Origin of the sequence: Candidatus Accumulibacter cognatus (assembly GCF_000584975.1) — a bacterium.
In the GTDB taxonomy this organism is placed as follows: domain Bacteria; phylum Pseudomonadota; class Gammaproteobacteria; order Burkholderiales; family Rhodocyclaceae; genus Accumulibacter; species Accumulibacter cognatus.
On sequence record NZ_JDST02000040.1, the window covers coordinates 1 to 57,671 of the forward strand.

Here is a 57,671-nt window from a genome sequence, read left to right on the forward strand (position 1 = left end):
AGTCCGACAGGCTGCTAGTCAAGACATGCATTCAGCATGCTTCGCCCCAGGCTGGCGCCGGCGTCCGGTCGCGCCGATTGTGGCGCAGAAGTAAAAAGATCACAGCCTCTGACCACATCCTGACTCTCCTGTACCCGCCCACGGGCAGATCTAGATACTCGACTTCTCGAGAAAAACTCATGCAGAATCCGTCACTTCGATCCTTTATGATGAATAATTGGGGTATCATTCGTCGTAGTTTGAGCGAGCGGACTTGCCCCCTTCTCTCCCTCGCCGAAACAACTGTTCTGGGCAGAGAAGCGGCTTGGCGAGCTGCTCGAACAGGTCAAAACCAGTTCCCTGGCGCTATGCCAAGATCGAGAAGTTGCCCCTCGGGCTGGCCTCTTTGCAGCGTATAAAATGCGGCGTTAAGAGCAAGTCCATGGCCGCTGCCGAGCGGAACCTCTTCGACAAAACCCGGGCCACCGGCCTTGCTGCCTGCAAAGCCCGCCTGAACGAACCGCGCCAGGCAGCCGCAATGGGGCCGCATCAACCACCCACCGAGAAGCTGAAACGCGAAAGCGGCGGCCGTCTGCCCTTTCCTGAGCAGTTGCCCCGTGTTGAGCACTTACACAAGCCATCAACCTGCCCCTTTGGGCAATGTGGTCAGGCGCTGGAGCAGATCGGCGAGGATGTGACCGAAAAACTCATCGTCCCTGCCGAGTTCTTCGTCGGGCGCCGCATCTACCCCCAGTACGCCTGCCTGCCCAGCGAAACCCTCCTCCCTGCTCCGGCCATCGCTTCGGTTGTCCGCGGCGGTCTTGCGGCATCGGCCTGGTTGGCCTGGTGGACCCGGGGGATGGTCAGCAAGTACGTCGATCATCAGCAGATAAGGGTTAACCATTATTATCATAATGACATTTTCATAAGCGATTGCCCTGCGTTTCAGAGGGAATCGGCTGCCAGCGGTGGACTTCTGCTCATTGACCGTTTGCTGGGCACGCGCTACAGTCGCCAAGGAAGGGTTCTCCGTACTTACCGGATTCCCGGCGCTATGCCAAAGAGGAAATAACATTGATGTCGAACCGTCAACGCCTATCGGTGGCGATGCTGACTGGCATGCTCGCCTTGCTCAGCCTGTCAAACGCGCATTCGCAAACATACACGAGTGACGGTGCAGTGCGTCCCGATCCTGCACTATCGCCCGGGGAAACCCATCCTGAACCGGCGCTCGCCCCCAGCGCGGTGCCTCCCGAGCGTGCGCTCTCTCCACAAGAGACCCACCCCGATCCGGTACTCTCGCCGGATGCAGTACCACGTGAGCAGGCGCTTTCGCCAGAGGAAACAAACCAGCCGCCGATACTCTCGCCGGATGCCGTTCGCCCAGACTCCGCTTTGCCGCCGGACTGATACCGAATACCTCGATTGATGTTAATGATTGGAAACACCGGAATGACTCAGACCTCTTCGTCAACGCCCAGCGGAACCGTGTACATCATCGGCAGCGGGCCCGGCAATCTCGACCTGTTGACACTGCGTGCTGCGCGGCTGATCGGCGAAGCGGACGCCATTGTCTACGACCATCTGATTGCCGATGGCGTCCTTGAACTGGCGCGACCTGACGCAGAAATGATCTATGCCGGCAAGGAACGTTCACGGCACAGCGTACCGCAGCATGAACTCAACCAGTTGCTGGTGCGCCTGGCACGCGCGGGCAAGCAGGTCGTCCGCCTCAAAGGGGGAGATCCCTTTATTTTCGGGCGTGGCGGCGAGGAAATCGAAACGCTGGTCGACTCGGGAATCGCCTTCGAGGTGGTGCCGGGAGTGACTGCGGCCGCTGGCTGCGCCGCTTACGCTGGCATCCCGTTGACACATCGAGATCATGCACAGGCGGTAGCCTTCGCAACCGGCCATCTCAAGGACGGCACCATCAATCTCGATTGGCCATTGCTGGCACGTCCACGGCTGACGGTTGTCTTCTACATGGGCATTGGCGGCCTCGCCGAAATCTGCCAGCAGATGATCGCCCACGGATTGCCCGAGGACCACCCTGCTGCGGTCGTCCAGAACGGTACGACGCGCCGGCAACGCGTGCTGACTGCCGATCTGGCGACTTTGCCGGCGAAGGTCGCGGCCACCGGCATCACCTCTCCGGCGCTGATCATCGTTGGAACAGTGGTGCGTCTACAGCAGAAACTAGACTGGTTCAAGCCGGCACCATGAATCGATGATGGATCGATGGACAGAGCCTGATCGGACGCTCAGGGAGTCAAATGATGAGCGCAGGACTTGACCAGAGGCCACTGTCTGCGACTGATCGGAAGCCGTTCAGGAATGTCGCGCAGCATTGCCTGCCACTGCGTCTCGGCATCGTCGGAGCTGCTCTTTTCGAAACCGATAATCGTTTCCCTAGCTACCAGAACACTGCGATGCAAGCGAATGAACTGCTCGCCAAACTCCTGCTCGAGATGGGTCAGTGACTCGTCGAGCAGGTATTCCCGATCACGGGTGCGCGCCGTGACGTATTTCAGATCAGCTTTAAGGTAAATGACCTCCGCTACTGGAATCAGCAACAGACGACCACGTTCGTGACAAGAGAGGTGGCTGCGGGCCGTTTGCTGCAGAGATGCAAGCGGTACCGGCATACGCATAGGATGTGGTCGAACCTTCTGCAACGCGGTAAGCAAACGTTTCGCCCGTACTGGTTTCAACAGATAGTCCACGACGTTGAGTTCGAAGGCTTGCACCGCGTACGCTTCAAAGGCCGTCACAAAGATCACCGCCGGTGGCCGTGCAAGTTCCGACAGACGACAGGCGAGCGCAATGCCGTCCATCCTGGGCATCTGAATGTCAATCAGGGCAACGTCAACCCTTCGGCTGGCGATCGCCGCCAGGGCACGGAAGCCATTTTCTGCTTCGGCAACGAGTTCGTTGGGCAGCTCCGGCGCAAGATCAGCCAGCAGATCTCGCAAGCGCGTACGCGCGGGCGCTTCATCATCGACAATCATCACGGCAAGCGGGCTGGGACAAACTACGGGAATCATGGCGAGAGCCCCCGACAAGGGAGAACGATGTGCACCCGATATTCGCGCTGACCGCCAGCAAGGAGTACCTCACCGGTCTCGATGCGAGCCTCCAGATCGTAATACAGTGCCAGCCGCTCGCGAATATTATCAAGCGCCATGTGGTTGCCGTGTTGATGCTCGGTGTCGACATCACAGGGATTGACGAGATCGATGTGCAATTCATCGCCACGTCGCAGTACTCGAATACCGATCGTGCCGCCCTCTCCGGAAGGTTCGATTCCATGATAAACGGCATTCTCCAGCAATGGTTGCACCATCAGTGGCGGCACCTTGAGATCAACCACCAGATCAGTCACTTCCCATGCGACGTTCAAACGATCCCCAAGACGCAGCTTTTCAAGGTCAAGATACTGCCGACACAAGGCCATCTCGTCGGCCAATGGGATCAGTTCCCGATGGTCTCGCATGAGCGCCCGAAAGAGTTCAGCCAACTCTTCAAGAGCCGTCTCGGCACGCCTCGGATCAAGACGAATCAACGAGATGATGGCATTTAGACTGTTGAACAGGAAATGTGGTCGGATGCGCGCGGTCAGCGATTGCAGGCGCGCTTCGACGAGCGCTGGCGACAAGGCGCTGGCGCGCAAGGCCAAGTAGGAGAGCATCAACGCCGCCGCTGCGCTACCGAGCAGACCGGCTTTCAGCAGGTGCGCCCAACTCCCTTCGTCGAAGGTCAGAAAACGCCAGAGATCGGTTAGAAGGATCGCGGAAGCGGCGGACTGAATCACCACCAGCGCCCGCCCGATCCAAATGGAAAAACGCCGCAGCAGGTTCCCGAACAGCGCCAGAAGGGTCAGGTTGATGAGCAGCAAGGGTTGCACCCAAATCGCCATGTCACAGTAACGTTGGACGCTGTCGCTGATCCCGTCGCTCTGTACCAGGGCTGCGAGCACTGCCAGCAAGTTTACCCCTAGCAGGATACGCAGCATGACTCCGGCATTACGAAAGTCCGGCAACAGCTGACCATCCAGGTTTTGCTTTATACTTGCCATTAATCGAAGTGGTGCCTGTACAAGGTTCTACGAGTGATTTTAGCCTAGTAACCTGTACCTTATGAGCCAATCAGATTCTTCACTCTATACATGGGCCGGCCGCTTCTCCGAGCCGATGTCCGACCTTGTCAAGCGTTACACGGCATCGGTCGATTTCGACCAGCGGATGTGGCGTCAAGACATCCGTGCCTCTCTGGCACACGCCACGATGCTGGCCCGACAGAACATCATCAGTACTGATGACCTGGCCGACATTGAGCGCGGTATGGCGCAGGTAGTGCACGAAATCGAGTCTGGCAGTTTCGTTTGGTCACTCGACCTTGAAGACCTACACCTGAACATCGAGAAACGCCTGACTACGCTCGTCGGCGATGCTGGCAAGCGTCTGCATACCGGCCGCTCACGCAATGATCAGGTTGCCACCGACATTCGTCTCTATCTTCGTGATGCAATCGATGACATCGCCAGCCTGCTTGGCGAGTTCCAGAGCAGGCTGCTTGATCTTGCTGAAAAGGAAGCGGCCACGGCACTGCCTGGCTTCACCCACCTCCAGGTCGCGCAGCCGATTACCTTCGGCCATCATCTGCTAGCCTATTTCGAAATGGTGCGACGCGACGCCGAACGCCTGGCCGACTGTCGCCGACGAACCAACCGTTTGCCACTCGGTGCGGCTGCCCTGGCTGGCACCTCTTATCCAATTGACCGACAGTTCGTAGCCGATTTGTTGGGTTTCGACGGTGTTTGCGAAAACTCGCTCGATGCCGTTGCCGACCGCGACTTCGCGATCGAATTCTGTGCCGCCGGCGCATTACTGATGATGCACCTCTCACGCCTGTCCGAAGAACTGGTCCTGTGGATGAATCCTCGTTTCGGCTTCATCAAGCTCGCCGATCGATTCTGCACCGGCAGCTCGATCATGCCCCAAAAGCGGAATCCCGACGTACCCGAGTTGGCGCGCGGCAAGACCGGCCGCATCTACGGTCACCTGATGGCCTTGCTGACGCTGATGAAGGGCCAGCCTCTGGCCTACAACAAGGACAACCAGGAAGACAAGGAACCGCTGTTCGACACCGTTGACACGCTCACCGACACCTTGCGCATCTTTATCGAGATGATTCCCAGTATCACCGCCCACCCTGAGAACATGCGTGATGCCTTGCGCCAGGGATTTGCCACGGCCACCGACCTGGCTGACTATCTGACCCGCAGGGGCCTGCCCTTCCGCGATGCCCACGCAGCAGTCGGCCTGGCCGTGCGTCGCGCAGAGGAACTTGGCATCGACCTGGCGCAACTTTCGCTCGAAGAGCTGCAGCGCGTATCTCCGCTGATTGGTGACGATGTTTCTACGGTACTGACTATCGAGGGATCGCTGGCGGCACGCCGCCATGTGGGCGGCACTGCCCCGGAACAGGTTCTGGCGGCGATCGCGCGCGCGCGTTGCGGCTAACGTGACTTTTCCACCCCCCGATCATCCAAGTCATGACCGTTTCCCTGCCTTGCAGGGCGCATTCCGGCTTGCTCGCCGGAATCGTTCGAGGGGCGCAGAGCAGGCTCTGCGAACTCCCCCTCTCCCCCACCGATCCCTCCCCAACGAGCCGGGAGGGGAGTTTCGTGAGTCGCTGACGCGACTTCCACATTAAGCCCACCGACGAGGCTGACATGGAGAAGATCGGCAAATACGAACTTGTCCGGGAAATCGGACGGGGTGCGACTTCTACCGTCTACCTCGGGAACGACCCTTTCAGCAAACGCGAGGTCGCGGTCAAGATCGCATTTCCGGACATTCTGAGAGACCCAAAACGGGGCAGGCTATACACGCACATCTTTCTCAATGAGGCGGCGCTGGTCGGCAAACTGTCACACCCACACATCGTCCAGACTTACGACGCGGTGGTCGACGACCATCTCTGCTACATCGTCATGGAATATGTGGCAGGCAGCACGCTGGAGGCGGCTTGTACAGCCAACCGACTGCTGTCGTACGCTCGAGTCGTCGAGATCATTTTCAAATGCACGCGAGCGCTCGATTTCGCGTTCCGGGCCGGTATCATTCATCGTGACATCAAGCCTGCCAATATTCTCGTCTCGGGCTTCGACCCGGACGTAGGCGAGATCAAGATCTCGGATTTTGGCGCTGCGATCATCGGCTCACCCGACCGCACCCTGATTCTCGGCATGGGGTCACCCGCCTACATGTCGCCGCAACAGGTGAAAGATCATACCCTCGATCACCAAGCCGACATCTACTCTCTAGGTGTTGTCATGTATCAGTTGCTGACCGGGCAACTACCTTTTCAGGCTCGCAACAGTTACGACCTGATCTACCAAATCATCAACTCGGAGCCACGCCGACCTTCAGCGCTACGCGCGGACATTCCTGCCTCGCTCGACGCCATCGTTGCGCGTGCGATGAGCAAGAAACTCGAGAACCGTTACCCCAGTTGGGCAGAGTTTGCACACGATCTGGCGCAGGCTTGCCGCGGCCGGAGGTTGAACATCCCAGCCGAGCAGATGGTCGATGTCGAAAAGTTCGACACCCTGCGTTCGTTCGCCTTCTTCGCGGATTTCTCTGATGTCGAACTCTGGGAAATCGTGCGTTTTTCTGAATGGAATCGCGTTTCACCCGGCGAGGTGATCATTCAGGACGGCAAGGCCGGCGACTGTTTCTATTTCCTCGCCGAAGGTGAACTGAAGGTCCTCAAGAACGGCATGATCCTTGATCTGCTGACCACAGGAGAGTGCTTTGGTGAGATGGCGGTGATCGGCAAAGCGAACTCGGTGCGCGGCGCGGATATCATTGCCCTGACCGATAGCAAGCTGGTGAGGATTACCGAAAGCGCTTTACAGGATTCTTCCGCTGCCTGTCGAATGCATTTCTACCAGTCTTTCCTTGCTGTACTCAGCGAGCGCCTGACGTCGGCGAACGTTCGTCTGGTGTCCTTCTGAAAGGGTACCCATCCCATGCCCACACTGCGGCACCCACCAGCGAATGGCTAGTGACCGCAAAACGGGGCCACACCGTTGGCTCCCATGAGTGCCTGCCTTTGATAACTCGTGCGAACGATGCCGGTGGTGGCATCGAACAGCACGTCGAAGCGTGCGAGCTGATTCCAGGCATCGCAATACTGCCACTCCCAGACCAGTTCGTCGCGTTCCTTGAAATAGGCGGTCCACTGTGGAGCAGGTGGACCGATCAGGCGTAGCACCGATTCCTGGTCGCTTTTTCCAGGCTCGATACGAGCAAAATGCTCCATGTCGAGCACCGCTTCAATCTGCTGCAGCCGCCCATCCGGAGCAATGAAGACCATGAACGTCTGGGTTCCTGCTGGCCCGCGCGGATAGGCCAGTTGCTCGCTGCCGTTAGCATTCTTCCAGCGGAGTGCCGGCGTTCCCATTGTCGCCACTACTTCCGGCAAGGTCGTCACACCGGGCTGCAAACCCCAGCCACTGTAACCAGCACAAGCCGAGAGCAGGGATACGCCGACCGGGGCCAAGAGGTATTGCCACCTCGACCATACAGTACTCATCTCTTGCCTAGACCATCAGTCATTGCCGCTGTGATTATCGTGCAGGTATTGTCGTGCGGTAAGCACTTGCCCTGCAAGCCGTCTCAAAATATATATTAGAACTCTCTAACTTTCATGACTCGCCACGCCACCCGCCGCCGCGCAATTGGCATCAGTACCACCCGGATCAGACCGGGTCGATGAGACCTTCGAACAGTTTCTGCAATTCACCCTCTTCATACATCTCGCGCATGATGTCGCAGCCACCGATAAACTCGCCGTGCACGTAAAGCTGCGGGATCGTGGGCCAGTTAGCATATTCCTTGATACCGTTGCGAATCTCAGCATTTTCCAGCACATTCACGCTGAGAAAGCCGGAAACTCCACAGGCCTTCAGAATTTGTACGGTAACCGCAGAAAAACCACACTGTGGAAATTGTGGAGTCCCCTTCATATAGAGGACCACTGGGTTATTGGTGACCTGCTCTTTGATCAGTTGCTGCACATCCATCACAACACCTCGCCATTTCTATAGTTGATAAAAATCATCGAATTAGTGTACCGATTGGCCACCCCCTCGTCAATACAGACAACCACCGCTGACTCTTTCGACCTTCGACAGATCCGGCCAGGAAGCCACCTTGGAAAAACCTGCACTCCACAACAAATCGCGCACTCTAGCTGCCTGATTGTAACCGTGTTCGATCAATAGCCAGCCATCCGGCAGCAGATGTCCGGCTGCACCGACGACGATTGCACGAACACAGGCCAGACCGTCGCCACCACTGATCCCATCGCTGAGTGCCATCAGCGGCTCAAAGGGAAGACCGTTCTGCTGAAGATGCGGATCCGCATACTCAACATAAGGTGGGTTGGCAACGATCAAGTCGAAACGTGCTCCGCCGAGTGGTGCGTACCAGTCGCCCGCAAGGAAATTGACCTCGACTGCATGCCGCGCGGCATTGATGCGGGCCACCTCAAGCGCCGCAGGAGACAAGTCTACCGCACTGACGATGGCCGCCGAGCGCAGGTATTTGAGGGTCACCGCCAAGACCCCGCAACCCGTACCGAGGTCTACGATCCGAGGCGCCTTTAATGGCTGCAGTCGTTCGATCGCCAGTTCGACCAGCAGTTCCGTTTCTGGGCGCGGAATCAGAACCGCTGGGGTGACAAGAAACTCAAGCGCATAAAATGCTGCCGAATTCACCAGATACGCCAATGGTTCCCCGTCAGAACGACGCTTGACGAGTACCCAGAGTCGCGCCAACTGATCAGTCGACAACGCTCGCTCCGGGCGGACCAGCAGATCGACATGTGTACAGCCGGCGACGTGCTGGACGAGCAAACGCGCATCCAGACGATCAATACTCAGGCTGGCTACGCGCCAAGCCTCGCCGATGCACATCACCAGCGGCTGCAACATTCAGCGCAGACCCATTGACGCAGGCCATTGCACAAAGCGCGGCATCAGAGTCAGAGCGATCGCTTCACGCGCTCTCGGCGAGCATCGCCAACTGATCAGCCTGATACTCGGCAGTCAGCGCAGCAATCAGGTCATCGAGATCACCGTCCATGACGGCCTCGAGCTTGTATAACGTCAGGTTGATGCGGTGGTCGGTCACTCGCCCCTGCGGGAAATTATAGGTTCGAATTCGCTCCGAGCGATCACCACTGCCAATCAGATTCCTGCGTGCCGACGCGATGTTCGCATGTTGCTCGCGCTCCTGCATGTCCCTGATACGCGCAACCAGTACTGACAAGGCCTGTGCCTTGTTCTTGTGCTGCGAGCGATCATCCTGACATTCCACGACAATGCCCGTCGGCAGATGAGTGATGCGTACGGCCGAATCGGTCTTGTTAATGTGCTGCCCACCAGCCCCCGAAGCTCGATAGGTGTCAATGCGAATCTCGGTCGGGTTGATCTGCACCTCCTCTAGCGCGTCGGCCTCGGGCATCACCGCCACAGTACAGGCGGACGTGTGGATACGGCCTTGCGTCTCGGTATCCGGAACACGCTGCACACGATGAGCACCTGACTCGAACTTGAGTCTGGAGTAAACACCCTGGCCGATGATACGCGCAATGACTTCCCTGTACCCACCGAGGTCCGAAATGCTTGCGGAAATGACCTCCACTTGCCAACCCCGGCGCTCGGCGTAACGCGTGTACATTCGGAACAGATTGCCTGCAAACAATGCCGACTCGTCACCGCCTGTGCCGGCGCGAATTTCGAGAAAGACATTGCGATCATCCTTGGCGTCCTTTGGCAGCAACAGTTTTTGCAGTTCTGCCTCGATCTCCGGTAGGCGCTCCCTGGCCCCTGCCACTTCGGCTTCAGCCAATTCCCGCATCTCTGGATCAGCCAGCATATCCAGCCCCGCACACAGATCGGACCGGAGCTGTCGCCAAGCCTGGTAAAGGGAAACCACCGGACCGAGTTCGGCATGCTCGCGCGATAGCTTCCGGTACTCGTCCATGTCACGTGTCGCCTCGCCGCTGGCCAGCATGCGATCGAGCTCGTAGAGACGACCGGTCAGATGCTCAAGTTTGTCGCGAATACTCTGGTTCATAGAAAATCGGTTCAGGCAGCGGTTCAGGCAGCGGTTCAGGCAAAAAGGCCGTGAAGAAAATCTTCTGGGAGTTGGTACGCCAGTAAAAGATCCATTCTCATTTGCCGAGATGGGAGTCCACATGCAAGTGAAAAAGCTGGGCTGCCAGAAGCGGCAAGTCGTCCCGGTCTCCAGCGGCATGGCTCAGCGCCTGCGTTGGTGCGTGCAGGAACTTGTTGGTCAGGCGGAGAGAAAATTGCTCTAGCACACGCGCCGGGTCGTCTCCTTTGGCCAACAACTTGAGTGCATGCTCCATTTCGTGCCGACGCGATCGTTCAGTCGCGTCGCGCAGCGCGCGAATGACCGGCACTGTACCACGCGTTGCCAACCAGCGTAGGAATCCATCGACACGCTCGGCAATGATTGCCTCTGCGTCAACGACTGCTGCCTGACGCGACTCGAGTCCCGACGCGACCAACTGAGCGAGATCATCAACCGTATACAGGAAAACATCGTCCATTTCGCCCACCTCGATCTCGATATCGCGCGGGACTGCGAGATCGACCATGAACATCGGGCGGTGACGACGCATCTTGATGGCACGCTCGACCATGCCCAGACCAATGATTGGCAGCGGACTAGCTGTACAGGAAATGATGATATCGAACTGCGACAATCTCTCGCCAAGCTCTTCGAGCCTGATCGCCGTTCCGCCAAAACGGTCAGCAAGCGATTGGCCGCGCTCCACCGTTCGGTTTGCAATGAGCACCTGTTTCGGCCGTTGTACCGCGAAATGTCTGGCGCACAGCTCGATCATCTCGCCGGCGCCAATCAACAGGAGCTTCTGATCGGAGATCCGCTCGAAGATGCGCTCGGCTAGGCGCACTGCGGCGGCAGCCATGGAAACGACGTTGACACCAATCGCCGTGGTCGAGCGCACCTCCTTTGCGACAGCAAACGAATGCTGGAAAAGTTTATGCAAGGTTGTGCCAAGGGTGCCAGCTTCCTCGGCCACACGTACAGCCTCCTTCATCTGGCCGAGAATCTGTGGTTCACCCAGAACCATCGAATCGAGTCCACTAGCCACCCTGAAGGCATGGCGAACAGCATCACGTTCGGGATAGGTGTAGAGGTATGGCTCGATTTCGTGGCGGGCTAGGCGATGATAGTCCGCCAGCCACTGGCTTGCTGCCTCTGGTACATCGGTGGCGAAGTAAACCTCGGTACGGTTACAGGTCGAAAGAATCGCTGCCTCCTGAACCGAATTTCCGCGTGTCAGGTCGGTCAACGCCTGGTGCACCCTTTCCGCGTGAAAGGCCACCTGCTCACGGACCGACAGAGGAGCTGTGTGGTGGTTGATACCAAGCGTAAACAGCGGCATTCTTGGCGGATGGTAGGCAGGAAAAGGCAGGATTGGCAAGGATTATATCATTGACAGTACATGCCCCCGCGCGCGCCATACGCATTCAGATCACATCCTGCGCCGGCTTGCCGATGAAATACCCTTGTGCGTAGTCCACACCAAAACTGCGCAACATGTTCAACGCGCGTTCGTCTTCAACGAACTCGGCGACAGTCTTCTTGCCAAATCCTCGTGCCACCTCGGTCAGTGCCCGGACAAAGACCTGATCGTCTGGACTGTCGACCAGCGTGCGCACAAACGATCCGTCGATCTTCACGTAATCAACAGGTAATTGCTTGATATAATTGAATGATGAAAATCCTACACCAAAATCGTCGAGCGAAAACGAACAACCCAGTTCACGCACAGCCTGCATGAACGCGCGGGCAGCTGAAAAATCCGACACGGCAGCCGTTTCGGTGATTTCAAAGACGACATGACTGGACAGCATTGGGTTGCGGGCAAGCTCTTCGCGAATGAAGGACAACATTCTGGCATCGTTAATGCTGACGCCTGACAGGTTGATCGAGAACTTATAGTCTCTCCCGACGGCAAACAAGGACAACATTTTGCCAAATACCTGATCAATCACGTGACGATCGATCTCGCGTATCAAGCCACTGTTTTCGGCGACCTCCATGAACGCTCCAGGCGGAATCAGCGACCCGTCGGAATCCCGCATGCGCACCAGCGCCTCGTAATGACTGACCTGCCGCGCACGGATATCTTGAATCGGCTGGTAATGGACGACAAATCCCCCATCCACCAGGGAACGGTTGATCATCTCCTTCCAATGCAAGCGCTCCTGTATCTTCTCCTGTTCACCCTCACCCTCGGAATAGAGGTGCCAACCTCCCCCGCCTTTGGCCTTGGCCTGATACATGGCGATGTCGGCATTGGCCAGAAGCTCCTTGACATCCATTTTCGCCTCGGAAAAGACCACAATCCCTATACTGGCGGAAATCCGATGGTTTGCTCCTAGTTCCGGGAATTTGATTTCGGCAAGGCGCTTGTTGATCTTCTCGGCCACCTGAATGGCTCCGTCCTGGTCGCATTCATGCAACAGGAGACCCAGTTCGTCGCCGCCCAGTCTCCCCAGCAGATCGCTGGCGCGTGCCACGTTGCTGACTTGGTCGGCGACGATACGCAACAGGGCGTCTCCTGCCTGATGGCCACTGACGTCGTTAACGTATCTGAACTCGTCGAGGTCGAGATACAGCAATGCCCCATCGTGCCCTGAACGACGCGCGCTGATCAGCGTTTGATCGAGCTCGTTCTGAAAATGCTGTCGATTGATCAGACCGGTCAGCGGGTCGTGTTCAGCCAGATAGTTGACGTGCGACTCGGCGCGTTTGCGTTCGGTATGGTCTACCCCAACCGAGAGAATCATCATCGCGTCACCAGAATGGCCAGACAGGCGAGAATGGCTCCAAGTGATTTCATAGGTTTGACCGCTCGTGCCCAGCAGAATCGACTCTGTCTGCACGTGCCGACGAATTCCTGCGGCGATGTCGCGCAAGGCCTGCTGAACAGGTGATGCCGGTGATGATCCGGCCGGACCGAGTAACTCGAAGAAACGCTTGCCAGGTAGCATTTCCTCATCGCAACCGAACAACAAACGCCCGTATCGATTCAGTGTGCGGATTCGACCGTCTGCGGACTGCGTCAGAATGATGACTTGTGCGGTGTCGAGAAGGCTCTTGCTAAAATCGCGTTCGACCGATATCCGCTGCAACATTCTCTGGGTCGCTGCAGAATGCGCTGCCACTTCGGCCTCCAAGGTCTCCAGTCGATACGACAGGGAGATTGCCGCTTCAGCCAGGTTGTCGATTTCGTCATCGAGCAAACGCCGAGCACGTGGCGCAATGCGCGCGCGTGCCTCGTTAAAGGCCCGGCGACCGAGCAGGGGTATTGCCAGCACGGCCTTGGTCATGCGCTGCAGTGGTGCGTGTACCAGCAGCGACAGCAATAGCAGCGACAGCAACGAAACCAGCAACTCGCCCTGTAAGCGGCTCAAGACCGATTGGCGAATGTCGGCCAGGGCTTCGGTCAGATCATCTATGACCACCATCATCGCCGGGAATGGCCCTCCCCTTGGAGCATCCAATGCCAGAAATAACAATTCGAACTGCTTGCCGTTGTAAGTCAGCGAGAGATGGGCATGGCCACTGGGGTGAAGAATCGGGGGAATCGACGTCAATTGATGAAGCAAGGCCCGATCTTTTCCCTTGCTGCTCAACTCGATCACCCGCAAGCCCACCTGTGGCAGGAAGGTCTCGTCCACGGCACCTCCCGCCACAGGCGGCGTCGGGATCAGGATGCCTAGATCAGCGCCACCAGACACACTTGGAAATGAGTTGATCACCTCGGCTGGTGAGCTGCCAAGGACCACCACCCCAGCAACCCGACCAGACGACAGAATCGGTGCTGCCGCAAACTCTGTACATACCTGCCGGCAGCGCGTCCAGTGCATGGCTCGCTCACTCTCAATGACGGCACGCACCTCTGCATCATGATCCGGATCAGCCAGAACATCGCTGGGCCAACTGGCCAGCGGCGGACCGGTCTTCGCATACACCTGCAAGGAGTCGATACCCAGGCCGAGTTGCAGGGCTGCCCAGTGGCTATCGAAGTGATTTCGCAGCAACTCATGTCCGTGCGGCGTCTGGAACAGGCTCACTCCGACAGAATCAAGCGCAGCCAGAACACCCGCGAGACCCTGCAGGCGTTGCCCGAAGTCATCGCGCAAGGTAAAGGCCTGCAGAACGAGGCGCTTGCGAGCCTCCGCACGCTGCAATTCGAAACGCGTCGTCAAGTCGTGAAAATGGAGCCAGGACAGCGCCCCATTGACCGACAGCATCACCACACCCAGGGTCAGCAGGATCTTCCACCTGAGGCTGAGGAATCTGTAACCGCTGCGCGCTTGCGACGCGGAATGACGATCCAGCATCACCGGTGACTAAAAGCGGAAGGAGGCTTGCAGCATGAAGTTGTCCCAGTAGCGACGCAAAGCCTGCGTGTCCGGATTGTCCTGTACCGCCAGGAAACCCGTACCGTCAACTCGGTGCACTTCAGCGCGCAACATGAACTGTGGGGTGACGTCAAAACGAAGCCCTGCCGTCCAGTCCTTGGCAAAGCGTGTAAAACCCGGTATCCCGGTGGCTGCGGCAAATCTCTTGCCATCACGATCATGGTTGTCGGCGTAATAGGCGTCGTAACGCAGCAAAGCCTCCCACCGGGGGGCCAGGCGGTAGCTCCCCTGCAGATAATAGCTTCGACCATCGGCAGTGCCATTGTAGAAAAAGCGGCCAAAGTCCGAGACAGAAGTTCGTCGGAAAGCGTATTCGCTGGTCAGGCTCCAGTTCTCGGCGTTGAACTGTGCGGACAGAATCAGTGGCGTCAGCTTGAATCGCCCGGCCTGCAGGCGGTCGCCAAAGCCCGGTTTGTAGCGCAGGTCGAGGCGAGTAGCGGTCAAGCCCAGACGATACATCCCGCCAGATCCCTCGTAGAAGACCTGCAAATCCGGCGCCAGACTGGAATCCAGATTGCCGGGTCGATGCAAGCCGACCAGAGCCACCTTGGCAGCATCCGTATCGGTCTGGGGCTGACCGTAAGCAAAACTGGCGAACATGCTCCCGGCATCACCATAGCGCTCTGCGTAGATCTCTGCTCCGTCGGCCGACACCGTCAGATTGCGTGTCCTCTCGAAATAGATCGATTGGGGCAGAATGATGCTGGGGCGGGTGAACGGCACATCGCGGGTCTTGTTGTACAAACCGTAGGCAGTTTTGATCCGTCCCAGACGAATCCCCGCGCGTCCCTCTTCTCTCGATAGTGGCGTCCAGTCGATCAAGCCGTAGTCGACCCGCACTCTACCATCATCGGTGCCACCAGCCCGATGTGAGAGCAGCTCGGCTGCCAGCTGCACATCGGAAGTCAGGCGCCACGATGCATTCATACCCACTTCCGTGAAATTCCTGTCCACCCGGTCGTCGCTGTACCCAAAGAAATTATTATCCGTGGTGTTCACCAGTGTCAGGGAGGCAAAGCCGTGCAACCGGAAGTCCCCGCCCATCAGGTCCAGGGAACGCACAGGCGCAGCCCACAGCAAGCACAAGCCAATCAGCGCCATACAAGGCGCGGCCCTAGCGAACCTTGAGTACACGCACATTCGGATTAACCTCGCTCGCCTTGACGTAACCAATCGCACCCGGAGTGGATGCCACTCTGGAGAGCATTTCCTGCGTTGAAGCGACCTGTTCGGGGTATCGTCCCTGCCCGGAAAACACCTGCCGGTCCCAGGCCATTCGCAATTGCTGAGGAAAAACCTGCAGCACGGTCTTGCTGAAGGTGGCATGCTCGGGGGCGTCATCCCTGAGAACGAATACCTTGACCAGGGTATCGGTTGGCCAATTCTGCAAGCGCATGCCAAAGATGGCGCGCAGGGAAGCTCTCGGAATGGTCTCTTCGCTGGTCGCCGGATTGGCAATCGCGACCATCGCCGGCTCAGCTGTCTGGGCATGCGCCACGGCAGCAAGCAGCGCGTTTGCCAGCAGACAGAACAATAGCAATCGCCGCAGCAAAGCCACGAATTTAATGGGAAGAATTTTCTGCATCACGGCACATGCTACCAGACAAAGCTTCCGACGACCCAGCCAGCGTTGGTCAACGGGGCCTTTGCTCCTGCGCACAGCCGGCAAACCACCATGGTCAATTCAACTAGATTCCAGAACCACCCTCTTCCATAGTCTTTCCTGGCGCGGCAAAAACCCTGAGCTGACGAGGCTTAAACCATACCAGCTGTCCTTCGGCAAGCGCCAATATCGTAGCCCGCTCGCGAGTTAACTCAACCTCAATCAATTCCGAAGCATGCGCCAGCTCGACACGTACCCATGGCCCGATGGCATGCACTTCCTGTACCATCGCCTCTAGGCTACCGGTCACCGGGTGGTGTTCGATCTCGATATCATGCGGTCGGACAAACGCCGTGACACCACTTTCCGGCCCACCTTCAAGACGCTCCGCAGCGACCTCCGCCCAGGCACCATGGACACGACTATGAAAGACGTTGACATTGCCAAGGAACTGATAGACGAAAGGTGTTGCCGGATTTGAATACACATCGTCGGGAGAGCCGATCTGCTCGATCCTCCCCTGGTTCATTACTACCACGCGATCAGCAACCTCCAGCGCTTCTTCCTGATCGTGTGTCACGAAGACGCTGGAAATCTGCATTTCATCGTGCAAGCGCCGCAGCCAACGCCGCAGTTCCTTGCGCACCTGGGTATCCAACGCACCGAAGGGTTCATCAAGTAGCAGCACCCTCGGTTCAACGGCGAGCGCACGTGCTAGGGCTATACGCTGACGCTGACCTCCTGAAAGTTGCGAGGGATAGCGATCGGCCAACCAGTCGAGCTGCACGAGCTTGAGTAATGCCGTAACCCGGCTACGGATCTCGGCCTCTGCCGGACGCACTTTTCTCGTTTTGACGCGCAGACCGAAAGCGACGTTTTCGAACACCGACATGTGCCGGAACAAGGCGTAGTGCTGGAACACAAAGCCGACCTTGCGATCGCGTGCATGCACATGTGCCACTTCCTCGCCCGCGAACAGCACCTGCCCAACGTCGGCGCTTTCCATGCCGGCAATGATGCGCAGTAGTGTGGTCTTACCGCAACCTGATGGACCGAGCAAGGCAACCAGTTCGCCCGTCGGAATGTGCAGGTTGATGCCTTCCAGTGCCACAAAGTTACCGAAGCGTTTGCCAATCCCACGTATTTCGATGCTCATCAGAACAGTTCAGAAAAGGTTCTTGCAGGGATCCGCGTGCAAGCGACACGGAAAAGTCGGGAGCAAGTTGCGAGCACTCCTGTCTCAGGTCTCTTCTGTCGGCAAGTCCGCCAACAGCATACTGTTTTCGCGGCGCATTCGCCATTCGACGACGGTCTTGGCAAGTAATGTCACCAGCGCAAGCAAAGCCAGCACCGATGCTGACGCGAAAGCGCCCACCGCGTTGTATTCGTTGTACAGAATTTCCACATGTAATGGCAGGGTATTGGTCTCGCCGCGAATATGCCCGGAAACCACCGATACCGCACCGAACTCACCCATCGCCCGAGCGTTGGCAAGGATCACGCCGTAAAGCAGACCCCACTTGATATTTGGCAGTGTTACGCGGCGGAACATCTGCCAGGCACTGGCACCGAGCGAGAGGGCAGCCTCTTCTTCTTCCGTCCCTTGCGATTGCATCAGCGGAATCAACTCGCGAGCGATGAACGGCGAGGTAATGAACAGGGTGACAACGATGATCCCTGGCAGCGCAAACACCACCTTGATGTCATGTGCCGCCAGCCATGGCCCGAAAAGCCCCTGGGCACCGAAGATCAGCAGAAAGACCAGACCCACGACCACCGGCGATACGGCAAACGGCAGATCGATCAAGGTAATCAGCAAGCTCTTGCCCCTGAAATCGAACTTGGCGATCGCCCATGCTGCTGCGACACCAAAAACGACGTTGAACGGTAGTACGAAGAACGCGACAAGAAGTGTCAAGCCAATCGCAGAACGGGTTTCAAGATCGTTCAAGGCGCCGGCGTATGCTGTCCAACCTGCGGCAAAAGCCTCTACAAAAACTGCCAGCAAAGGCAAGACAAGAAAGAAGAAGAGGAATCCGAGCCCGACAACCAGCAGCAGAGCACGCAACCAGCGCGGTTCGGCGTTTACCCGCCGCAAGCGCCCGTTCACTGGTGCGCTCCCATGCTTGGCGAACATCCACTGTGCCGATTCATCGCCCACCACTGCAAGGCGTTTACGGTGAGCAGCAGCACAAAGGAAATGATCAGCATGACCATCGCCAAGACGGTCGCGCCAACGACATCATACTGTTCGAGTTTGGAGATGATCAGCAAGGGCGTGATTTCCGAGATCAGGGGCATGTTGCCAGCAATGAAAATGACCGATCCGTATTCTCCGACAGAACGTGAAAAGGCCAGTGTGAAACCAGTGAGTAGCGCGGGGAAGATCGCCGGAAAGAGGACACGGATGAAGGTCTGCCAGCGCGAAGCACCCAGTGATGCGGCAGCCTCCTCGACCTCCGACTCGATATCCTCGATCACCGGTTGTAGCGTGCGAACGACAAAAGGCAGACCGATAAAAGTCAGGGCAACGACGATGCCAAACGGCGTGAACGCCACCTTGACGCCTAGCGGCTCAAGGTATCGGCCAATCCAGCCATTGTCCGCATAAAGGGTGGCCAGGGTAATTCCGGCCACCGCCGTCGGCAATGCAAAGGGCAGATCGACCAAGGCATCAATGGCACGCTTGCCTGGGAACGAGTAGCGCACGAGAATCCAGGCGACGATCAGACCAAAGAAGGCATTGATCGTCGCGGCCAGCAAAGATGCACCGAAGGTCACGCGATACGAAGCCAGTGCTCGTTCGCCCGTGGCGATCACCCAGAGATCGGCCGGGCCCAGCTGACTGGCCCGGAACGCCAGGCCGGAAAGCGGCAGCAGGACCAGCAACGACAGGTAAGCCAGGGTACAAGCCAGCGACAGGCCGAAACCGGGCAGGATCTGTCGGCGGGTAGCCGGTCTCAAACAGGACGATGACCAGGCAGCCACGGCAAGGCACCTACTTCTGCTGATAGATCTGGTCGAAGGTCCCGCCATCCCGGAAGTGCGTCGGATAGGCCCTGGCCCAGCCGCCAAAAACCTCGTCGACGCTGAAAGTCTTGATCGGGGGAAACTGCGCAGCGTACTTTTTCAGGATCTCCTGGTTTCGCGGCCGCAAATAGTTCTGAGCGGCGTTTTCCTGGCCCACCGGCGACCACAGGAAATCGAGATAAGCCTGCGCCGCCTTGCGCGTACCTTTCTTGTCGACCACCTTGTCGATGATGGCAACAGGAAATTCGGTGAGGATCGACAACGAAGGGTACACCACTTCGAACTCGCCTTTACCGAACTCACGGGCAATCAGTTCGGCCTCACTCTCGAAGGAAATCAGCACATCACCGATCTTCCGCTGCATGAAAGTGGTGGTCGCATCGCGACCACCGGCGGCGAACAAGGGGACGTTCTTCAGCAGCCGGGCAACGAAATCCTGCGCTGCTCGGTCGTTGGCACCGGCCTGACTGAGTGCGTAGCCCCACGCGGCAAGATAGGTGTAACGGCCATTGCCGGTGTTCTTGGGATGCGGCAGGATCACCTGGACTCCCGGTTTGACGAGATCGTTCCAGTCCTTCAAGCCTTTCGGGTTACCCTTGCGAACGATGAACACCATCGTCGACGTGTAGGGCGACGCGTTGTTTGGAAATTTCTTCGCGTAATCCTTGGCCACCAGCCCCTTCTCGGCAAGAAAGTCGACATCGGACGCCTGATTCATGGTCACCACATCGGCTTCCAGACCGTCGGCGACGGCCCGCACCTGCTTGCTCGATCCCGCGTGTGACTGTTTCAACTCGATCGACTCACCGGAAAGCGTTTTCCAGTGTTTCTGGAACATCGGGTTGTAGTCCTTGTAAAAATCCCGGGCAACGTCGTACGAGACGTTAAGCAGGCTGCTGCCTTCTGCAAAAGCCCAGGTGACAGAAAAAGTTAACGTCAGGGCCAGGAACAACCGGCGAATCACTCGTAACATATCCGACTCCAGAAAAGTATTGCCACTATAGCCAAGGGTTTTAGAACCACAAAGCCTCAATGCTTATTTATTTATACCTACAAGAGCTATGACGCCTGGAAACCGGTAAAAAAAAGCCACGGCGTACCGTGGCTTGTCATTTGGAAAACCTGATCAAACGCGTGTCGGCAGCTTACCCGTTACTGATGCACTTTCCATCCAGCGCTTGATGCGATTGGCGTCGCCAATGCGGGTCTGCTTGCCGGCTGAGTCAAGCAGCACGATCACAACTGGCTTGTCCGCAACACGCGCCTGCATGACCAGACACTTGCCGGCTTCCTGAATGTAACCAGTTTTCGACAACCCGATCTCCCAGGTCGGACTACTGACCAACTGATTGGTGTTGTGAAAGTCGAGCTCGCGGCCCTTGACTTCGGTACGCACCCCAGGGGTTGTCGAGAACTCGCGAATCAAGGGATAGTGATGTGCCGCCGCAACCATTCGTGCCAAGTCATGTGCCGTGGAGACATTGTTGCTATTGAGACCAGTGGGATCCTCAAAATGCGAACTGCTCATCCCGAGCGAGGCCGCCTTACGATTCATCGCCGCGACGAAAGCCGGCAAGCCACCCGGGTAATGGCGTCCGAGAGCATTGGCTGCGCGGTTCTCTGAGGACATCAGCGCAAGGAGCAGGGCCGTTTCACGCGTAATCACCGCACCTACTCCGAGGCGTGAACGGCTACCTCGCAGATAGTCAACATCCTCATCGGTGATCGTAATCGGCGACTGAAGATTGGGCATGCTGTCAAGTACGACCATCGCCGTCATCAGTTTGGTGATCGATGCAACCGGCACAATGGCGTTGGCGTTCTTTTCGTACAGCGGCTCACCACCGTCCTGGGCAATCACCAGTGCGGATCCCGACTGGACGGCCAAACGGCCCGGATCCTGCCAGAGATCGACATGACCGGCAAGAACTCTGGTCAGATTCTTTTTCTGGAACGAATGCGTCAACCCACCGTTTGCCTCTGGCTGGACATACTTACCGATCCGAGCGACGTGTGCGGACTCAGCCACTCGAACCCCTGACTTGTCCTTACGAGCCAAAGGTACAGCCATCCCGTGTCGGGTTGGCGGTAAAGCCTTGTCCTTGCCGGCGATTGGCTGGACCCCGCCCCGGTTCCCCGAAGAACGTGAAGAATTCGCCCGGGCCACCGGCTCGACCTTGCCCTTCTGGGCGACTGCTTCCCCTTTGCCTTTCTGTACGACCGGCAAAGCCTTTCTCTTCTGTGACTCAGTCTTGCCTTGACCCTTCTCCAGCGCATGGGCCTCCCCCACCGTCAGCGTCGCCGTTCCCACCATGGCGCCCAGCAGCAATGCTGCTCTCAATGTCATCCGCATTGCAAACCTCCTGCATGATCCAATATTTTGACCATTCTACAGCAGACCGCTGTCTGAACACTATAGCTCATGAAAAAGAAAGAGATACATAGATGATATGATAAATCACATCAAGCGTGTTCAGCATTCAAGGAAAGCTTTGACTTCTCCACGACGCGCCATCGTGTCCTTGTAGCCGAGGTCGATCAATGCCTGGGTATAGGGTTGTTCGAAGAGGAGGTAACTGGTCAGAGCCCCGCCGCGTCGATTCATCGCCCCCAAGCCGCGCAACAACGTTCTCACCGTCAGGGGCAACGCACGGGTATGGCGTGCGGCAAGGTAATCAATACGTTCGGATGGAGTGATGGTCAAAGACTGCACGGACCGCAGCCCAATATCCCCGCTGGTCAGCAAATCTTCCGGGATTTTCGAGATAGCTTGGTTGATTCGCTCCATCCGTTCGACATCAACAGCCAGACTATCCAGAAAGATCGATGACAGCACATGCCCGGCAATCTGTGCCAGGGTCGGATAGCTCTGGGAACTCTGCCGCCCCGTCGTATCGTTTATTTGCGCGACGCCGATGATCAGGATTTTCTCTGCGCCGAGATGGATAGCAGGCGAAATTGGGGCCTGTTGGCGCATCGACCCATCGCCAAAATACTCGCGATTGAGGTACACCGCAGGAAAGATGAAAGGGAGCGCACTCGATGCCATCAGATGTTCAACCGACAGATGTGCGCGACAGCCAACGCGATTCGTACGCTGCCATCTCTCCACCTCTGGATGCCCCTGAAAGAAACTGACGCCATGCCCCGTCGTGTAGCCCGATGCAGTAATGCTGAGAGCGTAAAGTGCGCCACTGGAGATGCAGCGGTCTATGTTGCCGAAATTCAATCGCTGTTCGAGAAGCCTGCGCAGCGGCTGATTATCCAGCAACGAACGCGGACTGCGCTGAATTACCCAGCCCAACAACAATGCACTCAGCCAGCGGGCCCCGGCGATTCCCATCCCTAGAGGATCAGACCGATAGATTTGCCCTGCGTGCATGTTACGCCAGACATCCGCCAGCGCTTCCACGGCAGAGCTGAAGTTGTTGGCATGACACGCCAGAGTAGCTGCATTGACGGCACCGGCAGAGGTGCCGCAAAGTATCGGGAATGGATTGGTCGTCGGGTCGCCGAGCAATTCACGAATGGCCAGCAGAGCGCCCACCTGATACGCGGCCCGCGCGCCTCCGCCACCAAGAACAAGAGCAGTTTTTAACATCCTCAGCTTACCGATGTCCGCTTGCCGGCTCAGATGCCGTCGTAATCTTCACCGGCGCACTGGCAGCAATCCCGAATGTTATGGTCGCTGCTACGCGCAGAGGAGGATGGGAACTCAGCGCTCATTCATCAGCTTGTCGACCACCGTCAGCGCGGTCATGTTGACAATCCGTCGAACCGTCGCCGTCGAAGTCAGGATATGTACCGGATGTGCCGCCCCGAGCAGGATCGGTCCAATCGTCAGATTATCGCCTGACGCAATCTTCAGCAAATTGAATGAAATATTGGCTGCATCAAGGGTCGGCATGATCAGCAGGTTGGCTGTCCCCTTGAGACGCGCATCACTGGGGAATACCCGCTGCCGGATATGCTCGTCAAGTGCCGCATCACCGTGCATTTCGCCCTCAAGCTCCAGGCGCGGCGCGCGTTCCTTCAATAACTGCAGGGCCGTGCGCATCTTCAGTGCAGTGGGCGTGTTCGCTGAACCGAAGGACGAATGCGAGAGCAGTGCGACACGCGGGGTCACGCCAAAGCGGCGAACCTCGTCAGCAGCCAACAGAGTCATATCCACCAACTGCTCTGCCGACGGATCGTAACTGATGTAGGTATCGGCGATGAATAGCGTGCGATCCGGCAATACCAGGAGACTCATCGCGTAGAGGTTGCGAACTCCCGGCGCCAGGCCGATGACATTTTCCACATACTCGCGATGCACGTCATGGCGACCGAAAGTACCGCAGATGAGGCCGTCAGCATCGCCCATGCGCACCATCATCGCGCCGAACAGCGAAGCGCGACGCCGTACCTCACGCCTGGCAAACTCGACCGAAACGCCTTTGCGCTCCATCAAACGCCGGTATTCCCGCCAGTAAACATCGAAGTGCTCGTCGAAGAACTCGTTGTTGTCGGCGTATACGACATCGAAGTCTACCCCGGGAGACACACGCAGGTTCAATGCCTCGAGCTTACGAGTGATGTCTTTCAAGTCGCCAATCAGAATCGGCCTCGCGATCCCCTCGTCAACGATCACCTGCACGGCACGCAGCACTCGATCATCTTCTCCTTCCGCAAAAACGATGCGCCTGGGAGCTTGCTTGGCCTGCGAGAAGACCGGTTTCATGATCAGGCCGAAGTGATAAACGAATTCGTCCAGACTTTCCCGATAGGCTTCGAGATCCTTGATGGGTCTGCTTGCCACCCCGGATGCCATGGCCGCTTCGGCAACCGCCGGTGCAATCTTGCCGATCAGGCGCGGATCGAAAGGATTCGGAATCAGATACTCCGGTCCGAAGTTGGAGTGCTTTTCGCCATACGCCTTAACCGCAACCTCGGATTGCTCGACGCGTGCGAGTTCAGAGATCGCCCTGACTGCGGCCAACTTCATCGCTTCGGTAATGGTGGTCGCGCCGACATCGAGGGCACCGCGAAAAATGAAGGGAAAGCACAGAACGTTATTGACCTGGTTCGGGTAGTCCGAACGGCCGGTAGCAATGATCGCGTCGTCGCGGATCGCCTGCACGTCTTCAGGCCGGATTTCCGGATTTGGATTCGCCAATGCCATGATCAGTGGTGCAGGCGCCATCCTCGCCACCATCTCCTGCTTGAGAACTCCACCGGCCGACAACCCGAGAAAGACGTCGGCACCCTCGATCACGTCGGCCAATGTACGGGCATCGGTCCGCTTTGCGTAACGCCCCTTGATTTCGTCCATGTCTTCGACGCGGCCCTCATAGACCAGGCCCTTGATGTCGGTTACCCAGATGTTCTCGACCGGGATGCCCAGCATCACCAGCAAGTCCAGACAAGCGAGTGCGGCGGCGCCGGCCCCCGAGGTGACCAGCTTGACCTGATGCAGTTCCTTGCCCTGCAGGAACAAGCCATTGAGAATGGCCGCGCCAACAACGATCGCCGTGCCGTGCTGATCGTCGTGAAAGACCGGAATCTTCATCCTTTCGCGCAATTTCTTCTCGACATGGAAGCACTCCGGTGCCTTGATGTCTTCGAGGTTGATGCCACCAAAAGTCGGCTCCAGGGACGCGATGATTTCTACCAGGCGATCGGGATCGCGTTCCTCGATTTCCAGATCGAAAACGTCAATGTTGGCGAACTTTTTGAACAATACCGCCTTGCCTTCCATCACAGGTTTGGCTGCCAGCGGGCCGATTGCTCCAAGGCCAAGTACTGCGGTGCCATTGGTGATGACGCCGACCAGATTGGCACGTGAGGTCAGCGTGCTCGCTTCGCCCGGCAGGGCGGCAATCTCTTCGCAGGCGGCCGCTACCCCCGGAGAGTAGGCCATCGACAGGTCGTACTGGTTGGCCAGTTGCTTGGTCGGCTGTATCGATACCTTGCCCGGCTTGGGATGGCGATGGTAGTACAGGGCGGCAGTCCGTAACTGGTCTTTTTCTTTCTTCATCGTTCACTCTCCTGACGGGTATCAATGTACAGCAACATCGTATGGCTGACCGACAACCCACTCGCTTTCGTCAGATCGCGGATGCCTTCCCGGTGGACCAACATCTGTCGATGGAGCGTTGGTGCAGGTCGGACCTGTGGCATAATTACACAAACTACGACCTCCTTGTAGCACCCGTGCCTCGCATGCTGTTATCCGCCCTGCACCCGGCTTGTTTTTCACCCGCCGCGACCGACGCGCCGCACCCAAATGGGCCGGAAATCCATTCCGCCTTCCGGCCGTTTTTCCCTGCCCGCGCCGCTCCACGGTAACTTCTGCTTCTCTACCTTCCTTCGAGAGTGATCACCATGAACCAGACCGTTTCCATCAATGCCCCTGATTACGTCAAACATGAACGCCTGAAGCAATGGGTTGCGGAGATTGCAGCCCTCACCGAGCCGGCCAATGTCGTCTGGGCCGACGGTTCCGAGGAAGAATACGACCGGCTTTGCGCCGAACTGGTCGCCGCCGGCACTTTCACCAAGCTCAAGAAGCGCAAGAACTCCTTCCTCGCATTTTCCGATCCATCCGACGTGGCTCGCGTCGAGGATCGCACCTACATCTGTTCCGAGAAGAAGGAAAACGCCGGCCCGACCAATAACTGGGAAGATCCGGCCAAGATGCGTGAAATCCTCGGCGGCCTGTTCAAGGGCTGCATGAAGGGTCGCACGATGTATGTGATCCCGTTCTCGATGGGTCCGATCGGATCGCCGATCGCCCAGATCGGTATCGAGATCAGCGACAGCGCCTACGTGGTGGTCAACATGCGCATCATGACTCGCATGGGCAAGGCGGTGTTCCCTATGCTTGGAACCGATGGCGAGTTCGTTCCCTGCGTGCACTCGATCGGCGCCCCCAAGGAGCCCGGCCAGGCTGATCCGCGCTGGCCGTGCAACCCGACCACCAAGTACATCGTACACTATCCCGAAACCCGCGAAATCTGGTCCTACGGATCGGGTTACGGCGGCAACGCACTCCTCGGCAAGAAGTGCCTGGCTCTGCGCATCGCGTCGAACATGGCCCGTGACGACGGCTGGATGGCAGAGCACATGCTGATCCTCGGCGTGGAATCGCCCAGCGGCAACAAGCACTACGTCGCCGCCGCTTTTCCGTCAGCCTGCGGCAAGACCAACTTCGCCATGCTGGTCCCACCCAAGAGTCTCGGCGGCTGGAAGATCACCACCATCGGTGATGACATTGCCTGGATCAAGCCACGTGTCGGCAAGGATGGAAAAACCCGCCTGTACGCCATCAACCCAGAAGCCGGATTCTTCGGTGTGGCGCCAGGTACCAACGACAAGACCAACTTCAATGCCATGGCTTCGCTCGCCGAAAACACCATCTTCACCAACGTCGCGCTGACCGACGACGGCGACGTCTGGTGGGAAGGCATGGGCCCGGCACCGGCGCACGCCATCGATTGGCAGGGCAACGACTGGACGCCGGAGATTGCCAAGGAGAAGGGCACCAAGGCCGCACACCCGAACTCCCGTTTCACTGCCCCTGCGTCACAGTGCCCGTGTATCGACGAGAAATGGGAAAGCACCGAAGGGGTGCCCATTTCGGCTTTCCTGTTCGGTGGCCGGCGCGCCTCGACGGTGCCACTGGTCTGCCAGACGCTGGACTGGGAGCACGGCGTCTACGCCGCCGCCACGCTCGGTTCTGAAACGACTGCAGCCGCCTTCGGTCAGCAGGGCGTCGTTCGTCGCGATCCGTTTGCCATGCTGCCGTTCTGCGGCTACCACATGGCCGACTACTACAGCCACTGGCTGAAGATGGGCAGCGCAGCCGACACACCCGTGCCGATCTTCATGGTCAACTGGTTCCGGATGAACGAAAAGGGCCAGTTTGCCTGGCCAGGCTTCGGGGATAACGCACGCGTCCTCAAGTGGATCATCGAACGCTGCGAAGGCAAGGCTGCCGCCAGGGAAACCATCCTCGGCTCGATGCCTAATTACGAGGACATCGACTGGGCCGGCGTTGAATTCTCCAGGGAAGAATTCGCCGGGGTCACCAGCCTTGACAAAGAGGCCTGGTTGAGCGAACTCGAGGGTGTCAAGGACTGGTTCGCGAAGATGGGCGACAAGATGCCTGCCCAACTCGTAGACATCCGCGACAAGTTCGAGAAGGCATTCCAGGCAGTCTGAGCATCAGAGAACAACCAGAGGCCGCCTCCGGGCGGCTTTTTTTGGCCAGCTTCCTGCCTTGTGGTTAAACTGCTGGCTTTCACCAAACCGATTCCAACCATGCCGACCTTTCCCGCCAGCCGCCTCGCCAACATCGCCCCCTTCCATGTCCTGGAGTTGATGGCGCGAGCCAGGGCACTTGAAGCCGAAGGTCGCGACATCATCCACATGGAAGTCGGTGAACCCGACTTCCCAACACCGGAACCGGTCATCGCCGCGGTCCAGACAAGTCTTACGAGCGGTCGTGTGTTCTATACGCCCGCACTTGGCCTGCCCGAATTGCGCCATGCCATCGCCGACTTTTACCAGACACGTTATGGGATCAGCATCCCCGCTGCCCGCATAGCGGTCACTGCGGGGGCCTCTGCTGCCCTGCTGCTGACCCTCGCCTGTCTAGTTGAAGTGGGCAGTGAATGGCTGCTCAGCGATCCTGGTTATCCGTGCAACCGTCACTTCATCCGGAGTTTTGAAGGTGTTCCGATCGGCATCCCGGTCGGCCCGGCGAGCAACTTTCAACCCACCCCGGCAGATTTCGAAGCGCACTGGAATGAACGCTCAGCCGGGGTACTGCTCGCTTCGCCGGCCAACCCCACCGGCACCATGCTGAGCGGCGAACAACTGGCAGCGATCGCTGAATTCGTTCGCCAACACCAGGGACAACTGATTGTCGATGAGATCTATCACGGCCTCACCTATGAGGGCGACGCTCAAACCGCGCTGCAATTCGGCGACGACATTTTTATCGTGCAGAGCTTCTCCAAGTATTTCAACATGACCGGCTGGCGACTCGGTTGGCTGGTCGTCCCCGAACGTTTCGTCCGCGACATCGAAAAGCTCGCACAGAATCTCTACATCTCGCCATCGATGCCGGCACAGCATGCCGCGCTCGCGGCCTTTGCGCCGACGACGATCAGCATCCTCGAAGCACGACGCGCAGAGTTTCGGCGGCGGCGCGACTTCCTGGCGCCGGCGCTCGCAGACCTCGGTTTCCAGCTCACGGCTAGGCCGCAGGGTGCCTTCTATCTCTACGTCGACTGCAGCGCCCTGACCAGCAACAGCGATCGCTTCGCTCGTGACCTGATCGAGTCGGCCGGTGTCGCGACAACCCCTGGCCTCGACTTCGGCACGCATGCACCGAACCAGCATATGCGGTTTGCTTACACGACCACACTCGAACGTCTCGCCGAGGCGGTCGACAGAATTCGCCGCTTTCTGGGTTGAGCGGCGTGCGTTGACCTTTCCCAGGACTGGCTTTGACCGGTTTTCTCGCTCGACGCGCCCTGACGCTCAGCGCAAGACCCCGGGAAGATCGCCGATGGCTGCCAGACGCTGCCAGTCGAAGCAGGGGCCGGGGTCGGTCTTGCGGCCTGGCGAGATGTCGCTGTGCCCGGCAACCGCTGCAATCGGGTAATGAACACACAACAGCCGCAGCAGTTGCAGTAGACGCAAGTACTGTACATCCTCGAATGGCAGCTCGTCACAGCCTTCCAGCTCAATCCCCAAGGAAAAATCATTGCACCGCGGTCGCCCCTGCCAGGAGGAGAGGCCGGCATGCCAAGCACGCTGCCGGCAGGAAACAAACTGGATCAGCTCGCCATCGCGACGAATGAGAAAATGCGCCGAGACGCGCAAATGGCTGATCTGCGCGAAGTAGGAATGGGCGGCGGCGTCGAGCTGATTGGTGAACAAGTGCACGATACCCTCACCACCGAACTGTGCCGGTGGCAGGCTGATGGCATGGACAACAATCAGCGAAATGGCCTCGCCCAGCGGACGTTCATCACAATTGGGCGATTCGATGTGCCGCACGCCCTCAAGCCAGCCGTCAGGCCTGATTTCCGGGCCTGTCGCCCAGCACAGGGAACTCACTCCTCGATACCGAGCCGCTCGATGCGGTAGCGCAATGAACGGAAAGTCACCCCGAGCAGTCTGGCCGCTGCGGTACGGTTGAACGCCGTCTTGGCCAGGGCATCGAGAATCGCTTGCCTCTCGACACGGTTGATGTAGTCGTCGAGCGTTTCATCTTCGCGGCCCACGCTGCCACTGGCCGCCTTTTCCGGTGCCAACTGCAGATCGTCGAGATTCACCGTAGCGTTGTTACACAGTGCGGTGGCCCGCTCGAGGATGTTTTCGAGTTCTCGCACATTACCTGGAAAACTATACGCTTGCAGGGCCGCCAGGGCTTGCGCTTCCAGTTGTGGCGGATGTGCTCCGCAGATGCGTACCAGTAATGCCTCGACCAGGGGCTCGATATCCTCTTCGCGTTCGCGCAAAGGCGGCATTTTGAGTTCGATGACGTTCACCCGGTAATACAGATCCTGGCGGAAGGTTCCGGCATCGACACAGTCACTGAGCAAACGGTGAGTCGCCGAAATGATGCGCACATCGACCGCTTCTTCAACTGTGCTGCCCACCTTGCGTATCTTTTTTTCCTGAATGGCCCGCAACAGTTTGACCTGCATCGGCAGCGGCAAATCAGCCAATTCGTCGAGAAACAGCGTTCCCCCATGAGCAGCCTGGAAAAATCCCTCGCGATCGCTGTCCGCACCCGTGAATGCGCCCTTGCGATAACCGAAGAATTCGCTCTCCATCAGATGCTCGGGAATCGCTCCACAATTCACTGGCACGAAGGGAGAGGCACGACGGGCACTCTGATCGTGTATCAGGCGCGCAGCCAGCTCCTTGCCGGTCCCCGACTCCCCGGAGATATAGACCGGTGCCTGAGTGCGGGCCAATTTGTCAATCATCTGACGGACATGCTCGATCGCCGCTGAAGGCCCAATCAGTTGGGCGGCCAGGTCCACCGGTTCTTCCCCGAGCACACCAGCCCGACGACGCGGCAAACTGAGCGCTGATTTGATCAAGCTGCGCAATTGCTCCAGCGCTACCGGTTTGGCCAGATAGTCAAAGGCACCTGCCTTGAGCGCGGCCACCGCGTTCTGGGTACTGCCGAAAGCCGTGATCACTGCGACGGGGGTCTCGCCGTAGCGCTCACCGATCAACCGAACGATCTCCAGGCCCTCGCCGTCAGGGAGACGCATGTCGGTCAGACAGAGTTGATAGCGCTGCTGCCCAAGCAATACACGTGCCTCCGTCACACTCCCCGCACAGTCTGCCGAGAGCCCCATGCGCGCCAGCGTCAGATCGAGAAGCTCACGAATATCCGCTTCATCGTCGACCACCAGCACTCTCGCCAACTCGCCACGCGGACGCCGTTCAGTTTTGCCAGCTAACACCCAACCGATCTCCCCAAGAGACAGAAATCGGCACCTGGCCCCGATTTCTGGAGTTCAAGTTGCGCCCCATTTGCTTCACACAACTCACGCGCGATGTAAAGACCCAGACCGGTACCGCGATGATGCGTGGTAAAGAACGGTTCAAAGATCTGTTCACGACAAGTATCGTCAACGCCCTGCCCATCGTCAATGACATGGAGTTCCAATTGACCATCGGCGGGGGCATCACAAACCAGCAGGCAAATACTATTCGCAGCACGCTGTGAATGCCGCAATGCATTGCCCATCAGATTCCACAATACCCGATGAAAATGCGAACGATCGAAACAAAGGGTGGCGACTCCTGATATCTCAAGACCGACCACCTCTGCCGGTAAGTTTTCCTTAACCCGATATTCCTCGATGAACGAAGGCAGAACCTCGCGCAGGTCGATCCGTTCACGATAGCTGCGGTCGCGGCGGCCAAGTTCGAGAATATCGTTGACGATACGCTCCAGACGCTGAGTATTGTCGAGAACGATGCGCAACAGGCGCTCATACAACTCTCCACGCCGCTCTTCACGGAGTAACTCGCCGGCATGACTGATCGCCGAGAGCGGATTGCGAATCTCGTGCGCGATGTTAGCAGTCAGCCGCCCGAGAGCAGCCAGTTTGATCTGCCGTGCCTGTTCCTGCAAACGGCCGATATCCTCGAGAAAAACGAGCACATCGTTTTCAGTGCTCGCAGTGCCAACGAAGCGCGCTCGCAATTGCATGCCACTGGCTGGCACGCTGACCAACGCATCCTCATCACCAGGGTCCCGACACCAGTCAACGAAACCCTGCATCAGTTCAGTCGAACACTCGCTGACCTCACTGCCGCCATGCAATGCCAGCAGTTGCCTGGCGCGAGGGTTGCTTTGCCTGACCTGGCCAGTGCGGCTGAGGACCAGCACGCCATCCTGCATCTCTTCGATCACACGCTGGCTGATCACCGTCTGGTTGTTCAGGTCAACGCCACGCTGTCTTGCTAGTACCTCGTTGGTAATCACCCGACGGGCCAGCAGGCGGGCCGATACAGCGACCGCAAAGAACCCGGCACAGAAGATCCCGGTGTGGAAGAATCCGGCAGCATCGAAGTCATTATGCAGTGTTGCCCGGTAAGACTGTTCAAAGAGAACGGCCAGTGTGGCCATCGCCGCATAGAATAATACTAGGCGTCCCTGCCCGACCAAACCGGCACCGGCCAGTGTCACCAGCAACATGGATCCGAGTCCGCTACCCAGCCCGCCGCCGACGTGAATCAGCCACGTCACCACCACCACATCAACCATGACGCTAGCAGTAAGCTGCATGCTGGCATGCTGGCGATGGCGATACGCCAGGATCACCGTCAGTGCAGTGCTCACCAGGTAGGCACTGGCCAGCAGCAGGTGCAGCAAGCCCTGTTGCGGTGTCAGCACAAGCAGGGCGGACGGGTACAGCAACGCGGAAAAGAAAAGCAGCGAGGCCACCGCGAAGCGATAGAGGTTGAAATAGCGGAGCGATTTCCAGTGCGTCTCGGAAAAGCACTCGGCGCCGACTTCCGGCGTACTCAACATGGCTGTTCAGGCGCCGTCGGACTGGGCTTCACGAAGGTGGGCAGCGCAGCAATAGTAACGGCCATTGGCCAGAACGCTCTCGCTGACGGGCTGATTGACTCCACAGTGAGCACACTGAACCATGCGCTCGGGTTCGAGTTTCTCGACAGGTTTTCGAGTACCTCGGTGTGCCGTCCACGACTTTCGCCAAACCCACCAGACAAGCCACACCAGCCCGATTAGCAGTAGAAATTTCGTCATTGCCAGAGAAGTCCTGCAGAGCGCTCAAGCATAGCAGAACGGAACGGCCGCGGGCAGAGCGTATCACTGACAGCCTTAGCACCTATCAGTTTCAGAGATGTCTCCTGCCTTGTTGATCACACACAGGCTGAGGAGGCGTCGAATAGGGGGTCGGTGCAGATTTTAGCGAATGAGATCCGTAGAGGAATGGAGATGATGATGCCATGGTTACGGAAGACGGTACTCAAGAAGTTGCTATTGGCCGTGGCGGCAATGATTGAGGCGCGGACACCCCATACCGCAATTCTGGCGACGAAGTTGCCCCTGGAAGTAGAGCGCGAGGATATGCGACCACAGTGGTTACGACGACTGCTATCGACCGGGCAGTTGCGCAGCGATAGGGAACTGGAGCCCTTTGCTCGGGATGCTCTGCGGATGGCCAGTAGCGGCGGGCAAACGGTGGTAATCGCGATGGATCAAACGGATCTCTCCGATCGATTTGCGATTATCATGGTCAGTGTGCGGATAGGAGAGCGGGCGTTGCCGCTGGCGTGGTGGGTGGAAGAAGGCGCTGCGAACCTGGGGTTTGAACCGCAGCGACAGCTCCTTGATAAAATTCGGGAGTGGCTCCCGACGGGCACGCCGGTATTGCTGTCGGCCGACCGGTTTTACGGCACGGTAGAGTTGCTGCGGTATGTGCGGAGGGTGAAATGGCCATATCGAATTCGGCTCAAGAGCCATTTTTCCGTGGATACCGGCCAAGGCGAACTGACCACCACAGGCGAATTGGCCGCAGGGTGCCGCGAACGCTACCTGCCTCAAGTCACGCTGTTTGCGGAAGGCGTACCGACCGCCATTGGCATTTTGCAGGAGCCTGGCCACCCAGAACCCTGGATCATCGCCATGGATTGTCCTCCTACGCGGGCGCGCGTCCTTGACTACGGGTTGCGCTGGGGTATTGAACCGATGTTCTCCGACCTCAAATCGCGCGGCTTCGAGTGGGCCGAAAGCCACCTGGAACAGGCGAAACGCCTCGATCAAATGATCCTGATCATGGCCCTGGCCTTGCACTGGTGTGTCCGCGTCGGCTGGAACGATCCACTGGAGCTCCCCACCCCCTTGGAAAAGAAAGCACAGGAGCAGACCTCGGATGATCACTGGAACGTCCGGAAAATGCTCCGCAGCCGTCTCTCGTGGTTCACCCGTGGTCTGAGAAAGCTCTACCGACTCGTCGAAAATGGATTGCCGCTGCCTCCGTTTTGGGTGCCAACTTAAACTGATAGGTGCTAAGCACTGACCGGATTTTGGCAATCTCCAGGGAAAGATGCAGGAGACAGATAGGGGGGCGTTGGTGCACGGTTGGGGAAAGACCAACAGGCAACGGTTGGTCGGGGCGAGAGGATTCGAACCTCCGACTCCTGCGTCCCGAACGCAGTACTCTACCAGGCTGAGCTACGCCCCGACCGATGCGACGACAGTGCTAATAGCTTCTAGCGACTGCGAAGAGGCATAATTCTAGCAAGGAATCCTTGTATTGAGAAGGGGGGAGCCGCTTGAGCGCAAGCGCAGCGCGCTCTGACTCTGCCTTGGCCTTCTGTTTCGCGTATTCAAGTGCCCCCGTTGCGCGAATTGCCGCCAACACTTCGGGTAGGGCGTCGCGCCCGCCACCCTCGATCGCCTGCCGTACGCAAGCCGCCTGTTCCGCGGTCCCGTTCTGAAGCACGAAAATCAGTGGAAGCGTTGGCTTACCTTCAGCCAGGTCGTCACCGAGATGCTTGCCAGTCTCCAGTTCATCGCCCGAATAGTCAAGCACGTCGTCAATCAACTGAAATGCCGTCCCCAGATGGATGCCGTAGGTCGCCATTGCCTGCTCTATGGCGACCGTGGCGCCGCCGATGATCGCACCCAGTTGCGTCGCCGCCTCGAACAATTTCGCTGTCTTGTAGCGGATGACTTGCAGGTAGCTCGCCTCATCGACGTTGGCATCGTGGCAGTTCATCAATTGCAGCACTTCGCCCTCAGCAATGAGGTTGGTTGCATCGGACAACACCCGCATGATGCGCATGTCGTTGACTGCAACCATCATCTGGAAGGCTCGCGAATACAGGAAGTCACCCACCAGCACGCTGGCCGAGTTACCAAACATCGCGTTGGCGGTTTCACGGCCGCGCCGCAGATCGGAAGCGTCGACCACATCGTCATGCAGCAGGGTGGCCGTATGGATGAACTCGATCACCGCGGAAAGTTCGTGATGATGCGTACCGTGATAACCCAGCGCACCGGCCGAAAGCAACACCAGTGCCGGACGCAGTCTCTTGCCGCCGCTCTGAACGATGTACTCGGCGACCTGCCGAACCAGTACCACGTCAGAATGGAGTCGCTGGCGGATCACCGCGTCAACCGCTTCCAGATCAGACCTGATCAGGTTGTATAGCTGCTCCATTCTCACCACACAGCACCTTGGCACAAAAACTTTGCGATCTTAGGCGCCGGCCTGTTCGGCGTCAACTGCACGAACTGTCAAGAATCGAAGAATTCGCCGTGTTGCCACGGTTGCTGCCCGCCACCATCCGGAATTCATAAAGACGACATTCCAGCGCCCCGTTGAACAGAGGTGTCTTCTTGCTGGGAGTCAGACGGACCATTTTCGGCAGACGGGTGTCGGCGCTGATCAGATAGCAGTTCCAGCCAGCGAAGCGGCGCTTCAGCGCACTGCCGAGCAAGGGGTAAAACTGAGCCAACTGGTCACGGTCAAAGACTCGTTCGGCGTAAGGCGGATTGCTGACCATCACGCCGTGCTCGGCTGGAGCCTTGATTTCAAGCAGGTCGCCGGTGCTTAAGGTAACCAGCGGCAGCAACCCGGCGCGGTCGAGATTGGCCAGCGAGGCGCGAACGGCAGCCGGCGAGAGATCGCTGCCAAAAATTCCCGCATCGGTAGCCGCCGCCTCCCCGGCACGCGCGGCCTCGAGCAGCCGCTGCCAGACCGCCAGATCAAAATGGCGTAGCTGCTCGAAGGCAAAGGGACGCCTCGCACCAGGCGCCACACCGAGAGCGATTTGCGCTGCTTCGAGCAAAAAGGTGCCACTGCCACACATCGGATCAAGCAGAGCGACGCCCGGCTGCCAGCCGCTGAGACGCAGAATTCCGGCAGCAAGGTTTTCCTTGATCGGTGCATCGACCGTCTTCTGGCGCAATCCGCGCTGGTAGAGTGGCGCGCCCGAGGTATCGAGGTAGAGAATGCATTCCTCCTTGCTGATGAACCCGTGTACCCGCAGGTCCGGCTGACGCGTATCGACACTCGGGCGCTTGCCGGTTTCGCGGCGAAAACGATCGCAGATCGCGTCCTTGATTCGCAGGGTTACGAATTCGAGGCTTTTCAACGTGCTCTTGACGGCGTTGACGTCCACCCGAAAGGTCTGCTCGGAAACGAACCACTTCGGCCAGGGAGTGTCAAGCGCCAGGCGATAGATGTCCTCTTCGTTGCGATAAGACGCCAGCGCTACTCGCCAGAGGATGCGCGTGGCAATCCGTGAGTACAGATTTGCACGGTAGCATACCGGCCAGTCGGCCAGGAAATGCACGCCACCGAAGATTGATTTGAGATCGCGTGCACCCGCCACCCTAAGGTCTTCAAGCAGCAGTTGCTCCAAACCGCGCGGGCAGCTTGCAAAAAACGTTTCCACGATTGATTGTCTCCCGACAGGCGTACGTACTAGAATGGCTTGACCACGGCCAAGTAGGTCACCGCCAGTAGCACCAGGACCGGCAGTTCATTGAACCAACGGTACCAAACGTGGCCGTGGCGGTTGCGACCGGCCCGAAAGTCGCGTAAAAGCCGATTGCAATACGCGTGATAGGCCAGCAACGCCACCACCAAAGCCGTCTTGACGTGCAACCAGCCACCCGAGAAACCGAAACCAAACCATAGCCAGAGGCCCAGGGCAACCGCCAGAGCGGCGATCGGAGTCATGAAACGGTAGAGCTTGCCGGCCATCAGCAGCAGGCGGTCACGCTCGGCAACACTGCTCGAGGCCACCATCGCCAGATTGACAAAAATCCGTGGCAGGTAGAACAGGCCAGCAAACCAGCTGACCACCATCCAGAGATGCAATACCTTGACGATCAGCATCGGTGCTTCCTTTCCGCACGAGCCGCAGCGACACCGTCCTCGACCCTGCTATAGCGCAGCCTGACGTGCAGTTCCTTCTTGATCCGCTGGTTGCTCAGACGGCGCGATTCGCTCATGAAAGACAACTGCAGGGGCGACAGTTGCTGCTCGGCGTCGTGACGCGAAAGACGCGGCACTCGCGGCAGATCGAAACGATCGGCAATGAGATCGAAATACTCGCCCATTCTGATTTCCGAATCGTCGCTCGCATTGTAGGTGCGGTTGCTGCGCCCATAACGCAGCGCGGCACAGGTCAGCATCACCAGATCCTCGGCATGGATGTGGTTGGTATAGACATCGTCGGTCGTGCACAGCGCCGGCGTCCTTTTTTGCAAACGCTCGATCGGCAGGCGATCCGCAGCATAGATGCCAGGAACACGCAGGATGCTGACAACGACGCCGCGCTGGCCAAAAGCGCGTAACTGGCGCTCGGCGTCAACACGGCGGCAGGCGCGTGCCGTCTTCGGCCGCAGGCTGCGCGTCTCGTCAATCCGTTCCCCCCGGCAATCGCCATAGACACCACTAGTGCTTATATACACGATGCGCTGTGGTAGACTCCTGCCGCGGGCCAACGCAGCAAGCAATGCGCTGGTACGGGTATCGCGCTGTCCGCTGAAAGGGCTTCGTCGATCGGTGTTCGGCGGCGGGGCCAGATGAACGATGACGTCAGCGAGACCGGCAATGCGTTGCAGACTGGCGGGCTGATCGAGGTCCGCCAGGATGGGTCGGGCACCCCTTGCGCGCCAGAAGGCGCACTGCCCAGGGTCGCGTAACAGCGCGAAAACGCGATAATGGCCCAGCAGGCGAGGAAGCAAGCGGCTGGCAATGTCACCGCAACCGACGATCAAGAGTTTTTGCACCGCGCAATTTTACCGGATTCAGGCATCCGTGGAGAGTCAATGGGTTTTCAGGTCAGTGTTCAGCCAAGCCGGCACACCTTTCACGCCGAGCCTGACGAGACAATTCTCGACGCCGCACTGCGTCAGGGATTGAGTCTTCCGTACGGCTGCCGGGATGGGGTTTGTGGCACCTGCCGGGGGAAAGTCCTGAGCGGCGAACTGGCGCACGGCAAAGCCCAGCTCGAGGTGCTCAGTGAGGCCGACCGCCAGGCCGGCTTTGCCCTCTTTTGCTGCGCCATGGCGAGAAGCGACCTGTGCCTGGAGAGCCGGGAAATCCGCTCGACTGAGGATATTCCGATCAGAACCTTGCCGGCACGTGTGCACAAGCTCACGCGCGCCGCCCCGGACGTGATCATCATCGACCTCAAACTGCCCGCCAGTGAGCGCCTGCAGTTTCTCGCCGGCCAATACGTGGACATTCTACTCAAGGAAGGCCGGCACCGCTCGTTCTCGCTGGCCAACGCACCGCATGCGGACGACTTTCTTCAACTGCATGTTCGGCAGGTACCAGGCGGCCAGTTCACCAGACACGTCTTCGAAGCCATGAAGGAACGAGACCTGCTACGCCTGCGCGGGCCACACGGCAGCTTCTTCATGCGCGAGGACTCCCGGAAACCGATGCTGCTGGTTGCCGGCGGCACCGGCTTTGCACCGATCAAGGCGATTGTCGAACATGCCATCGCGGAAGCATGCACCAGGCCCATGCACGTCTATTGGGGGGGGCGCTGTCGCGCCGACCTTTACCTTCTGGCCCTTGCCGAACAGTGGTCTGTGCAGCATCCCCATATTCATTTCACGCCGGTCCTGTCTGACTCGCCGTCCGCAGAACACTGGCCGGGTCGACGTGGTCTGGTGCATGCAGTGGCCATGGCCGATCACCCCTGGCTTGCTGACTACCAGGCCTATGTCTGTGGTTCACCGGATATGGTGACCGCCGCCAGGCAAGATTTTCTGACCAATTGCCAGTTGCCGGCAGAGGAGTTCTTTGCTGACTCCTTCGACTTTGCTGCCGATACGCTGGCGGCAATGAGGGCGAATCGTGTGCTGCCTACGAGCCATCCTTCCGACACCAGGGTTGCCTCAGATGAATGAAGTGTTCATGTCCCGCCAAGCGCTGGTCAATCGCCAGAGCCGAATCATCGCCACCCGTCTGACACTGCATCTGGGCAATGGCGGCAGCATGCAGGACGCAGTGAGTGCCCTCAGCGCGCTAGCCGAGGTCTGGCCACCGGGAGGAAAGCCGGTGTTCATCAGTTGCGGCAGCAGCTGTGATGCCAGCCTGCTCGACTGGACGACCCCGGAAAACGCGACCCTCGAATTCTCTGCTGCAACCCTGCTCAGCCCGCATGGACCGGACCTGATTGCCGCGCTGGAGACCTGGCAGCCGACGGTATGCTTGCATTTTGATCCGCAAGCGGCGCAGGCCTTGACGATCGGTCTGCCATACCGCTTTATCGGTTTCGACGCACACCGCTTCACGCCATCCCAACTCAAGCTGCTCGCTGCCCGGACACGCTCGCTCGGTATTGGCATTGCTTTCAATGTCGATACCCCCGAGGATTTCCGGGCTTGCATCGATGCGGGAATGACTGCCGCTGCCGGCTGGTTTTTCACCTCGCCAAGCGGTGTATCGGCAAAGAAGCTCAGTGCCGGGCAGGCGAACATCGTACGGGTGCTCAACCTGGTTCGCAAGAATGCCGACATTCGGGAAATCGAAGACGCGCTCAAGCTCGATGTCGCAATTTCGTACAAATTGCTGCGCTACATCAATTCAGCCGGTTTCGGCCTGTCTTGTGAAATCCAGTCGTTCCGGCACGCCGTCAGCATGCTCGGCTACGACAAGCTCAACCGCTGGTTGTCCCTGCTGTTATCGACAGCAAGCAAGGACCCGATGGCGCCCGCGCTGATGTATACCGCCCTGCTCAGAGCGCGCCTGATGGAGTTGCTCGCCAGTGGTCTGGTCGACAAGTCGGAGTACGACAATCTCTTCATCACCGGCGCTTTCTCTTTGCTCGACGCCTTGCTCGGCGTCGGCATGGAGCATGTGCTCGAAGCAATGCGCCTGCCTGAACCGATCTGTGATGCCCTGCTCGGCAGAGGCGGTCGCTATCAGCCTTTTCTCGATCTGGCGTTGGCCAGCGAGGGCAATGATGGCGAGGTGATCGCAGAGCAGGCAGCCATGCTTGGACTGACCGCCACAGATTTCAATCGCGCCCAGATACAGGCGCTGGCCTTCGCCGATGCGATGGAGTTCTAGGTCCGTTGACATTCAATCCTGATCGCAGAGCCCGGCGAAAGCGGCCGATCCATCAACCCAAGAACTGTCGTGAAACCGGCGAGGGCCCTTCGAAAGGCCCGCCTTGCGTGCGGCTCAATGCGTACGGTCGCGGCAGTCGCGGAACCCCAGATTACCCTCACTTTCCTGGATGGGCTGTGTTACTCGTGAGCCTGCGGCGGATTGCCGTTCATCCGGTACACCAGCCCGGTCTTGGTTGTTCCCAGGGACAGCCAGTCGCGACCGGTCGTTTGCAGTGCAATGAAAAACTGACGGCAGCGTTGCATGGCCTTCTCGTGCAGTTCGTCCTGGCGAGTGAACTTGGCCTGAAATGCGAACTCACCGCAGAGCGGCTTGTGCGTACCGCGCTCGCGCCAGATCGCAATATTGGCGTCGGCGGTAACCCCGTGGCCAAAATCGAAGGTTCCGAGGTCCTGCAGGATCTCCTCGACGATCGCGCCGTTGACCAGCGCCAACTGGTCGTCGCCTGCAAGCTTCAGGGAGTCCAAAGCCGGGAACATCCGCGCCAGACCGCTCAGGAAAGCGTGTGCGCTTTCAGGTTCCTGGCTCAGGGGGAATTGCGCGTTGTGTGAGAACAGCAGGCGATACGACCCGACCTGATCTTTCAACGGAAGCGCCTCTGCTTTGAACTTGATCCGATAGTGGCCGGCAATCTGCGGCCGCACGTCCAGGTCCGCGGCCGTCTGCATATCCGGATGGCGGAATTTGAAGACGATCTCCGGTTCCCCTGCGGGAAAACCGTCTTCGTAGGTGACGCGCTGCCGCAGGATGAACGCATTGTTATAAAGGCGGAAGTCGGCAGTGTCAAAAAACTCGACCTCCCGCACCTGTGGCTTTAGGGTCACCCCCTTGTTTGAAAAACCAATCCCGAACTCTTTCGCTGTCTGACGCGCGAGTTCTCCGTACTCGAAGAATATTTTTGCAGAGACGAAACGATCGGGTTTCAGGATCAGCTTGCACTCGAGATACTGCACCTCGTCGAGCGGATGACCGTCCGAGTACTTGCCCTGTTTGAGCTGGAGAAACCGCTTGTCACCCATGCCTTCGTCAGATTTCTGCATCGTGCCGTTTTCCTGGTTCGCCATTTCGCTTGGTCCCTTTATTGTAAAAAAACGTTACTAAACCCCCGATCGCGGGTAACTTGATGAAGCATCATGGTGCTGACGCACCGCTTGCCTTGCCGGCAACGCGCACCGGCCAGATTCTCGACATCAGCCAAGTGAAAAACAGGCCAACAATGCAACCGAGCAGGACCTCGATCACGCGCATCAAGCCGTCTTCTATGCCGACTTCCTTGGAATGATGCATCAGCCCCGAGGCAATCACCAGCGCAGCAGTGATCGGTGCCTGACGCCACATCGCCGGTACGCGAACGACGTAGGTCGAGAGCAGGACTGTCACCGCCATGGCCAGCGGCAGCTTCCACTGGCTCGAACTGCCGATGACCAGGAACAGCAAGCCGACGGTACAGCCAAGCAAGGTATTGAAAATCCGTCCACGGAAAGTGGCCATCGCCTCGTGCATGTTCGGATCGCTCACGGCGATCATCGCGCTGATTGCCCAGATCGGATTGGTCCCGATACCCATCTGCAGCAACAACCAAAGCGTGCCACTCGCGATAAAGATGTGCGAGGCGAAACGCACGCCGACGAGATCGGCTTGCCGAAGTCGCTGTATGGCGCTCGGCAGCCGATCGAAGCCAGGCGTGTTCTGCCCGCCCGTTTCTCCTGATCGACGATGTGCAGACGACGCCAGAATCTCCTGTCGCCTCTCGCGCCGAGCCTCGATGAGTTCGAGTTGGCGATTCTGAAAACTTTGCACGATGGTGAACAGGACACCGGTGGACCAGGCAAAAGTCATCAAGCCGGCAATGGCGATCATGCCTTCAAGCAAATTCCATTCGTCAGACAAACTGATGCTGCTGCCCAGAGTAGTGTATTCCAGGAGCGCGAAATAGAACGACGTGCCAAACTTGGGAATGGACCCTGTGATGACGAAGAAAGCTGCCCAGACGGCGATCTCGAGCAGATGCACCAGCATGATCAGCCAGCTTGCAAGAATGATGTTGCCGAGCCCCCAAAGGAAGGAATGCGTGCCATTCGCCCTGTGCTCTAGGGTACGGCTTATATCGATCGTCAGGATCATGCCGAACCCATGCACGGCCATGGTCGCGGCGACCAGCACGATGCCCCAGGTCACCTCGGTAACAGAGGTGATGTATTCGGGAATGGGTATATCGTTCATGCAGGGATGGTTTTCACGGGTTCATCCACAGGCGCTGCGCAAGGTAGCAGTGGCGGGTGTGCTGTGACAGGTTGCGACGAAATATAGTCTCCGAATGAATATACCCATTGGCAGTAGAGCCTTCCTCTGAAACGTGCTTGGCACACTCCTTGGCGTCATGGCGCGAGAGTGTAGCATGGGGATCGGCTGTGCTCCGGCCTATCCGGTTGTTAACGCTCCCTATGCATCTTCTGCACTTTCCGGGTAGAACCGGGTAGCTTCTCGGAAAGTGGTGTAAAAGCGCTCAATAAGGAAGCTGATCAGGACCTTGCATGTCAAATACGCGCGTGCCAATCCGGGCACACCTCCTAACATCGATCGCCTGTTCGCGCCGCTCGAAAAAAACCGGACACTCCGAACCTGGCATGTCTTTGCGGTATGAGATTGGGGCAGAACTCCCTGGCAGAACCGATCCACTGAGTTGAGGTTGAGTTTCCTGGCGGGTGACAGGATAATTCGCGTTTCCAGCTACCCGGTCAATGATTGCCCATGAACACCATTCTGCGTCTGCTGCGTCCAGGCCTGTTGGCCATCGTCAGCCTTGCCCTGGCGACCACTGTGTGGGCTCAATCCACGATGGTCCGATTGCACACCACGCAGGGCGCGATCGACATCCAACTCTACGACACCGCTGCACCGAAGACGGTGGCCAACTTCCTCAGCTATGTACGCAGCGGCGCCTACACGGACAACTTCATCCACCGCAGCATACCCGGTTTCGTCGTGCAGTTGGGCGGGTATGCGTGGCCCGCCAGCGGCTATGCCGGCCACATCACCACCTTTCCTCCGGTGGTCAACGAATTCAGCGTCGCACGCTCAAATGTGCGCGGCACGGTGGCGATGGCCAAGCTCGGTGGTGACCCTAACAGTGCCACCAGCGAGTTTTTCTTCAATCTGGTCAACAACGCGGCCAACCTGGACACCCAGAATGGCGGTTTCACGGTGTTTGGCCGGGTGACCACGCCAGGCATGGCCGTTGTGGACAGGATAGCGGCACTGGGCACGGTCAATGCCGGTGGCGCTTTTACCAATCTGCCGGTGGTCAACTTCAGCGGCAGCACCATCCTGCGCGAGCATGTGCTTCGCCTGACCGATGTGACTGAGTTCCCACCCCTCTTTGCTCAGAGCGATTCGGATCGCATCTTCAACTATCTCGAGGCAGCGTATCCGCAGTATCTTTCGCCTTCGCACGGCCAGGCCGGCGTGGCATCTGGCTATACCTTCCGCTACTACGCCGGCTCCAACGCCTACGTGGCCACCGCCAATGACAAGGTCTGGTATCTGCTGCCGTCGATCTCTCCCGACATTGGCCTGCTGGGGGACAAGGCGTTCTGGCTGAGTATCGCGGTGCAGGCCGGCTACTGATGATGACCGACCACCGTTAGAGCAGACAGGCAGCAGCAATCGCACGTAGCGCTGCCAGGCCACCAGCGGCAATCGACACGCCTTTGCCGTCCGGTAGCTGCGGCTCGGTCGGATTGATACGGATCAACTGGCCTTTGACCCGCTCGCTCATTCGGCGTGCGGTCGGGATGCGGGTGCCGGCGCCAATCTCGATGACCAACGGATGCCCGACCTGTCGAAGCCAGGCGCGCAGACCTGCTTCCTGAACGTCGCTACGTTCGCTGCGCCATCCCCAGTCACCGAACATCAGAATGTTTGGCCGGGCAATTCCCCGGCAGCGCGGGCAGCGCGGAAATTCTGAAATCAGCAGACACTGCTCTTCGTCAATTTCGGGGTCGAACTCCCTTGCCGGCCAGATGCCGTCATGGCAGCCGTCGAGGCACTGCAGGTGGTGGATCGATCCGTGGCATTCGCTGACGCGATCTTCAGCAAAACCGGCTTTCTGGAACTGTCCGTCGACGTTGCTGGTAAATACGTGGGCGCCATGCGGCAGGCACTCACCGATCCGGCGCAGGATCTGGAAACCTTCGTGCGGAACCGTGCGACGGTAGAGCTGCAGTCGATGTCCGTAGAAACCCCAGGCCAGGCGAGGCTGCGATGCGAAGGCCGCTGGATTGGCGATTTCCCCAAAGGCGATGCGGGCTCGTCCGAGCGCCGGATAAGCTCCCCAGAAACCCTGCGGACCACGAAAATCGGGCATGCCCGAATCCACGCCGATACCGGCACCGGCGGTGATCAGGAGGCCGTCGGCCTGCCGGATCAGTTCGGCGCAGCGTTGGTAATCGGTCGCCATCTACTACAGCCCTCGTGCCCATGCTGGACGCAGTGCTGCGGCCTGCGGGTTGGCGATGGCGTCGCGCACCTGCCGCAGCAGGCGATCCTTGTCGGCGCCAAGCGTTCCCTTGAGAACCAGCCAGTTCGAAGCGTGGTCGCTGCGAAACACCGTCCGTTCGAGTTCCAGCCCGGCAAGAAAATGCTCCATTTCGACAAACAGTTCGTGCTGGCTGAGTGCCCGCCAGTCCGGAAAGCCACCACGAAAGCGCTCCTCACCGAGCGGAAAGCTGACGACCAGCGTCGCCAGATACTCGGGCTGTGTGGCATTGACCAGACGTGCCGAATGGTCGGCGTGCCGCAGAGAGAGATCCGGGCCGGCAAGGCCGTTGAGAATCATCACTGAGCGCTGGATGCCGGCCGCCCTGAGTTTGTTCAGCGCATCGAGAGTCGAGCCATGGGTCTCGCCCTTGTCGACTCTTTCCAGTACCTCGTCGTCGCCCGACTCGGCGCCGACATAGGCGATTGTCAGGCCGGCTGCAGCGAGTTCGCCCAGTTCCTCAACCGACTTCTTCCTCAGGTTGCGCGGCAGGCAGTAGCTCGATACCCGCCGAACAGCCGGCAGGTGTTTGCGGATGGCGTTGAGGACCTTGAGCAGGCGGCGCGTCGGCAGCACCAGTGCATCGCCGTCGGCGAGAAAAACGCGCCGGATTGCGCTGCCGAAACGTTCGCCGGTACGCTCGATGCTCTCCAGTATTTCGGCTTCGTCACGCGCTCGAAAATGCTTCTGCGGCGCGGTGTACATCTCGCAGAAGGTACAGCGATTCCACGAGCAGCCGTCGGTTAACGGCAGGATCAGCGATTCGGCTTCACTCGGTGGCCGGTAGACGGGTTCGACGTAACGGATCGGGAGCACGGGAAACATGGCGTGTAGTTTCGCGGGGCAGGTTGATTAGCCAATATTAGCGCGCTTTGCCCCTGTCTGGAGAGCTGGCTACTCCTCGCTCTCACGCACCAGCGCATAATCGGTATCGCGCACACCGCGCAGCAGCAGGGCGGTATCCTCGGTGGAAGTGCCGAGAGCCTCCAGAGCCTCCGCCGCCAGACGCAGGCTGGCTTCCAGAAGTTCGGGATAGGCCTTGTTGACACCGGCTCGCAGCAGAGCCTCGCAGCTTGCCAGGTCACGGGCGCGCGCGACGATGGTGACTTCCGGCGCGTGCGAGCGGATCATCGCCGCTGCACGAACAGCAGCGTGCGGGTCGTCGATGGTCAGGACCACCAGATCGACTCCCTGCATTGGCGAGGTGGCGAGCAATTCCGGGTCACCGATGTCACCATAGAATACCGGATGACCTTCGCTGTGCCATTTGGCGACCAGTACCGCGTCGGTGTCGAAAGCGATGCAGGAGATACCGCTACTGGCCAGGATGGTACCCACCGTGTGGCCGACGCGACCATACCCACCGATCACCACCCGGGCACCGGATTCCTTTCCTTGCGCGGCATGGCGGAAGCGGTCGTGAATTCCTGCCGGCGCATCCTCTACACGTCGTGCCAGCCAGTTCCCGAGCTTTACCAGCAGTGGAGTGAAGAGCATGGTGACGGAAATGATCGCCACGGCCATCACGAAGATCAAATCGTCGATCACGCCCAATGCCTTGGCGGAACCGAACAGCACAAAGCCGAACTCACCTCCCTGTGCGAGCAGAAATGCGACCCGCAAGGCGGTGCTGCGGCCAGAGCCGAAGCACCGACACAATACGAAGAGCACCATCGCCTTGAGGGTGATGATTGCGAGAACATGCAGGGCAAACTCGAATGGATGCTGCGTCAGCACACCGACGTCCACCGACATGCCGACGGCAACGAAGAACAGGCTCATCAGCAGACCCTTGTGAGGTTCCATGCTGGCCTCGATCTGAATGCTGTAGCGCGAAGTCGAGAGCATCATCCCGATCAGGAATGCCCCCAGAGCCATCGACATGCCCGCATGTTCCATGGCCATCGCGGCAATGAACACCGAGGCCATGGCCGTCAGCAGGAAAGCCTCGCGGTTGTTGGTGCGGGCCAGATGATCGAGAACCCGGGGGAGCAGGTAGCGCCCACCGATGAGCACCATTGCCACCATCGCGACTGCCAGACCAATCTGCCTCCACAAGGGGATTTCCGTCGCCAGCGCGCTGCTGTCGGCGAGGATCGGAACCAATGCCAGCAGCGGTACCACCGCGATATCCTGCATCAGCAGCACGGCGAATGCGGTCTGACCGTGCCGGCTGGCGATGTCGCCCTGATCCCTGAGCATCTGCACCACAAACGCGGTCGAGGACAGTGCGAAGCTGCTGCCGATCAGGAGGGCGGTCGACCAGTTCGCTTGAAAGAGTTTGAAATAGGCGGCGATGGCCAGCGCCGAGACGACGATCTGCAGCGAACCGAGCCCGAACAGCGTGCGCCGCAGCTCCCACAAACGGCGAGGCTTCATCTCCAGGCCGATCAGGAACATCAGCAGCACGACGCCGAGTTCGGTGAAATGCCGCACACCTTCGACCTCGGTGGTGATGAAAGGCCCTGGCGTATGCGGTCCAACGATGACGCCGGTAACCAGCAAGCCGAGGATCGAGCCGAGACCGAAATGCCGGAACACCGCGACGGCAACCGCCGCGACGACCAGCAACAATACGGCAGAGTCAACGAAAGATTTGGGGTCCATGCGAGTGGTGAGCGCTTCCTAGTCGAAGTAGCTGCGCGCAGTCTCGAAGCGCTGCGCGAAGTAGCGTGCGCCGAGCTGGTCGATGCGCACTCGACCGTTGCTCGACGGCGCGTGAATGAAACGGTCATCACCAATGTACACCCCGACATGCGAGAAAGCGGCGTTGCGGGTGTTGAAGAAGACCAGGTCGCCGGGGCGCAGGCCCGCACGTTCGACCGGACGACCCCGGCGGGCGATGTCGGCGGCGCTGCCACTGACCCGAAGCCCCGCCGCGCGTCCGTAGATGTACGACACCATACCGCTGCAGTCCAGACCCGCTTCCGGGTTCTTGCCGCCGAAACGGTAGCCGGTGTCGAGCAGACTGAGCGCAAAGAGCACCACGTCGTTGCCTTTGGGGCTGCTCGCCGGGGGGCGCTCGGCAGGTTGATGCGCCGGCGCCTGTGGCGCAGGCGGCTTGCTGGCACAGGCTGCCAGCAGCAGAGAGAAGAAGCCGGCGATGAGCAGGTGGACACGCATGCTGCACAGTATAAACTGTAGCCCTCAAGATTATTACCGGGGAAAGCCATGCACCTGACCGATCCGCGCCTGCTGCGCTCGAACTGCTATGTCGATGGTCGCTGGGAAGCCGCCGACGACGGCCGCACTTTTACCGTCCGGGACCCGGCAAGTGGCGAAACGCTGGGTGAAGTACCCTGGATGACGGCCACCGAGACGGCACGCGCGATCGCCGCCGCGGCCGCGGCGCTGCCGGCCTGGCAGGCAAAGATGGCGAAGCAGCGGGCGACCGTCCTGCGCCACTGGTATGAACTGATCGTCGCCAACGCCGAGGATCTCGCGCAGCTGATGACCGCCGAGTGTGGCAAGCCGATTGCCGAGGCGCGCGGCGAAGTAGCTTACGGCGCCGCCTTTGTCGAATGGTTTGCCGAGGAAGGCAAGCGCGCCTACGGCGAATCGATTCCGAGTCCGGCCAATGATCGGCGCTTGCTGACCATTCGCCAGCCGGTCGGGGTCTGTGCGGCGATCACACCCTGGAACTTTCCGCTGGCGATGATCACCCGCAAGGTCGCGCCGGCGCTTGCCGCCGGTTGCACGGTGGTGGTCAAACCCGCCGAGCAGACGCCGCTGACGGCACTGGCCCTGGCGCGTCTGGCGCACGACGCGGCGCTACCGGCAGGGGTGTTCAATGTACTGACCGGCGACCCGGCGGCAATCGGCGGCGCGCTGACGGCCAGCCCGGTGGTCCGCAAGCTCTCGTTCACCGGTTCGACCGAGGTTGGTCGCCTGTTGATGGCGCAGTGCGCGCCGACGATCAAGAAACTCTCGCTTGAACTTGGCGGCAATGCGCCGTTCATCGTTTTCGACGACGCCGATGTCACCGCAGCGGTCGCAGGAGCGATCGTCGCCAAATATCGCAACACTGGTCAGACCTGCGTCTGCGCCAACCGACTGCTGGTCCAGGACGGGATCTATGATCGCTTCGTTGAAGAGCTGAGCAGGCGCGTGCAGTCGCTCAAGGTCGGACCGGGCTGTGATGAAAGCACTCTGCAGGGACCGCTGATCGATGCCGCAGCGCTGGCCAAGGTCGAGGAACATATCGCCGATGCCGTCGCCGGCGGCGCGCGCGTGCTCACCGGCGGTAGCCGGCACGGGCTCGGCGGCCATTTTTTCACACCGACGGTACTGGCCGACGTAACGCCGGCAATGCGTATCGCACGCGAAGAGACCTTCGGTCCGGTGGCGCCGGTGTTCAGGTTCTCGAGCGAGGCACAGGCGATCAATATGGCTAACGATACCGAGTTTGGTCTCGCCGCCTATTTCTATACCCGCGACGTCGCGCGCTGCCTGCGCGTGGGCGAAGCGCTCGAATACGGCATGATTGGCATCAACACCGGTCTGATCTCGAATGAGGTGGCCCCTTTCGGCGGTGTCAAACAGTCCGGCGTCGGCCGCGAGGGATCAAAGCATGGGCTCGACGAATACCTCGAGATCAAATATCTCTGCTTCAGCACGGTCTGAAGCCGTGAACCGGGCGAGAAAATGAAACTCGTCATCAACCTGTTGCTGAGCAGCCTGATCGTTGCCACGATCTTTGGATGGCGGGTGCTGTTCAGGCAGCGGGCTGCGTTCATTGTTGATGGGGGTCGGGACTTCCCCCCGAACGATGCGGGAAATCGCTGGGTTTCCCATACTTCGCCATTCTGCCTGGAGCTACGCCGATGAATCCTGCGCATTTTCTCAAGTACCTGCTGTCTGGTCTGCCGCTGCTCTCGACCCTGAGAGAGTATCGGCTGGCCTGGCTCAGCAAGGATGCGATCGCCGGGCTTTCGGCCTGTATCGTGTCGATTCCGTCGGTCATCGCCTATGCCGAACTGGTCCACCTGCCCCCGATTACGGGACTGTACGCGGCGCTCGCGGCGGCCATCGGCTATGCCCTGTTTTCCAGTTCACGTCACGTCATCGCCGGACCGGATGCCGCCATCGGACTGCTGGCCGGTTCGGCGATCCTGCCGCTGGCGGCAGGCGATCCGGCGCGTATCGTCTCCCTCGCAGCCGTCCTCGGCATACTTTCAGGGGGGGTGTTGCTGCTCGCCGCACGCCTCAAGCTGGGCGTCATTGCCGACCTGTTGTCGCGCCCGGTGTTGATCGGTTACCTCAACGGTGCCTCGCTGGTCCTGATCGCCACCCAACTTGGCAAGATGTTCCGTATCAAGACCGAGGGTGAGGAATTCTTCGAATTGGTCTTTACGATCATTGCGCAATTGGCGCAGACGCATCTGCCGACCTTTGTGTTCGGCGTCTTGCTGGTTGGCTTGCTGATCGGACTTGCGCGGTGGTTTCCTCGCGTCCCCGGCGCACTGGCAGTCTGCGCGGTAGCGATCGCCGTCTCTTTCACCTTCGACCTCGGCAGCTACGGGGTGGCGCTGGTCGGCAGCGTGCCTTCGGGTATTCCCAGCCTGACGATCCCGACGTTTCATTGGTCGGATATCTCGGCGCTTGCCCCGGCCGCGGTCGCGATCGCCTTTCTGGCCTTTTCGGACGGGATTCTCCTGGCACAGACCTTCGCCGAAAAAAATGGCTATGAAGTTCGCCCGAATCGCGAACTGGTGGCACTTGGTTCAGCAAACATCCTGGCCGGCTTGTGGCAAGGTTTTCCAGTGTCCGCCAGCCAGTCACGGACCTCGATCGTCGATTCGGCCGGTGGCAAGTCGCAGGTGGCACAGTTGCTGGTCGCGGTGGGCTTGCTGCTGTTCCTGTTCTTTCTGACCGGCTTGATTGCCTTGTTGCCGAAGGTGGCGCTTGGCGCGATTCTGATCGTGACCGCTTTCGGGATGCTGGAAGTGGCGCCGCTCACAGGCCTGTACAAGATTGATCGGGTCGAGTTCGGCATTGCCATGGGTGTGACCCTGGCAATCCTGATCGCGGGGGTGGTCCCGGGGATCATTCTCGGTTTGCTGCTATCGCTGATTTCGGTGCTCGTAGAAGTCTCACGTCCCGACGATGCAGTTCTTCGCCGCTTGGTCAGCGACGGCAAGTTCCACCATTGCATGGGTGACGAAGAGGCAGAAAGCGTCCCTGGCCTGCTGGTCTATAGGCTTTACGCACCGTTGATCTTTGCCAATGCTCGGCATGTGATGACGCGCATCCGGACACTGGTCGACGAGGCCGATCATCCGGTCAAGTGGCTGGTGATCGACGCACAGGCGATTCACGACATGGACGTCACCGCTGCTCAACGCTTTGCCGAATTGCACCGGGAGCTGGCCGAGGACGGGGTTGACATCAAGATTGCCGATGCGCCACGGCCATTCCTCGAAGAACTTGCCAAGGTTGGACTTTCCGAGGAAATCGGCCGCGGGGATTTCTTCGGGTCGGTCAAAAAAGCGGCCGAGGCCTTCGAACAGATGTATGGTCCGAAGGGGCCGCGAGCCAACAACATGGATCAAACAGCAGGTCAGCACCGTTGACGGTGAGCACACTCACGGCTTCTCTCACGCTCGAGTCGGCTTTCTTCAGCAGAACATTGCGAAAACACCCTCACCAGTCCAGTAACTGCTCGGGTCGTGCAGCCATCCGCAGAGATGGGGGCACCACCACCGCCGCCAACGCTCACTGATCATGGCGCGATCAAGCATTGAACCACGGATGGTGAGCCAATGCCTTGGGACCGTGCCTTTGCAACGCAGAGACCACACGCCATCGGAGTAGCGACCCCCCCATTTGTTTACCGAAATTTAATAGCCAGCCCCCCCGGTTTTTCAGAATCTTGAACTCTGCTTGCCTATCATTCTCGATGTCAAAGACATCCACATGGAGGCGAATATGGATTTCATTTATCTTGCAGGGATTGCTCTGTTCTTCGTCCTGATGGCAGCGTTTGGCGTCGGTTGCGCCCGGCTTGGGGGAACGATATGAGCATTTCCCAGATCATTAGCGCCGTCGTCGCGGTCGCGCTGCTCGTTTACCTGATCGCGGCGCTCCTCCATCCGGAAGACTTTTCATGAGCCACCATGCCTGGCTTCTCCTGGGGCTTTATGTGGCCATTCTCATGGCAGTGGTCAAACCTCTCGGCAATTACATCGCCAATGTGATGGAAGGCCGCAGCCTGGCGTTACGGCTTGGCGGCGGCATCGAGTCCGTGTTCTACCGCCTGTGTAGCGTCGACAAGGAAGAGGAAATGGGTTGGCTCAAGTACGCTCTCGCCCTGCTACTCTTCAATGTCCTTGGCGTCCTGGGCGTCTATGGCCTGCAACGCTTACAGATCTGGCTGCCGCTCAATCCGAAGGCAATGGCCAACGTCAGTCCGGATTCGTCCTTCAACACGGCCATCAGTTTCGCCACCAATACCAATTGGCAAGGCTATGCCGGCGAGTCCACCATGAGCTACCTTACCCAGATGCTGGGTCTCACGGTGCAGAATTTTTTCTCGGCCGCAACCGGCATGGTCGTCGCCATTGCCTTGATCCGCGGCTTCGCGCGCCACGCCACCAAGACCCTTGGCAACCCCTGGGTGGATCTGACGCGCATCACGCTCTACGTGTTGCTGCCGCTTGCCTTCGTCTTCGCCATCTTTCTGGTCAGTCAGGGCGTGATCCAGAACTTTGACCCTTACCAGGACATCACGACTCTCGAAGTCACGAAGTACGAAAACCCCAGGACCGGTCCCGACGGTCAAGCGCTGAGGGACGACCAAGGCAATGCACTGACTGAACCTGCCGAGACGCAGACGCAGACGCTGCCCATGGGTCCGGTCGCCTCGCAAGAAGCGATCAAGATGCTCGGCACCAATGGCGGCGGTTTCTTCAACGCCAATTCGGCGCATCCGTACGAGAATCCGACGCCGCTGTCCAACTTCGTGCAGATGCTGACGATATTCCTGATTCCTGGCGCCCTCTGCCTGACCTTCGGCCGCATGGTCGGCGACACGCGCCAGGGCTGGGCAGTACTCGCGGCGATGACGCTGATGTTCGTGGTCATGGCCGTCATCGCCATGCACTACGAGCAAGCGGGCAATCCGCTGCTCGGCAGGCTCGGCGTCGATATCGGCGCCGGCAATATGGAAGGCAAGGAAACACGCTTCGGCACCGCCGACTCCGGGCTATTCGCCACCCTCACGACACTGGCCTCCTGCGGTGCGGTCAATGCCATGCATGATTCCTTCACGCCCATGGGCGGCTTCGTGCCTCTGTGGAACATGATGCTCGGCGAAGTGGTGTTCGGCGGGGTCGGATCCGGTCTCTACGGCATGCTGCTGTTTGCCGTCATGGCGGTGTTTATCGCTGGCCTGATGATCGGCCGCACGCCGGAATACCTGGGCAAGAAGATCGAGGCCTACGAGATGAAGATGGTGTCCATCGCCATTCTCATCACTCCCTTCCTGGCATTGGTCGGCACCGCCACCGCCGTGATCACGGCGGACGGCCTGGCCGGCATCGCCAATCCGGGACCGCACGGCTTCTCGGAGATCCTTTACGCCTTCACCTCGGCAGCCAACAACAACGGTAGCGCTTTCGCCGGGCTTTCCGCCAACACGCCGTTCTATAACGTCATGACGGCCATCGCCATGTGGTTTGGCCGCTTTGGCGTGATCGTGCCGGTGCTGGCGCTGGCCGGTGCACTGGCCGCAAAAAAGCGCATTGCCGCATCGGCCGGCACCCTGCCCACCCATGGCCCGCTATTCGTCGTGTTGCTGATCGGCACCGTGGTGCTGGTCGGCGCACTCAACTACGTCCCCGCTTTGGCTCTGGGGCCGGTGATCGAGCATCTGACGCTGTTCGCCGCCTACTGAGCGCAAGGAGAAACCTCATGTCCCACAAGAGCCTCGCCATGTTCGATCCGGTCTTGGTGAAGCCGGCGATCGTCGATTCCTTCTGCAAGCTCAATCCTGCCGTGCAGTGGCGAAATCCGGTGATGTTCGTCGTCTATGTCGGCAGCCTTCTGACCACTGCGCTGTGGGTTCAGGCCCTGGGAGGTGCTGCTGATGCTCCGGCCGGATTCATCCTCGCCATCGCCCTGTGGTTATGGTTTACGGTACTGTTCGCCAACTTCGCCGAGGCGCTGGCCGAGGGACGCAGCAAGGCACAGGCGGCCAGCCTGCGCGGTCTCAAGAAGGAGACATGGGCGAAGAAGCTCAAGGGTTCGCACGCCACCGCAGAGTGGACCACCGTTTCGGCCACCGATCTGCACAAGGGTGACTTCGTCCTGGTACATGCCGGTGAAATCATCCCGGCCGACGGCGAGGTCATCGAGGGCGTTGCCTCGGTGGACGAATCGGCCATCACCGGCGAGTCCGCGCCAGTGATCCGCGAATCCGGCGGCGACTTCTCGGCCGTCACCGGCGGCACGCGCGTGCTGTCGGACTGGATCGTGGTGCGTGTGACGGTGAACCCCGGCGAGACCTTCGTCGACCGCATGATCGCCATGGTCGAAAACGCGAAGCGTCAGAAGACCCCGAACGAGATTGCTCTGACCATCCTGCTGGTGGCGCTGACGATCGTGTTTCTCGTCGTCACGGTGACCTTGCTGCCCTACTCGATGTTCAGCGTCGATGGTTCGCAGGCGGGTACGCCGATCAGCATCACCGTCCTGATCGCCCTGCTGGTCTGTCTGATTCCGACCACCATCGCCGGACTGCTCTCGGCCATCGGTGTCGCCGGCATGAGCCGCATGATGCAGGCCAACGTAATCGCCACTTCCGGCCGGGCCGTCGAGGCGGCTGGCGACGTCGATGTGCTGTTGCTCGATAAGACGGGCACCATCACCCTGGGGAATCGTCAGGCGTCCGCCTTCCTGATGGCCGAACGAGTGAGCGAAGCCGAACTGGCCGATGCCGCCCAGCTTGCCTCCCTGGCGGACGAAACACCAGAAGGTCGCAGCATCGTCGTGCTCGCCAAGCAGAAGTTCAATCTGCGTGAACGTGACATCCACGCGCTAAATGCCAGCTTCGTCCATTTCTCAGCCCATACCCGCATGAGCGGCGTCGATCTCGGCGACCGGCAGATTCGCAAGGGTGCGGCCGGAGCCATCTCCAGCCACGTCGAATCGCTGGGCGGCAGCTTTCCGGCGTTGGTGACGACCCTCGTCGACGAGGTGGCCCGGCGGGGCAGCACACCACTGGTGGTGGCCGATGGCGCAAGAGTGCTCGGGGTTGTCGAACTCAAGGATGTCGTCAAGGGCGGCATCAAGGAGCGTTTCGCCGAACTGCGCCGCATGGGCATCAAGACGGTGATGATCACCGGCGACAACCGCCTCACGGCGGCCGCGATCGCTGCCGAGGCCGGGGTCGACCATTTTCTCGCCGAAGCCACCCCGGAAAACAAACTGGCGCTGATCCGTCAGCATCAGTCGGAGGGCCGCCTGGTGGCCATGACCGGCGATGGCACCAACGATGCGCCGGCGCTGGCCCAGGCCGATGTGGCCGTGGCCATGAATACCGGCACGCAGGCAGCCAAGGAGGCCGGCAACATGGTCGATCTCGACTCCAACCCGACCAAGCTGATTGAAATCGTCGAGACGGGCAAGCAAATGCTGATGACGCGTGGTTCGCTCACCACCTTCAGCATCGCCAATGACGTTGCCAAGTATTTCGCCATCATTCCGGCGGCCTTCATCACCACCTATCCGCAGCTCGCGGCACTGAACATCATGCGCCTCGCGAGCCCGGCCTCGGCCATTCTCTCGGCGGTGATCTTCAATGCGCTGATCATCATGTTCCTGATCCCGTTGGCGCTGAAGGGCGTCAGATATCGACCGCTCGGCGCCACCATACTGCTTCGCCGCAACCTGCTTGTCTATGGTCTGGGTGGCCTCGTCACTCCATTCATCGGTATCAAGCTGATCGACCTGATCATCGCGGGCACCGGACTGGCATGAGGAAGGAGAACACCATGAACGATCTCTTGCGTCCTGCCGCCAGCCTGTTCGTGCTGCTGTCCGCGCTGACCGGCATTGCCTACCCGATGGTGCTGACTGGCATCGCCCAAGCACTGTTTCCCGACGCCGCCAGTGGCAGTGTGCTCTTCAGGGACGGCACCCCGGTCGGTTCACGTTTGATCGGCCAGAACTTCTCCTCGCCGAAATACTTCTGGGGCAGGCCGTCGGCAAGCTCCCCGCAGCCTTACAACGGCACCGCCTCGGGTGGCTCGAACCAGGGCCCGCTCAATCCGGCGCTAATCGAAGCAGTCACGACCCACATCGCCGCCCTCAAGGTAGCCGACCCGGACAATTCACAAGCGATTCCGGTCGACCTGGTCACCGCCTCGGCCAGTGGCCTTGATCCCCACATCAGTCCTGCCGCTGCCCGCTACCAGGTCACGCGTGTGGCCAAGGCGCGCGATCTGTCCATAGCGCACCTGACGGCCATCATTGAGGCGCATACTGAAGACCGGCAATGGGGTGTTTTCGGAGAGCCGCGCGTCAACGTGCTCAAACTCAACCTCGCACTCGATGCGGAACACTCATACCAATGACCGACCAACGCCCCGATCCGGACGAACTTCTCTCCCGCATCAAGGAAGAGGAAACCCGGGCTGCTCGCGGCAAGCTCAAGATCTTCTTTGGCGCCTCGGCTGGTGTCGGCAAGACCTACGGGATGCTGTGTGCAGCGCAACAACAGGCCCAGCAGGGTACGGACGTCGTCATCGGCGTGGTGGAAACCCATGGCAGGAAGGAAACGGAAGCGCTGGTCGCCGGCCTCGAAAGCATCCTGCGCAAGGAAGTTCCTCATAACGGAACGGTGTTGGAGGAGTTCGATATCGACGCTGCCCTGGCGCGCAAACCGGCGTTGATCCTGGTTGACGAACTGGCCCATTCGAATGTCGCCGGCTCGCGTCACCCCAAGCGCTGGCAGGACGTGGAGGAACTGCTCTGCGCAGGGATCGATGTCTATTCCACTATCAACGTCCAGCACCTCGAAACACTCAGCGACGTGGTCGGCAGCATCGCTGGCATCCGCGTCTGGGAGACTGTGCCGGACCACGTCTTCGACGCCGCCGACGAAGTCGTCCTCGTTGACCTGCCGCCCGACGAGCTGTTGCAGCGGCTCAAGGAGGGCAAGGTCTATCTGCCGCTCCAGGCTGAACGGGCGATCCGGAACTTCTTCCGTAAAGGCAACCTGATCGCCCTGCGCGAACTCGCGCTGCGTCGCACCGCCGACCGTGTCGACAGCCAGATGATCCAGTACCGGCGCGACAATTCGGTTGCGCCGGTTTGGCAGACTCGCGAGTCGCTGCTTGCCTGCATCGGCCCGGGCGACCACAACGACCGCATCATTCGCAGTGCGGCGCGTATCGCGACGAAACTGGACGTTCCCTGGCATGTCATCTACGTCGAGACGCCCGAACTTCGGCATCTTTCCGGGAATCAGCGCGAGCGCATCCTCAAGAACCTGAAACTCGCGCAGGATGCGGGGGCCGACACCGCCAGCCTTTCGGGTCGTGGTGCGGTCGATACGATCATCGACTATGCGCGCGACCATAATCTGGCCAAGATCATCGTTGGACGTGACCATGCTCGTATCTGGCAACCCTGGTATCGATCGTTCGCCGAACGTATCGGCAAGCGTGCACCCGATCTCGATGTTATCCAGGTGGCGCGTGAAGAAGGTCACTCCGACCAGCGCAGGGAAGAATCGACTGACGAGTCGCTGCTCGACCGCCTGAAGGCGCCGTGGCAATCGTTCGCCATGAGCGCGCTCTTCTGCGCGCTGGCTACGCTGATCGCCATGCCGCTGCATACGCTGTTTGACCTCGCCAATATTGCCATGCTGTTCCTGCTGGCCGTCGTGCTGGCGGCCGTGCGCTATGGTCTCGGCCCCGCGGTCGCCGCATCATTTCTGAACGTCGCTGCTTTCGATTTCTTCTTCGTACCCCCGCGTTTTTCATTCGCGGTGAGCGACGTACAGTATTTGATGGTCTTTTCGGTCATGCTCGCCGTCGGCCTCGTCACCGCCAAGCTGACAGCGGGCCTCAAGTTCCAGGCGCGCGTCGCCAGTCACCGCGAGCAGCGCGTACGGGCGCTCTACGAGATGTCACGTGACCTTTCCGGAGCGCTGATGCCGGAGCAGATCGCGGAAATCTGCGAGCGTTTCGCGGCAACGGGTTTTGGCGCACGCGCCGCCATCGTGCTGGCCGATGACGATAATCGCCTACACGATCCCATCGCTGTTTCCGGCGGCGTATTGACCGTCGACCCAGG

At 59.2% G+C, this 57,671-nt stretch carries 50 protein-coding genes and 1 tRNA gene (1 of these 51 running past the window's edge); 20 read left to right on the forward strand and 31 right to left on the reverse strand.

Annotation, left to right across the window (positions count from 1 at the left end; genetic code table 11):
* The first annotated feature begins 421 nt into the window (after positions 1-421).
* From AW06_RS08055 to cobA, 3 genes are read left to right on the forward strand one after another with little or no spacing between them, the layout of a single operon-like run.
* Positions 422-1,051 carry an IS66 family transposase zinc-finger binding domain-containing protein gene (locus tag AW06_RS08055; RefSeq protein ID WP_273704512.1) on the forward strand — a complete coding sequence of 210 codons (630 nt, stop codon included), beginning with the start codon at positions 422-424 and terminating at the stop codon, positions 1,049-1,051.
* A 5-nt stretch (positions 1,052-1,056) separates the two neighbouring features.
* On the forward strand, positions 1,057-1,389 hold the full coding sequence (locus tag AW06_RS20180) for a hypothetical protein (RefSeq protein ID WP_046535901.1): 333 nt from the start codon (positions 1,057-1,059) through the stop codon (positions 1,387-1,389).
* A 42-nt stretch (positions 1,390-1,431) separates the two neighbouring features.
* Complete coding sequence (gene cobA, locus AW06_RS08060; RefSeq protein ID WP_034948432.1) at positions 1,432-2,202, forward strand: uroporphyrinogen-III C-methyltransferase; 771 nt, start codon at positions 1,432-1,434, stop codon at positions 2,200-2,202.
* Between the two features lie 38 nt (positions 2,203-2,240).
* On the opposite strand, the gene AW06_RS08065 is transcribed toward cobA, so the two are convergent.
* On the reverse strand, positions 2,241-3,023 hold the full coding sequence (locus AW06_RS08065) for a LytTR family DNA-binding domain-containing protein (RefSeq protein WP_034948435.1): 783 nt from the start codon (positions 3,021-3,023) through the stop codon (positions 2,241-2,243).
* Entirely contained in the window at positions 3,020-4,018 is a 999-nt protein-coding gene (locus AW06_RS08070; RefSeq protein WP_246148400.1) for a histidine kinase, read from the reverse strand. Before AW06_RS08070 ends, AW06_RS08065 begins: the two co-directional genes overlap by 4 nt.
* Positions 4,019-4,115: 97 nt before the next feature.
* Here AW06_RS08070 and argH point away from each other — a divergent pair, with 97 nt between their 5' ends.
* Positions 4,116-5,501, forward strand: coding sequence for an argininosuccinate lyase (gene argH, locus AW06_RS08075; protein ID WP_034948437.1), 1,386 nt, complete (start codon positions 4,116-4,118; stop codon positions 5,499-5,501).
* A gap of 212 nt (positions 5,502-5,713) precedes the next feature.
* The gene (locus tag AW06_RS08080) at positions 5,714-7,000 is read left to right on the forward strand and encodes a serine/threonine-protein kinase (protein ID WP_034948439.1); all 1,287 of its coding nucleotides are present in this window, start codon (positions 5,714-5,716) and stop codon (positions 6,998-7,000) included.
* A 47-nt stretch (positions 7,001-7,047) separates the two neighbouring features.
* Here the strand turns inward: AW06_RS08080 and AW06_RS08085 are convergent, their stop codons facing one another.
* The 15 genes from AW06_RS08085 to AW06_RS08155 all read right to left on the reverse strand — a co-directional run bounded on the left by AW06_RS08085 (position 7,048) and on the right by AW06_RS08155 (position 25,191).
* Positions 7,048-7,581: a hypothetical protein gene (locus AW06_RS08085; RefSeq protein WP_034948441.1), complete on the reverse strand. Its 534-nt coding sequence runs from the start codon at positions 7,579-7,581 to the stop codon at positions 7,048-7,050.
* Positions 7,582-7,747: 166 nt separating this feature from the next.
* Positions 7,748-8,071 (reverse strand): Grx4 family monothiol glutaredoxin, encoded by a 324-nt coding sequence (grxD, locus tag AW06_RS08090; protein WP_034948444.1) that lies wholly within the window; start codon positions 8,069-8,071, stop codon positions 7,748-7,750.
* 69 nt (positions 8,072-8,140) lie between these two features.
* Positions 8,141-8,983 (reverse strand): peptide chain release factor N(5)-glutamine methyltransferase, encoded by an 843-nt coding sequence (prmC, locus tag AW06_RS08095; protein WP_246148403.1) that lies wholly within the window; start codon positions 8,981-8,983, stop codon positions 8,141-8,143.
* 64 nt (positions 8,984-9,047) lie between these two features.
* Positions 9,048-10,130 (reverse strand): peptide chain release factor 1, encoded by a 1,083-nt coding sequence (gene prfA, locus AW06_RS08100; RefSeq protein WP_034948447.1) that lies wholly within the window; start codon positions 10,128-10,130, stop codon positions 9,048-9,050.
* Between the two features lie 97 nt (positions 10,131-10,227).
* Positions 10,228-11,490, reverse strand: coding sequence for a glutamyl-tRNA reductase (gene hemA, locus AW06_RS08105; RefSeq protein WP_034948565.1), 1,263 nt, complete (start codon positions 11,488-11,490; stop codon positions 10,228-10,230).
* Between the two features lie 85 nt (positions 11,491-11,575).
* Entirely contained in the window at positions 11,576-14,461 is a 2,886-nt protein-coding gene (locus AW06_RS08110; RefSeq protein WP_046534911.1) for an EAL domain-containing protein, read from the reverse strand.
* Positions 14,462-14,470: 9 nt separating this feature from the next.
* A complete protein-coding gene (locus AW06_RS08115) occupies positions 14,471-15,604 on the reverse strand; it encodes a hypothetical protein (RefSeq protein ID WP_273704513.1) in 1,134 nt (377 codons plus the stop codon).
* A 52-nt stretch (positions 15,605-15,656) separates the two neighbouring features.
* Positions 15,657-16,127 carry a hypothetical protein gene (locus AW06_RS08120; protein ID WP_046534913.1) on the reverse strand — a complete coding sequence of 157 codons (471 nt, stop codon included), beginning with the start codon at positions 16,125-16,127 and terminating at the stop codon, positions 15,657-15,659.
* A 103-nt stretch (positions 16,128-16,230) separates the two neighbouring features.
* Positions 16,231-17,301, reverse strand: a complete 1,071-nt coding sequence (locus AW06_RS08125; RefSeq protein WP_034948454.1) for a sulfate ABC transporter ATP-binding protein — start codon at positions 17,299-17,301, stop codon at positions 16,231-16,233.
* A gap of 84 nt (positions 17,302-17,385) precedes the next feature.
* Entirely contained in the window at positions 17,386-18,255 is an 870-nt protein-coding gene (gene cysW / locus AW06_RS08130) for a sulfate ABC transporter permease subunit CysW (protein ID WP_034948574.1), read from the reverse strand.
* Positions 18,252-19,133 carry a sulfate ABC transporter permease subunit CysT gene (gene cysT, locus AW06_RS08135; protein WP_246148408.1) on the reverse strand — a complete coding sequence of 294 codons (882 nt, stop codon included), beginning with the start codon at positions 19,131-19,133 and terminating at the stop codon, positions 18,252-18,254. The genes cysW and cysT overlap by 4 nt, the downstream gene beginning before the upstream one ends.
* Positions 19,134-19,143: 10 nt before the next feature.
* Positions 19,144-20,148, reverse strand: a complete 1,005-nt coding sequence (locus AW06_RS08140) for a sulfate ABC transporter substrate-binding protein (protein WP_034948460.1) — start codon at positions 20,146-20,148, stop codon at positions 19,144-19,146.
* Between the two features lie 153 nt (positions 20,149-20,301).
* Positions 20,302-21,528 (reverse strand): D-alanyl-D-alanine endopeptidase, encoded by a 1,227-nt coding sequence (pbpG, locus tag AW06_RS08145; RefSeq protein WP_034948463.1) that lies wholly within the window; start codon positions 21,526-21,528, stop codon positions 20,302-20,304.
* A gap of 120 nt (positions 21,529-21,648) precedes the next feature.
* Positions 21,649-22,776, reverse strand: coding sequence for a patatin-like phospholipase family protein (locus tag AW06_RS08150; RefSeq protein WP_171047238.1), 1,128 nt, complete (start codon positions 22,774-22,776; stop codon positions 21,649-21,651).
* Between the two features lie 114 nt (positions 22,777-22,890).
* Positions 22,891-25,191 (reverse strand): NADP-dependent malic enzyme, encoded by a 2,301-nt coding sequence (locus tag AW06_RS08155; RefSeq protein ID WP_034948468.1) that lies wholly within the window; start codon positions 25,189-25,191, stop codon positions 22,891-22,893.
* A gap of 347 nt (positions 25,192-25,538) precedes the next feature.
* Between AW06_RS08155 and AW06_RS08160 the strand changes: the two genes are divergently transcribed.
* Together AW06_RS08160 and AW06_RS08165 are read left to right on the forward strand one after the other, a co-directional pair.
* The gene (locus AW06_RS08160; protein ID WP_034948471.1) at positions 25,539-27,377 is read left to right on the forward strand and encodes a phosphoenolpyruvate carboxykinase (GTP); all 1,839 of its coding nucleotides are present in this window, start codon (positions 25,539-25,541) and stop codon (positions 27,375-27,377) included.
* A 99-nt stretch (positions 27,378-27,476) separates the two neighbouring features.
* Positions 27,477-28,637 (forward strand): pyridoxal phosphate-dependent aminotransferase, encoded by a 1,161-nt coding sequence (locus AW06_RS08165; protein WP_034948576.1) that lies wholly within the window; start codon positions 27,477-27,479, stop codon positions 28,635-28,637.
* 66 nt (positions 28,638-28,703) lie between these two features.
* Here AW06_RS08165 and ampD read toward each other — a convergent pair whose 3' ends face one another.
* From ampD to AW06_RS08180, 3 genes are read right to left on the reverse strand one after another with little or no spacing between them, the layout of a single operon-like run.
* Positions 28,704-29,285: a 1,6-anhydro-N-acetylmuramyl-L-alanine amidase AmpD gene (ampD, locus tag AW06_RS08170; RefSeq protein ID WP_273704514.1), complete on the reverse strand. Its 582-nt coding sequence runs from the start codon at positions 29,283-29,285 to the stop codon at positions 28,704-28,706.
* Positions 29,282-30,652, reverse strand: coding sequence for a sigma-54 dependent transcriptional regulator (locus AW06_RS08175; RefSeq protein WP_273704515.1), 1,371 nt, complete (start codon positions 30,650-30,652; stop codon positions 29,282-29,284). Before AW06_RS08175 ends, ampD begins: the two co-directional genes overlap by 4 nt.
* Positions 30,646-32,232, reverse strand: coding sequence for a HAMP domain-containing sensor histidine kinase (locus tag AW06_RS08180; RefSeq protein ID WP_034948477.1), 1,587 nt, complete (start codon positions 32,230-32,232; stop codon positions 30,646-30,648). The genes AW06_RS08175 and AW06_RS08180 overlap by 7 nt, the downstream gene beginning before the upstream one ends.
* A 432-nt stretch (positions 32,233-32,664) precedes the next feature.
* Between AW06_RS08180 and AW06_RS08185 the strand changes: the two genes are divergently transcribed.
* A complete protein-coding gene (locus AW06_RS08185) occupies positions 32,665-33,726 on the forward strand; it encodes a transposase (protein ID WP_273704516.1) in 1,062 nt (353 codons plus the stop codon).
* Positions 33,727-33,836: 110 nt separating this feature from the next.
* On the opposite strand, the gene AW06_RS08190 is transcribed toward AW06_RS08185, so the two are convergent.
* From AW06_RS08190 to AW06_RS08210, 5 genes are all read right to left on the reverse strand, one after another.
* Positions 33,837-33,913: transfer RNA gene (locus tag AW06_RS08190), tRNA-Pro, on the reverse strand.
* Between the two features lie 18 nt (positions 33,914-33,931).
* Positions 33,932-34,900 carry a polyprenyl synthetase family protein gene (locus tag AW06_RS08195; protein ID WP_034948479.1) on the reverse strand — a complete coding sequence of 323 codons (969 nt, stop codon included), beginning with the start codon at positions 34,898-34,900 and terminating at the stop codon, positions 33,932-33,934.
* A 55-nt stretch (positions 34,901-34,955) separates the two neighbouring features.
* The gene (locus AW06_RS08200; RefSeq protein ID WP_138677562.1) at positions 34,956-36,134 is read right to left on the reverse strand and encodes a THUMP domain-containing protein; all 1,179 of its coding nucleotides are present in this window, start codon (positions 36,132-36,134) and stop codon (positions 34,956-34,958) included.
* Between the two features lie 29 nt (positions 36,135-36,163).
* On the reverse strand, positions 36,164-36,580 hold the full coding sequence (locus tag AW06_RS08205; RefSeq protein ID WP_034948485.1) for a CopD family protein: 417 nt from the start codon (positions 36,578-36,580) through the stop codon (positions 36,164-36,166).
* A complete protein-coding gene (locus tag AW06_RS08210) occupies positions 36,574-37,479 on the reverse strand; it encodes an SDR family oxidoreductase (RefSeq protein ID WP_034948488.1) in 906 nt (301 codons plus the stop codon). Before AW06_RS08210 ends, AW06_RS08205 begins: the two co-directional genes overlap by 7 nt.
* 39 nt (positions 37,480-37,518) lie before the next feature.
* Here AW06_RS08210 and AW06_RS08215 point away from each other — a divergent pair, with 39 nt between their 5' ends.
* Entirely contained in the window at positions 37,519-38,610 is a 1,092-nt protein-coding gene (locus tag AW06_RS08215; RefSeq protein WP_034948491.1) for a CDP-6-deoxy-delta-3,4-glucoseen reductase, read from the forward strand.
* Complete coding sequence (locus tag AW06_RS08220) at positions 38,603-39,775, forward strand: HDOD domain-containing protein (protein ID WP_034948494.1); 1,173 nt, start codon at positions 38,603-38,605, stop codon at positions 39,773-39,775. Before AW06_RS08215 ends, AW06_RS08220 begins: the two co-directional genes overlap by 8 nt.
* Positions 39,776-39,954: 179 nt before the next feature.
* Here the strand turns inward: AW06_RS08220 and AW06_RS08225 are convergent, their stop codons facing one another.
* Both AW06_RS08225 and AW06_RS08230 read right to left on the reverse strand, forming a co-directional pair.
* Positions 39,955-40,875: a hypothetical protein gene (locus AW06_RS08225; RefSeq protein WP_246148416.1), complete on the reverse strand. Its 921-nt coding sequence runs from the start codon at positions 40,873-40,875 to the stop codon at positions 39,955-39,957.
* Positions 40,876-40,966: 91 nt separating this feature from the next.
* Positions 40,967-42,058, reverse strand: coding sequence for an FUSC family protein (locus AW06_RS08230; RefSeq protein WP_034948497.1), 1,092 nt, complete (start codon positions 42,056-42,058; stop codon positions 40,967-40,969).
* Between the two features lie 528 nt (positions 42,059-42,586).
* Here AW06_RS08230 and AW06_RS20190 point away from each other — a divergent pair.
* Positions 42,587-43,462, forward strand: a complete 876-nt coding sequence (locus AW06_RS20190; protein ID WP_138677564.1) for a peptidylprolyl isomerase — start codon at positions 42,587-42,589, stop codon at positions 43,460-43,462.
* 16 nt (positions 43,463-43,478) lie between these two features.
* On the opposite strand, the gene AW06_RS08240 is transcribed toward AW06_RS20190, so the two are convergent.
* The 4 genes from AW06_RS08240 to AW06_RS08255 form a co-directional block, all read right to left on the reverse strand.
* Positions 43,479-44,294: a Sir2 family NAD-dependent protein deacetylase gene (locus tag AW06_RS08240; protein WP_034948500.1), complete on the reverse strand. Its 816-nt coding sequence runs from the start codon at positions 44,292-44,294 to the stop codon at positions 43,479-43,481.
* 3 nt (positions 44,295-44,297) lie between these two features.
* Complete coding sequence (locus tag AW06_RS08245) at positions 44,298-45,197, reverse strand: radical SAM protein (protein WP_034948503.1); 900 nt, start codon at positions 45,195-45,197, stop codon at positions 44,298-44,300.
* 69 nt (positions 45,198-45,266) lie between these two features.
* Positions 45,267-46,979 carry a cation:proton antiporter gene (locus AW06_RS08250; RefSeq protein WP_034948507.1) on the reverse strand — a complete coding sequence of 571 codons (1,713 nt, stop codon included), beginning with the start codon at positions 46,977-46,979 and terminating at the stop codon, positions 45,267-45,269.
* A gap of 18 nt (positions 46,980-46,997) precedes the next feature.
* On the reverse strand, positions 46,998-47,495 hold the full coding sequence (locus AW06_RS08255) for a C40 family peptidase (RefSeq protein ID WP_034948510.1): 498 nt from the start codon (positions 47,493-47,495) through the stop codon (positions 46,998-47,000).
* Positions 47,496-47,543: 48 nt separating this feature from the next.
* Between AW06_RS08255 and AW06_RS08260 the strand changes: the two genes are divergently transcribed.
* The 9 genes from AW06_RS08260 to kdpD all read left to right on the forward strand — a co-directional run.
* Positions 47,544-48,995, forward strand: a complete 1,452-nt coding sequence (locus tag AW06_RS08260; protein WP_034948513.1) for an NAD-dependent succinate-semialdehyde dehydrogenase — start codon at positions 47,544-47,546, stop codon at positions 48,993-48,995.
* A gap of 21 nt (positions 48,996-49,016) precedes the next feature.
* Complete coding sequence (locus AW06_RS08265) at positions 49,017-49,199, forward strand: hypothetical protein (RefSeq protein ID WP_034948516.1); 183 nt, start codon at positions 49,017-49,019, stop codon at positions 49,197-49,199.
* Positions 49,196-50,944: a SulP family inorganic anion transporter gene (locus AW06_RS08270; RefSeq protein WP_273704517.1), complete on the forward strand. Its 1,749-nt coding sequence runs from the start codon at positions 49,196-49,198 to the stop codon at positions 50,942-50,944. The genes AW06_RS08265 and AW06_RS08270 overlap by 4 nt, the downstream gene beginning before the upstream one ends.
* 310 nt (positions 50,945-51,254) lie before the next feature.
* Positions 51,255-51,392 carry a hypothetical protein gene (locus AW06_RS20195; RefSeq protein WP_273704518.1) on the forward strand — a complete coding sequence of 46 codons (138 nt, stop codon included), beginning with the start codon at positions 51,255-51,257 and terminating at the stop codon, positions 51,390-51,392.
* Positions 51,389-51,481 carry a K(+)-transporting ATPase subunit F gene (kdpF, locus tag AW06_RS08275; protein ID WP_034948519.1) on the forward strand — a complete coding sequence of 31 codons (93 nt, stop codon included), beginning with the start codon at positions 51,389-51,391 and terminating at the stop codon, positions 51,479-51,481. Before AW06_RS20195 ends, kdpF begins: the two co-directional genes overlap by 4 nt.
* Positions 51,478-53,265 (forward strand): potassium-transporting ATPase subunit KdpA, encoded by a 1,788-nt coding sequence (gene kdpA / locus AW06_RS08280; protein ID WP_034948521.1) that lies wholly within the window; start codon positions 51,478-51,480, stop codon positions 53,263-53,265. Before kdpF ends, kdpA begins: the two co-directional genes overlap by 4 nt.
* A gap of 17 nt (positions 53,266-53,282) precedes the next feature.
* Positions 53,283-55,349: a potassium-transporting ATPase subunit KdpB gene (kdpB, locus tag AW06_RS08285; protein ID WP_034948524.1), complete on the forward strand. Its 2,067-nt coding sequence runs from the start codon at positions 53,283-53,285 to the stop codon at positions 55,347-55,349.
* A gap of 14 nt (positions 55,350-55,363) precedes the next feature.
* Positions 55,364-55,945, forward strand: a complete 582-nt coding sequence (kdpC, locus tag AW06_RS08290) for a potassium-transporting ATPase subunit KdpC (protein ID WP_034948527.1) — start codon at positions 55,364-55,366, stop codon at positions 55,943-55,945.
* Positions 55,942-57,671: the 5' portion of a two-component system sensor histidine kinase KdpD gene (gene kdpD / locus AW06_RS08295; protein ID WP_034948531.1), read on the forward strand. Its footprint extends 994 nt past the window's final position; only the first 1,730 of its 2,724 coding nucleotides appear in the window; its start codon is at positions 55,942-55,944; its stop codon lies beyond the right edge, outside the window. The genes kdpC and kdpD overlap by 4 nt, the downstream gene beginning before the upstream one ends.

What these genes read in the sequence shown, in the direction of transcription:
- AW06_RS08055 (WP_273704512.1), top strand. Translation starts at nt 422, where the DNA reads ATGGCCGCTGCCGAGCGGAACCTCTTCGACAAAACCCGGGCCACCGGC.
- AW06_RS20180 (WP_046535901.1), top strand. Translation starts at nt 1,057, where the DNA reads ATGTCGAACCGTCAACGCCTATCGGTGGCGATGCTGACTGGCATGCTC.
- cobA (WP_034948432.1), top strand. Translation starts at nt 1,432, where the DNA reads ATGACTCAGACCTCTTCGTCAACGCCCAGCGGAACCGTGTACATCATC.
- AW06_RS08065 (WP_034948435.1), bottom strand. Translation starts at nt 3,023, where the DNA reads ATGATTCCCGTAGTTTGTCCCAGCCCGCTTGCCGTGATGATTGTCGAT.
- argH (WP_034948437.1), top strand. Translation starts at nt 4,116, where the DNA reads ATGAGCCAATCAGATTCTTCACTCTATACATGGGCCGGCCGCTTCTCC.
- AW06_RS08080 (WP_034948439.1), top strand. Translation starts at nt 5,714, where the DNA reads ATGGAGAAGATCGGCAAATACGAACTTGTCCGGGAAATCGGACGGGGT.
- AW06_RS08085 (WP_034948441.1), bottom strand. Translation starts at nt 7,581, where the DNA reads ATGAGTACTGTATGGTCGAGGTGGCAATACCTCTTGGCCCCGGTCGGC.
- grxD (WP_034948444.1), bottom strand. Translation starts at nt 8,071, where the DNA reads ATGGATGTGCAGCAACTGATCAAAGAGCAGGTCACCAATAACCCAGTG.
- prmC (WP_246148403.1), bottom strand. Translation starts at nt 8,983, where the DNA reads ATGTTGCAGCCGCTGGTGATGTGCATCGGCGAGGCTTGGCGCGTAGCC.
- prfA (WP_034948447.1), bottom strand. Translation starts at nt 10,130, where the DNA reads ATGAACCAGAGTATTCGCGACAAACTTGAGCATCTGACCGGTCGTCTC.
- hemA (WP_034948565.1), bottom strand. Translation starts at nt 11,490, where the DNA reads ATGCCGCTGTTTACGCTTGGTATCAACCACCACACAGCTCCTCTGTCG.
- AW06_RS08110 (WP_046534911.1), bottom strand. Translation starts at nt 14,461, where the DNA reads ATGCTGGATCGTCATTCCGCGTCGCAAGCGCGCAGCGGTTACAGATTC.
- AW06_RS08120 (WP_046534913.1), bottom strand. Translation starts at nt 16,127, where the DNA reads ATGCAGAAAATTCTTCCCATTAAATTCGTGGCTTTGCTGCGGCGATTG.
- AW06_RS08125 (WP_034948454.1), bottom strand. Translation starts at nt 17,301, where the DNA reads ATGAGCATCGAAATACGTGGGATTGGCAAACGCTTCGGTAACTTTGTG.
- AW06_RS08140 (WP_034948460.1), bottom strand. Translation starts at nt 20,148, where the DNA reads ATGTTACGAGTGATTCGCCGGTTGTTCCTGGCCCTGACGTTAACTTTT.
- pbpG (WP_034948463.1), bottom strand. Translation starts at nt 21,528, where the DNA reads ATGCGGATGACATTGAGAGCAGCATTGCTGCTGGGCGCCATGGTGGGA.
- AW06_RS08150 (WP_171047238.1), bottom strand. Translation starts at nt 22,776, where the DNA reads ATGTTAAAAACTGCTCTTGTTCTTGGTGGCGGAGGCGCGCGGGCCGCG.
- AW06_RS08155 (WP_034948468.1), bottom strand. Translation starts at nt 25,191, where the DNA reads ATGAAGAAAGAAAAAGACCAGTTACGGACTGCCGCCCTGTACTACCAT.
- AW06_RS08160 (WP_034948471.1), top strand. Translation starts at nt 25,539, where the DNA reads ATGAACCAGACCGTTTCCATCAATGCCCCTGATTACGTCAAACATGAA.
- AW06_RS08165 (WP_034948576.1), top strand. Translation starts at nt 27,477, where the DNA reads ATGCCGACCTTTCCCGCCAGCCGCCTCGCCAACATCGCCCCCTTCCAT.
- AW06_RS08180 (WP_034948477.1), bottom strand. Translation starts at nt 32,232, where the DNA reads ATGTTGAGTACGCCGGAAGTCGGCGCCGAGTGCTTTTCCGAGACGCAC.
- AW06_RS08185 (WP_273704516.1), top strand. Translation starts at nt 32,665, where the DNA reads ATGATGATGCCATGGTTACGGAAGACGGTACTCAAGAAGTTGCTATTG.
- AW06_RS08205 (WP_034948485.1), bottom strand. Translation starts at nt 36,580, where the DNA reads ATGCTGATCGTCAAGGTATTGCATCTCTGGATGGTGGTCAGCTGGTTT.
- AW06_RS08215 (WP_034948491.1), top strand. Translation starts at nt 37,519, where the DNA reads ATGGGTTTTCAGGTCAGTGTTCAGCCAAGCCGGCACACCTTTCACGCC.
- AW06_RS08220 (WP_034948494.1), top strand. Translation starts at nt 38,603, where the DNA reads ATGAATGAAGTGTTCATGTCCCGCCAAGCGCTGGTCAATCGCCAGAGC.
- AW06_RS08225 (WP_246148416.1), bottom strand. Translation starts at nt 40,875, where the DNA reads ATGCAGAAATCTGACGAAGGCATGGGTGACAAGCGGTTTCTCCAGCTC.
- AW06_RS08230 (WP_034948497.1), bottom strand. Translation starts at nt 42,058, where the DNA reads ATGAACGATATACCCATTCCCGAATACATCACCTCTGTTACCGAGGTG.
- AW06_RS20190 (WP_138677564.1), top strand. Translation starts at nt 42,587, where the DNA reads ATGAACACCATTCTGCGTCTGCTGCGTCCAGGCCTGTTGGCCATCGTC.
- AW06_RS08240 (WP_034948500.1), bottom strand. Translation starts at nt 44,294, where the DNA reads ATGGCGACCGATTACCAACGCTGCGCCGAACTGATCCGGCAGGCCGAC.
- AW06_RS08245 (WP_034948503.1), bottom strand. Translation starts at nt 45,197, where the DNA reads ATGTTTCCCGTGCTCCCGATCCGTTACGTCGAACCCGTCTACCGGCCA.
- AW06_RS08250 (WP_034948507.1), bottom strand. Translation starts at nt 46,979, where the DNA reads ATGGACCCCAAATCTTTCGTTGACTCTGCCGTATTGTTGCTGGTCGTC.
- AW06_RS08255 (WP_034948510.1), bottom strand. Translation starts at nt 47,495, where the DNA reads ATGCGTGTCCACCTGCTCATCGCCGGCTTCTTCTCTCTGCTGCTGGCA.
- AW06_RS08260 (WP_034948513.1), top strand. Translation starts at nt 47,544, where the DNA reads ATGCACCTGACCGATCCGCGCCTGCTGCGCTCGAACTGCTATGTCGAT.
- AW06_RS08265 (WP_034948516.1), top strand. Translation starts at nt 49,017, where the DNA reads ATGAAACTCGTCATCAACCTGTTGCTGAGCAGCCTGATCGTTGCCACG.
- AW06_RS08270 (WP_273704517.1), top strand. Translation starts at nt 49,196, where the DNA reads ATGAATCCTGCGCATTTTCTCAAGTACCTGCTGTCTGGTCTGCCGCTG.
- kdpF (WP_034948519.1), top strand. Translation starts at nt 51,389, where the DNA reads ATGAGCATTTCCCAGATCATTAGCGCCGTCGTCGCGGTCGCGCTGCTC.
- kdpA (WP_034948521.1), top strand. Translation starts at nt 51,478, where the DNA reads ATGAGCCACCATGCCTGGCTTCTCCTGGGGCTTTATGTGGCCATTCTC.
- kdpB (WP_034948524.1), top strand. Translation starts at nt 53,283, where the DNA reads ATGTCCCACAAGAGCCTCGCCATGTTCGATCCGGTCTTGGTGAAGCCG.
- kdpC (WP_034948527.1), top strand. Translation starts at nt 55,364, where the DNA reads ATGAACGATCTCTTGCGTCCTGCCGCCAGCCTGTTCGTGCTGCTGTCC.